At 73.1% G+C, this 55,647-nt stretch carries 56 protein-coding genes and 1 pseudogene (2 of these 57 running past the window's edge); 30 read left to right on the forward strand and 27 right to left on the reverse strand.

Annotation, left to right across the window (positions count from 1 at the left end; translation table 11 throughout):
• The 4 genes from AB0I89_RS01840 to AB0I89_RS01855 form a co-directional block, all read left to right on the forward strand.
• Positions 1–808 carry the 3' portion of a glutamate mutase L gene (locus AB0I89_RS01840; RefSeq protein WP_357118538.1) on the forward strand. Its footprint begins 524 nt before the window's first position, so the window shows 808 of its 1,332 coding nt (coding positions 525–1,332); the start codon falls outside the window, past its left edge; the stop codon is at positions 806–808.
• A gap of 558 nt (positions 809–1,366) precedes the next feature.
• Positions 1,367–2,986: an apolipoprotein N-acyltransferase gene (gene lnt / locus AB0I89_RS01845; RefSeq protein WP_357118542.1), complete on the forward strand. Its 1,620-nt coding sequence runs from the start codon at positions 1,367–1,369 to the stop codon at positions 2,984–2,986.
• A gap of 34 nt (positions 2,987–3,020) precedes the next feature.
• The gene (locus tag AB0I89_RS01850; protein WP_357118545.1) at positions 3,021–3,830 is read left to right on the forward strand and encodes a polyprenol monophosphomannose synthase; all 810 of its coding nucleotides are present in this window, start codon (positions 3,021–3,023) and stop codon (positions 3,828–3,830) included.
• A 62-nt stretch (positions 3,831–3,892) separates the two neighbouring features.
• A complete protein-coding gene (locus AB0I89_RS01855; RefSeq protein WP_357118548.1) occupies positions 3,893–4,417 on the forward strand; it encodes an FxsA family protein in 525 nt (174 codons plus the stop codon).
• 65 nt (positions 4,418–4,482) lie between these two features.
• Here the strand turns inward: AB0I89_RS01855 and AB0I89_RS01860 are convergent, their stop codons facing one another.
• The 3 genes from AB0I89_RS01860 to AB0I89_RS01870 all read right to left on the reverse strand — a co-directional run bounded on the left by AB0I89_RS01860 (position 4,483) and on the right by AB0I89_RS01870 (position 7,615).
• Entirely contained in the window at positions 4,483–4,824 is a 342-nt protein-coding gene (locus AB0I89_RS01860; RefSeq protein ID WP_046564157.1) for an RNA polymerase-binding protein RbpA, read from the reverse strand.
• Positions 4,825–5,042: 218 nt separating this feature from the next.
• A complete protein-coding gene (locus AB0I89_RS01865; RefSeq protein ID WP_357119432.1) occupies positions 5,043–6,230 on the reverse strand; it encodes a hypothetical protein in 1,188 nt (395 codons plus the stop codon).
• A 32-nt stretch (positions 6,231–6,262) separates the two neighbouring features.
• Positions 6,263–7,615, reverse strand: a complete 1,353-nt coding sequence (locus tag AB0I89_RS01870; protein ID WP_357118552.1) for an MFS transporter — start codon at positions 7,613–7,615, stop codon at positions 6,263–6,265.
• A 57-nt stretch (positions 7,616–7,672) separates the two neighbouring features.
• On the opposite strand from AB0I89_RS01870, the gene AB0I89_RS01875 reads away from it, so the two are divergent.
• The 3 genes from AB0I89_RS01875 to AB0I89_RS01885 are packed head-to-tail and all read left to right on the forward strand — an operon-like array spanning position 7,673 to position 10,492.
• The gene (locus tag AB0I89_RS01875; RefSeq protein WP_357118555.1) at positions 7,673–8,317 is read left to right on the forward strand and encodes a TetR/AcrR family transcriptional regulator; all 645 of its coding nucleotides are present in this window, start codon (positions 7,673–7,675) and stop codon (positions 8,315–8,317) included.
• Positions 8,318–8,375: 58 nt separating this feature from the next.
• The gene (locus AB0I89_RS01880; protein ID WP_357118558.1) at positions 8,376–9,677 is read left to right on the forward strand and encodes an NAD(P)-binding domain-containing protein; all 1,302 of its coding nucleotides are present in this window, start codon (positions 8,376–8,378) and stop codon (positions 9,675–9,677) included.
• Entirely contained in the window at positions 9,674–10,492 is an 819-nt protein-coding gene (locus AB0I89_RS01885) for an SDR family NAD(P)-dependent oxidoreductase (RefSeq protein ID WP_357118561.1), read from the forward strand. Before AB0I89_RS01880 ends, AB0I89_RS01885 begins: the two co-directional genes overlap by 4 nt.
• Before the next feature lie 8 nt (positions 10,493–10,500).
• Here AB0I89_RS01885 and AB0I89_RS01890 read toward each other — a convergent pair whose 3' ends face one another.
• The gene (locus AB0I89_RS01890) at positions 10,501–11,151 is read right to left on the reverse strand and encodes a LysE family translocator (protein ID WP_357119435.1); all 651 of its coding nucleotides are present in this window, start codon (positions 11,149–11,151) and stop codon (positions 10,501–10,503) included.
• 186 nt (positions 11,152–11,337) lie between these two features.
• Here AB0I89_RS01890 and AB0I89_RS01895 point away from each other — a divergent pair, with 186 nt between their 5' ends.
• Entirely contained in the window at positions 11,338–11,823 is a 486-nt protein-coding gene (locus AB0I89_RS01895) for a DUF1992 domain-containing protein (protein ID WP_357118564.1), read from the forward strand.
• 113 nt (positions 11,824–11,936) lie between these two features.
• On the forward strand, positions 11,937–13,307 hold the full coding sequence (locus AB0I89_RS01900) for an MFS transporter (RefSeq protein ID WP_357118568.1): 1,371 nt from the start codon (positions 11,937–11,939) through the stop codon (positions 13,305–13,307).
• 125 nt (positions 13,308–13,432) lie between these two features.
• On the opposite strand, the gene AB0I89_RS01905 is transcribed toward AB0I89_RS01900, so the two are convergent.
• Entirely contained in the window at positions 13,433–14,302 is an 870-nt protein-coding gene (locus tag AB0I89_RS01905; protein WP_357118571.1) for a maleylpyruvate isomerase N-terminal domain-containing protein, read from the reverse strand.
• A gap of 159 nt (positions 14,303–14,461) precedes the next feature.
• On the opposite strand from AB0I89_RS01905, the gene AB0I89_RS01910 reads away from it, so the two are divergent.
• A complete protein-coding gene (locus AB0I89_RS01910; protein ID WP_357118574.1) occupies positions 14,462–15,049 on the forward strand; it encodes a helix-turn-helix domain-containing protein in 588 nt (195 codons plus the stop codon).
• 11 nt (positions 15,050–15,060) lie between these two features.
• Here AB0I89_RS01910 and AB0I89_RS01915 read toward each other — a convergent pair whose 3' ends face one another.
• Complete coding sequence (locus AB0I89_RS01915) at positions 15,061–15,540, reverse strand: hypothetical protein (RefSeq protein WP_357118577.1); 480 nt, start codon at positions 15,538–15,540, stop codon at positions 15,061–15,063.
• 465 nt (positions 15,541–16,005) lie between these two features.
• On the opposite strand from AB0I89_RS01915, the gene AB0I89_RS01920 reads away from it, so the two are divergent.
• From AB0I89_RS01920 to AB0I89_RS01945, 6 genes are all read left to right on the forward strand, one after another.
• Positions 16,006–17,424 (forward strand): FAD-dependent monooxygenase, encoded by a 1,419-nt coding sequence (locus tag AB0I89_RS01920; protein WP_357119438.1) that lies wholly within the window; start codon positions 16,006–16,008, stop codon positions 17,422–17,424.
• A 66-nt stretch (positions 17,425–17,490) separates the two neighbouring features.
• Entirely contained in the window at positions 17,491–17,829 is a 339-nt protein-coding gene (locus AB0I89_RS01925; protein ID WP_357118580.1) for a metalloregulator ArsR/SmtB family transcription factor, read from the forward strand.
• A gap of 5 nt (positions 17,830–17,834) precedes the next feature.
• Positions 17,835–18,275 (forward strand): SRPBCC domain-containing protein, encoded by a 441-nt coding sequence (locus AB0I89_RS01930; RefSeq protein ID WP_357118584.1) that lies wholly within the window; start codon positions 17,835–17,837, stop codon positions 18,273–18,275.
• Positions 18,272–18,868, forward strand: coding sequence for a maleylpyruvate isomerase family mycothiol-dependent enzyme (locus AB0I89_RS01935; protein WP_357118587.1), 597 nt, complete (start codon positions 18,272–18,274; stop codon positions 18,866–18,868). The genes AB0I89_RS01930 and AB0I89_RS01935 overlap by 4 nt, the downstream gene beginning before the upstream one ends.
• Positions 18,869–19,073: 205 nt before the next feature.
• On the forward strand, positions 19,074–19,511 hold the full coding sequence (locus AB0I89_RS01940; RefSeq protein WP_357118590.1) for a hypothetical protein: 438 nt from the start codon (positions 19,074–19,076) through the stop codon (positions 19,509–19,511).
• A gap of 19 nt (positions 19,512–19,530) precedes the next feature.
• Positions 19,531–22,719: a tetratricopeptide repeat protein gene (locus AB0I89_RS01945; RefSeq protein ID WP_357118593.1), complete on the forward strand. Its 3,189-nt coding sequence runs from the start codon at positions 19,531–19,533 to the stop codon at positions 22,717–22,719.
• Between the two features lie 47 nt (positions 22,720–22,766).
• Here AB0I89_RS01945 and AB0I89_RS01950 read toward each other — a convergent pair whose 3' ends face one another.
• From AB0I89_RS01950 to AB0I89_RS01960, 3 genes are all read right to left on the reverse strand, one after another.
• On the reverse strand, positions 22,767–23,426 hold the full coding sequence (locus AB0I89_RS01950; protein WP_357118596.1) for a dihydrofolate reductase family protein: 660 nt from the start codon (positions 23,424–23,426) through the stop codon (positions 22,767–22,769).
• A gap of 57 nt (positions 23,427–23,483) precedes the next feature.
• Positions 23,484–24,197 carry an AraC family transcriptional regulator gene (locus AB0I89_RS01955; RefSeq protein ID WP_357118598.1) on the reverse strand — a complete coding sequence of 238 codons (714 nt, stop codon included), beginning with the start codon at positions 24,195–24,197 and terminating at the stop codon, positions 23,484–23,486.
• Positions 24,198–24,289: 92 nt separating this feature from the next.
• Positions 24,290–24,562, reverse strand: coding sequence for an NAD(P)H-binding protein (locus tag AB0I89_RS01960; RefSeq protein WP_357119441.1), 273 nt, complete (start codon positions 24,560–24,562; stop codon positions 24,290–24,292).
• On the opposite strand from AB0I89_RS01960, the gene AB0I89_RS01965 reads away from it, so the two are divergent.
• Entirely contained in the window at positions 24,521–24,736 is a 216-nt protein-coding gene (locus AB0I89_RS01965) for a helix-turn-helix domain-containing protein (protein WP_357118600.1), read from the forward strand. The genes AB0I89_RS01960 and AB0I89_RS01965 overlap by 42 nt on opposite strands.
• A gap of 392 nt (positions 24,737–25,128) precedes the next feature.
• Here the strand turns inward: AB0I89_RS01965 and AB0I89_RS01970 are convergent, their stop codons facing one another.
• From AB0I89_RS01970 to AB0I89_RS02005, 8 genes are all read right to left on the reverse strand, one after another.
• Positions 25,129–25,665 (reverse strand): DUF4396 domain-containing protein, encoded by a 537-nt coding sequence (locus AB0I89_RS01970; RefSeq protein WP_357118603.1) that lies wholly within the window; start codon positions 25,663–25,665, stop codon positions 25,129–25,131.
• A 226-nt stretch (positions 25,666–25,891) separates the two neighbouring features.
• Entirely contained in the window at positions 25,892–26,587 is a 696-nt protein-coding gene (locus AB0I89_RS01975) for a hypothetical protein (RefSeq protein ID WP_357118606.1), read from the reverse strand.
• A complete protein-coding gene (locus AB0I89_RS01980; RefSeq protein WP_357118609.1) occupies positions 26,584–27,078 on the reverse strand; it encodes a SigE family RNA polymerase sigma factor in 495 nt (164 codons plus the stop codon). The genes AB0I89_RS01975 and AB0I89_RS01980 overlap by 4 nt, the downstream gene beginning before the upstream one ends.
• A gap of 140 nt (positions 27,079–27,218) precedes the next feature.
• Positions 27,219–27,899 carry a hypothetical protein gene (locus AB0I89_RS01985; protein ID WP_357118612.1) on the reverse strand — a complete coding sequence of 227 codons (681 nt, stop codon included), beginning with the start codon at positions 27,897–27,899 and terminating at the stop codon, positions 27,219–27,221.
• A gap of 114 nt (positions 27,900–28,013) precedes the next feature.
• Entirely contained in the window at positions 28,014–30,782 is a 2,769-nt protein-coding gene (locus AB0I89_RS01990; protein ID WP_357118615.1) for a BTAD domain-containing putative transcriptional regulator, read from the reverse strand.
• Between the two features lie 318 nt (positions 30,783–31,100).
• On the reverse strand, positions 31,101–31,562 hold the full coding sequence (locus tag AB0I89_RS01995; RefSeq protein WP_357118618.1) for an HNH endonuclease: 462 nt from the start codon (positions 31,560–31,562) through the stop codon (positions 31,101–31,103).
• Between the two features lie 9 nt (positions 31,563–31,571).
• Positions 31,572–32,147 (reverse strand): nucleotidyltransferase family protein, encoded by a 576-nt coding sequence (locus AB0I89_RS02000; RefSeq protein ID WP_357118621.1) that lies wholly within the window; start codon positions 32,145–32,147, stop codon positions 31,572–31,574.
• Positions 32,148–32,208: 61 nt separating this feature from the next.
• Positions 32,209–32,943: an NAD(P)H-binding protein gene (locus tag AB0I89_RS02005; protein ID WP_357118624.1), complete on the reverse strand. Its 735-nt coding sequence runs from the start codon at positions 32,941–32,943 to the stop codon at positions 32,209–32,211.
• A gap of 129 nt (positions 32,944–33,072) precedes the next feature.
• On the opposite strand from AB0I89_RS02005, the gene AB0I89_RS02010 reads away from it, so the two are divergent.
• Complete coding sequence (locus AB0I89_RS02010; protein WP_357118627.1) at positions 33,073–33,558, forward strand: Rrf2 family transcriptional regulator; 486 nt, start codon at positions 33,073–33,075, stop codon at positions 33,556–33,558.
• 23 nt (positions 33,559–33,581) lie between these two features.
• Here AB0I89_RS02010 and AB0I89_RS02015 read toward each other — a convergent pair whose 3' ends face one another.
• Positions 33,582–35,129 carry a glycosyltransferase family 39 protein gene (locus tag AB0I89_RS02015; RefSeq protein WP_357118630.1) on the reverse strand — a complete coding sequence of 516 codons (1,548 nt, stop codon included), beginning with the start codon at positions 35,127–35,129 and terminating at the stop codon, positions 33,582–33,584.
• A gap of 172 nt (positions 35,130–35,301) precedes the next feature.
• Between AB0I89_RS02015 and AB0I89_RS02020 the strand changes: the two genes are divergently transcribed.
• The 5 genes from AB0I89_RS02020 (at position 35,302) to AB0I89_RS02040 (ending at position 38,690) form a co-directional block, all read left to right on the forward strand.
• Positions 35,302–35,808: a DinB family protein gene (locus AB0I89_RS02020; RefSeq protein WP_357118633.1), complete on the forward strand. Its 507-nt coding sequence runs from the start codon at positions 35,302–35,304 to the stop codon at positions 35,806–35,808.
• Positions 35,809–35,832: 24 nt separating this feature from the next.
• On the forward strand, positions 35,833–36,468 hold the full coding sequence (locus AB0I89_RS02025) for a GNAT family N-acetyltransferase (protein WP_357118636.1): 636 nt from the start codon (positions 35,833–35,835) through the stop codon (positions 36,466–36,468).
• Between the two features lie 660 nt (positions 36,469–37,128).
• Positions 37,129–37,671 (forward strand): DUF2087 domain-containing protein, encoded by a 543-nt coding sequence (locus tag AB0I89_RS02030; protein ID WP_357118639.1) that lies wholly within the window; start codon positions 37,129–37,131, stop codon positions 37,669–37,671.
• A gap of 10 nt (positions 37,672–37,681) precedes the next feature.
• Positions 37,682–38,197: a GNAT family N-acetyltransferase gene (locus AB0I89_RS02035; protein WP_357118642.1), complete on the forward strand. Its 516-nt coding sequence runs from the start codon at positions 37,682–37,684 to the stop codon at positions 38,195–38,197.
• Positions 38,198–38,264: 67 nt separating this feature from the next.
• Entirely contained in the window at positions 38,265–38,690 is a 426-nt protein-coding gene (locus AB0I89_RS02040; protein WP_357118645.1) for an Hsp20/alpha crystallin family protein, read from the forward strand.
• Here the strand turns inward: AB0I89_RS02040 and AB0I89_RS02045 are convergent.
• On the reverse strand, positions 38,680–39,780 hold the full coding sequence (locus tag AB0I89_RS02045) for a YafY family protein (RefSeq protein ID WP_357118648.1): 1,101 nt from the start codon (positions 39,778–39,780) through the stop codon (positions 38,680–38,682). The two genes, AB0I89_RS02040 and AB0I89_RS02045, sit on opposite strands and share 11 nt — an antisense overlap.
• Positions 39,781–39,876: 96 nt before the next feature.
• Here AB0I89_RS02045 and AB0I89_RS02050 point away from each other — a divergent pair, with 96 nt between their 5' ends.
• Together AB0I89_RS02050 and AB0I89_RS02055 are read left to right on the forward strand one after the other, a co-directional pair.
• Positions 39,877–40,875 carry a tyrosine-type recombinase/integrase gene (locus tag AB0I89_RS02050; protein WP_357118651.1) on the forward strand — a complete coding sequence of 333 codons (999 nt, stop codon included), beginning with the start codon at positions 39,877–39,879 and terminating at the stop codon, positions 40,873–40,875.
• Between the two features lie 29 nt (positions 40,876–40,904).
• Positions 40,905–41,750 (forward strand): LLM class flavin-dependent oxidoreductase, encoded by an 846-nt coding sequence (locus AB0I89_RS02055; protein ID WP_357118654.1) that lies wholly within the window; start codon positions 40,905–40,907, stop codon positions 41,748–41,750.
• 126 nt (positions 41,751–41,876) lie between these two features.
• Here AB0I89_RS02055 and AB0I89_RS02060 read toward each other — a convergent pair whose 3' ends face one another.
• Both AB0I89_RS02060 and AB0I89_RS02065 read right to left on the reverse strand, forming a co-directional pair.
• Positions 41,877–42,245: a VOC family protein gene (locus AB0I89_RS02060; RefSeq protein WP_357118657.1), complete on the reverse strand. Its 369-nt coding sequence runs from the start codon at positions 42,243–42,245 to the stop codon at positions 41,877–41,879.
• Positions 42,246–42,339: 94 nt separating this feature from the next.
• A complete protein-coding gene (locus tag AB0I89_RS02065) occupies positions 42,340–44,043 on the reverse strand; it encodes an acyl-CoA dehydrogenase family protein (RefSeq protein ID WP_357118660.1) in 1,704 nt (567 codons plus the stop codon).
• A gap of 173 nt (positions 44,044–44,216) precedes the next feature.
• Here AB0I89_RS02065 and AB0I89_RS02070 point away from each other — a divergent pair, with 173 nt between their 5' ends.
• Genes AB0I89_RS02070 through AB0I89_RS02080 form a run of 3 tightly spaced genes read left to right on the forward strand, consistent with a single transcriptional unit; the run spans position 44,217 to position 47,000 of the window.
• Positions 44,217–44,627 carry a hypothetical protein gene (locus tag AB0I89_RS02070; RefSeq protein WP_357119443.1) on the forward strand — a complete coding sequence of 137 codons (411 nt, stop codon included), beginning with the start codon at positions 44,217–44,219 and terminating at the stop codon, positions 44,625–44,627.
• The gene (locus AB0I89_RS02075; protein WP_357118663.1) at positions 44,614–45,807 is read left to right on the forward strand and encodes a low temperature requirement protein A; all 1,194 of its coding nucleotides are present in this window, start codon (positions 44,614–44,616) and stop codon (positions 45,805–45,807) included. Before AB0I89_RS02070 ends, AB0I89_RS02075 begins: the two co-directional genes overlap by 14 nt.
• The gene (locus AB0I89_RS02080) at positions 45,804–47,000 is read left to right on the forward strand and encodes a low temperature requirement protein A (RefSeq protein WP_357118666.1); all 1,197 of its coding nucleotides are present in this window, start codon (positions 45,804–45,806) and stop codon (positions 46,998–47,000) included. Before AB0I89_RS02075 ends, AB0I89_RS02080 begins: the two co-directional genes overlap by 4 nt.
• On the opposite strand, the pseudogene AB0I89_RS02085 reads toward AB0I89_RS02080, so the two are convergent.
• Positions 46,967–47,089 (reverse strand): annotated as a pseudogene (locus tag AB0I89_RS02085) (thymidine kinase); the annotation flags it as partial. The gene AB0I89_RS02080 and the pseudogene AB0I89_RS02085 overlap by 34 nt on opposite strands.
• 247 nt (positions 47,090–47,336) lie before the next feature.
• Between AB0I89_RS02085 and AB0I89_RS02090 the strand changes: the two are divergent.
• Positions 47,337–50,441 (forward strand): BTAD domain-containing putative transcriptional regulator, encoded by a 3,105-nt coding sequence (locus AB0I89_RS02090; RefSeq protein WP_357118669.1) that lies wholly within the window; start codon positions 47,337–47,339, stop codon positions 50,439–50,441.
• On the opposite strand, the gene AB0I89_RS02095 is transcribed toward AB0I89_RS02090, so the two are convergent.
• Positions 50,429–50,965, reverse strand: a complete 537-nt coding sequence (locus tag AB0I89_RS02095; protein ID WP_357118672.1) for a hypothetical protein — start codon at positions 50,963–50,965, stop codon at positions 50,429–50,431. The two genes, AB0I89_RS02090 and AB0I89_RS02095, sit on opposite strands and share 13 nt — an antisense overlap.
• A 198-nt stretch (positions 50,966–51,163) precedes the next feature.
• Between AB0I89_RS02095 and AB0I89_RS02100 the strand changes: the two genes are divergently transcribed.
• A complete protein-coding gene (locus AB0I89_RS02100) occupies positions 51,164–52,012 on the forward strand; it encodes a hypothetical protein (RefSeq protein ID WP_357118675.1) in 849 nt (282 codons plus the stop codon).
• Positions 52,013–52,064: 52 nt separating this feature from the next.
• On the opposite strand, the gene AB0I89_RS02105 is transcribed toward AB0I89_RS02100, so the two are convergent.
• From AB0I89_RS02105 to AB0I89_RS02120, 4 genes are all read right to left on the reverse strand, one after another.
• Positions 52,065–52,673 carry a thymidine kinase gene (locus AB0I89_RS02105; protein WP_357119446.1) on the reverse strand — a complete coding sequence of 203 codons (609 nt, stop codon included), beginning with the start codon at positions 52,671–52,673 and terminating at the stop codon, positions 52,065–52,067.
• Positions 52,674–52,837: 164 nt separating this feature from the next.
• Positions 52,838–54,229 (reverse strand): MFS transporter, encoded by a 1,392-nt coding sequence (locus AB0I89_RS02110; RefSeq protein ID WP_357118678.1) that lies wholly within the window; start codon positions 54,227–54,229, stop codon positions 52,838–52,840.
• Between the two features lie 21 nt (positions 54,230–54,250).
• On the reverse strand, positions 54,251–55,018 hold the full coding sequence (locus AB0I89_RS02115) for a glycerophosphodiester phosphodiesterase (protein WP_357118681.1): 768 nt from the start codon (positions 55,016–55,018) through the stop codon (positions 54,251–54,253).
• A 110-nt stretch (positions 55,019–55,128) separates the two neighbouring features.
• Positions 55,129–55,647, reverse strand: the 3' portion of a protein-coding gene (locus tag AB0I89_RS02120; RefSeq protein WP_357118684.1) for a hypothetical protein. It continues 39 nt past the right edge of the window; the window shows 519 of its 558 coding nt (coding positions 40–558); its start codon lies off the right edge, out of view — the gene reads right to left on this strand; the stop codon is at positions 55,129–55,131.

Below are 55,647 nucleotides of genomic sequence, written 5' to 3' on the forward strand. Positions count from 1 at the left end.
GGTGAGCGGCGCGGACAACGTGCTGCCGCGCATCGGGGTCCTCACGCCGGCGTCGGCGCGGGCCGCGATCCGGGCGGTGTTCCTGCGGCACGTCATCGGTGGTAAACGACTGTCCCGGGGTACCCGTTTCGCGCGGCTGGTGCGGGCGGCCACGCCGGACGCGGTTCTGACCGGGGTGGAGGTGCTGGCCGACACCATCGGCGGCGACCTGGCCGTCGTCGACGTGGGTGGGGCCACCACCGACGTGTACTCGGTGCTCACCCCCGACGAGCGGGCCAGCGGGCCGGGCCGGGAGGTCGCCGGCAGCCTGTGGCGTGCCCGCACCGTCGAGGGCGATCTCGGCATGCGGTGGAGCGCGCCGGGCGTGGTGCGCGCCGCCGTCGAGGAGCGGCTGCTCACCGACGCCGGCGACCTCACTGCCGCCGCCGACCGGCGGGCGGCCGACCCGGCGTTCCTGGCCGCCGACGATGCCGAGCGGGCGGTGGACGCGCGGATCGCCACCCTGGCGGCGACGGTGGCGCTGCGCCGGCACGCCCGTGGTGTCGCCACCGGCGAGCGGGCCGGGCGGGATCTGCGGGACGTGCGGCTGCTGGTGGGCTCCGGTGGGGTGCTGCGGCACGCGCCGGCCGACGCGTCGGGGCGGGTGCTGGCGGCGGTCCTGGCCGACCACGTGGGCGGGTGGGCGGTGCCGCGCGCCGCCCGCGCCGTGGTGGACGTGGACTACGTGCTGGCCGCCGGTGGGCTGCTCGCCGAGGAGCACCGGACGGCGGCGCAGGCGCTGTTGCGCCACCATCTGTGCCCGCAGTGAGACACACCGATCCGACACGCCGTGGCGCAACACACGACAGGCCGGGGTGGGTTGACAGGAGGCGGGGTGTAGCACGTACCGTCTTTGAGTCCTACCACGGGAAGCGGCTGTTGTTCGCTTCGTCCCTTCGTCCGCTGGCCGAGCGACATGTTTGAGCGTCATCGTCGCGGCGGCCAGGTCCAGCGGGCGGGGGTCGGCGGGGCGGCGCGAACCGGCCGCGATTACCGGTGTACGGGCAGGGTGAGGTGCACGGCCAGTAGACAACGGCCCGGCGGGGGCAGCCAGTCAACCGCCTGGTCGGTCCGAAGGTCGGCGTGCCCCATTCTCGCCCCACCGGCCGGGAAGGGCCTGGGAGCATCGGGGCGCGGCGCAAGCCGCGCCCCGATTTCATGTGCGCGCGACGTCGCCCCCAACCTCCGCGCCGATCTTGCGGTTTCTGTTGTTGAAACGGGCAGGAATGCCCCGTTCGTCGGGACAGAAAGTGCAAGATCGCGGAGCAGGGGTCAGGCGCGGATGGCGGCCGGGTAGCCTTCGGCGGGTGATCGAGGTGAAGCTGCGGTGACGACGCTGGACCGGGACGAGAGTCACGTCCCCACGGCGACCAGGGCGCCGGTCGCCGCGGGTCGGCCGCTGCCGCTGCGCGTGGCCGCGCCGATGGCCGTGGTCGCCGGATTGGCCCTGCTGCTGGCGTTCCCGCCGTACGGGGTGTGGCCGCTCGCGCCCGTCGGGGTGGCCCTGCTGGCCGCCGCCGCCCACCGGCGGCGGTTGCGCGCCGGCGCCGGCCTGGGTTTCCTCACCGGGGTGGCGCTGTTCGCGCCGATGCTGGCCTGGACGAACCTGCACACCGGCTACCTGCCGTGGGTGCTGCTGTCCCTGCTGCAGGCCGGCTACCTGGCGCTGCTCGGCGCCGCCACCGCCTGGGTGTCCCCCCTGGCCGACCGGGGCCCCTGGCAGTGGCCGGCGCTGACCGGGCTGCTGTGGGTGGGGCAGGAGGCGGTGCGCGACCGTACCCCGTTCGGCGGTTTCCCGTGGGGTCGCCTCGCGTTCAGCCAGGACGACTCTCCGCTGCTGCGCCTGGCCGCCCTCGGCGGCGCGCCACTGGTCACCTTCGCCGTGGCCCTCGCCGGTGGCCTGCTCGCCGCCGCCGTCTGGCGGGGCTGGGCGGCCCGCCGCGACGCCCGGCCCGAGTGGTGGCTGGCGGCGGTCGTACCCGCCGCCGTCGCCGTGGCGGTGGGCGCGGTGAGCCTGCTGGTGCCCGTCGCCGCCGAGGGCGGCGGCAAGACCGTGACCGTCGCCATCGTGCAGGGCAACGTGCCGCGCCTCGGGCTGGACTTCAACGCCCAGCGGCAGGCCGTGCTCAACAACCACGTCGACGCCACCATCGAGCTGGCCGCCCGGGTCGTCGCCGGCACCGCGCAACGGCCCGACCTGGTGGTGTGGCCGGAGAACTCCAGCGACATCGACCCGCTGCGCAACCCCACCGCGGGGGCCCGCATCGCCCAGGCCGCCGACGCGATCCGCGCGCCCATCCTGGTCGGCGCGGTGCTGCTCGGGCCCGGCGCCGGGCAGGTCCGCAACGCGGGCATCCTGTGGCGGCCCGGCACCGGGGCCGACATGGCGCAGCTCTACACCAAACGGCATCCGGTGCCGTTCGCCGAGTACGTGCCGTTGCGGAACATCGCGCGCATGGTCAGCGACAAGGTCGACCTGATCCGCACCGACTTCGTGCCCGGCAGCACCCCGGGCGTGGTACGCGCCGGCCCGGCGACGCTCGGCGACGTGATCTGCTTCGAGGTCGCCTACGACGAGGTGGTCCGCGACACGGTCACCGGCGGTGCGCAACTGCTGGTGGTGCAGACCAACAACGCCACCTTCAACGAGGCGGAGGCCCGCCAACAGCTGGCCATGGTGCGGCTGCGGGCCGTCGAGCACGGCCGCCCGGCGCTGATGGCCTCCACGGTCGGCGTGTCCGGGTTCGTCGCCCCCGACGGGCGGGTAAGCGATGCCACCGGGTTCAACACCCGGGAGGTCGTGGTGCGGCAGCTACGGCTCGACAGCGGGCTCACCCTCGCCACCCGCCTCGGCTGGTGGCCGGAGCTGGCCCTGGCCGCTCTGGCGGTGGCCGCCCTGGTCGGCGCGGGTGCGCTGCGGCGCCGCCAGCGGATCGTGCCCGGATAGCAGCAGCCGGTACGCCGGCGGGAGCGGAGGAACCGTGGTCCAGGCGACCGATACGATCCGGCGTCCCGACGAGGTGCCCGGCGTGGGTCGGGTCCTGGTGGTGATCCCCACCTACAACGAGGCCGACAACGTGGCGGCGATCGTGGGGCGGGTCCGCCGGGCCGCCCCCACGGTGAGCATCCTCATCGCCGACGACAACAGCCCCGACGGCACCGGCGCGATCGCCGACGCCCTCGCCGACGGCGACCCGCACGTGCAGGTGTTGCACCGCAGGGGCAAGGAGGGGCTCGGCGCCGCGTACCTGGCCGGGTTCGGGTGGGCGCGCGAGCGCGGCTACCACGCGGTGGTGGAGATGGACGCCGACGGCTCCCACGCCCCGGAGGACCTGCCGGCGCTGCTGGAGGCCGCCCGCGACGCCGATGTGGTGATCGGGTCGCGGTGGACCAGCGGGGCGCGGGTGGTGAACTGGCCGCTGCGGCGGCTGCTGCTGTCGCGCGGCGGCAACCTGTACGCGCGTCTCGCGCTGGGCATGCCCGTCTCGGACGCCACCGGCGGCTACCGGGTGTACCGGACCAGCGCCCTGGACGCCATCGACCTGGCGTCGGTGACCTCGCAGGGGTACTCGTTCCAGGTGGAGCTGTCGCGGCTGGCGCACCGGGCGGGGGTGCGGATCGTGGAGGTGCCGATCACGTTCGCCGAGCGGGAACGCGGGGACAGCAAGATGAGTCCGCGCATCGTCGCCGAGGCGTTGTGGCGGATCACCGCGTGGGGTGTGCAGGACCGGCGGCAGGCCGTACGCCGCAGCCTGAACGGCACCCCCACCGGTCAGGTGCGGTGGCCGTGAGCGCGGCCGTGTCATGCTGGATGCGCGGTTCGTGTCGGGCCGCGGGATGGCGATGAGGTGAGATGCGCCGAGGACTGAGGTTCGTGCCGCTGGCCCTGCTGCTGACGGTGGTGCTGGAGCTGGCGGTGTTCGTCGTCGTGGGCAGGGCGGTGGGGTTCGGCGCGGCGGTGCTGCTGGTGTTCGCCGCGTCCCTGCTGGGGCTGGTGCTGCTGCGCCGCGAGGGAATGCGCGCCTGGCGGGGGTTCCGCACCGCCGCGCAGGCCGGGCAGCCGCCGGGACGGCAGGTGACCGACGGGCTCGTCGGGTTGGCCGGCGCGCTGCTGCTGGCGATACCCGGGCTGGTCAGCGGCCTGGTCGGGTTGTCGCTGATGGTGCCGCCGGTGCGCCGGTTGGCCCGCGTCGGGGTGCAACGCGCCGCCGAACGGCGGGTGTCGTCGATGGTCGCCGGTGACCTGTTCGGGCCGCGTACGGTCCGGGTGCGTCAGGGCGCGCCACAGCCGCCGCCACGTCCGCAGCCGGAGCAGCCGGTGGTCGTCGACGGTGGCCGCGCCATCGAGGGCGAGATCGTCGAGCCGGGCCGCAACTGAATCCACCCACTCACACGACGGCGCCCCCGGGGTTTCCCGGGGGCGCCGTGTCGTGCGGGTGCGGCTCAGGCGCGGCCGCGGCGGGTACGAACCTCCTGGAGCCGCTCGGCGAGGATGTCCTCAAGCTCGGCGATCGAACGCCGCTCCAGCAGCATGTCCCAGTGGGTACGCGGCGGCTTGGCCTTCTTCTGCTCCGGCTCGCTGCCGTCGACGAGTCGGGCGACGCTGCCGTCGAACTTGCACTCCCAGGTCGTCGGGACCTCGGCGTCGACGGCGAACGGCACCTCGAACTGGTGGCCCTTGGCGCAGAGGTACTCGCGGGTCTGACGCGGCGCGAGCTCCGTGTTGCGGTCGGATTCGTAGCTGACCGCGCCCAACCGGCTTCCGCGCAGCATACGCTCGCCCATGATCGACTTCCCCTCGTTCGTGGTGCTGGTCTTCTGGGTGTAACGGCGCGTTCCCGTCGCACCATTCCCGCCCGAGGGCGTGAGGCGTCCACGGGCGGGCCGGAACCAAGGGTAGCCGGCCACGACCGGGACGCCACGGCGGTGGCGTGTCGTGACTGCCACCGGGGATGTTAAGGCGTGCGAGGACTGTGCCACACGCCCTAACCGCCCGAACGCGGTCAAGGTTGCGGCGACGTCGCACCCGGGTCGGAAGCACCCGCCCCGCCGGGTGCGGCCGCGCCGAGGCGGGCCAGCGCCAGCGCCAGGTCGCTGACCTGGTCACCGAGCTGCGCCACCCGCCGCTGGGCCACGTCCCGGTCGGCCTCGGCGGCCTCGAGCCGTACCGTCAGGGCCGTGAGCCGACCCTCGGCGGTGGCCGCGGCCTGCCGGGCGGCGGTCAGCTCGGCGGTGAGCGTGTCGCGCTGCTCGGTCGCGGCGGTCAGCTCCGCGCGGAGCCGGGCGGCCAGCTCGGCGGCGTCCTGCCGGGCGCCGTCGGCCTCGGCGGCGACGGCCTGGGCGCGGTCCCGGGCCCGTTCGGCCTGTTCGCGGGCCCGGGCGGCGTCCGCGGCCGCGGCGCGGGTCCGTGCGGCGTCGGCGCGGGCCTGGTCGATCTGACGGCGTACGTCCTGCGCCTCGGCCTGCCACCGCGCGGCCCGCTCGCCCGCGTCGGCGGCGTCCCGGGTGGCCCGTTCGGCGTCGGCGCGCGCCGCGTCCCGCTCGACGGTCAGGTCGGCCGCGCGCTGCCGTTCGGTGTCGCGCTCGCCCCGCAGGTCACGGACCTCGGCGCGGGCCTGGTCGCGGTCGCGTTCGGCCTGCGCGCGCAGCGCCTCGGCGGCGCTGACGTCGTGGCGGGCCTGGTCCCGGGCGGCCTCGGCCTGTTGGGCGCGCTCGTCGGCCGCGGCGGCGCGGTGCGCGGCGACCTCGGCACGTCGGGTGGCGTCGTCGGCCTCGGCGCGGGCCGTGCGGGCCTGCTCGCGGGCGCGCGCCGCGTCGGCCGACGCGGTCTCGGCGTCGTCGCGGGCCTCGTCGCGTTCGGTCTGCGCGGCCACGATCTCGGTGGCTGCCTCCGCGCGGGCCTGCGCGAGCTGCCGCTGCACACCCACCGGGGACAGCTCGGCGTGCAGCGCCTCGGTCAACGTCTCGACGATCTGGTCGAGGCGGTCCACCGCCTCCCAGGTGCGGGCCACCTGCCCGGGCAGGCCGGGGGCGTTGCGGTGGCGCATCCGACTGTTGCGCGAGGCGCGTTGGCAGGCGCCGTCGTTGTCACGGCAGTAGCGGAACGGCCGGCCAGCGCCGACACGCTGCGCCACCGGCGCTCCACAGTGGGCGCACGGGCGGGTTTCGGTGGGGGTGAGCGGGGCGTCCATCAAGGGCGAAGTCTAGGCCGCGTGTCGGCTGCTCAGGTCGCCGCCCGGGCCGTCGCGTCCAGGGTGTAGCGGCGCTGCAGCAGCAGCGCGGCGAGCATCGCCGCCGCCGGCAGCAGCCCGAAGCCGTAGCGGACCGCCGCGAGCGCCGCGTCCGGCTGCGCCGGTGACTCACCGGCGGTCGACGCCACGAAGCCGCCCGCCGCCAGGCAGAGGGCGTACGCGTAGGGGCCCAGGGCCGCGCCGGTGGCCTCGGTGGCCGTCCACACCCCGGTGTAGGTGCCCGCTCCGGTGGTGGCGCCGGCGGCGTGGATCACGTCGGGCAGCATCGAGAAGGGCAGCAGTTGCATGCCGGCGAACGCCACCCCGAGCACCGCCACCGCGCCGACGAGCACCGGTAGGCCGGCCGGTCTGCCCACCGCCAGCACCAGCGACCCGGCCGCGAACGCGCCCTGCGCGCCGAGCAGCGCCCGCTGCTTGCCGATCCGGCGGGCCAGCACCAGCCAGGCGGGGGTGACCAGCAGCGCCGGAGCGACGAACGCGGCCACCAGCACCGTGGTCAGCGCGGGGGCACGCAACTCGTACTCCGCGTAGTAGGGCACCCCGGCCAGGACCAGGTGGGTGCTGGTGGACATGGCCAGGTAGGCGGCGACCAGCGGACGGAACTGCTCATCGCGCAGGGCGGTGCGCAGCGCCCGCCACCCGCCGTGCCTCGGTGCCGTGCCGCCCGACGCGACGCCGCGCAGCCGGGCGATGCCGGCCACGCCCACCAGCATGGCCACCAGCATCCCGACGGCGAGGACCACGCCCATCCGCTGGTAACCGCCCCGGGTAGCGGCGTCGCCGCCGGTCAGCAGCGGGGCCAGCAGGCCGGAGGCGAGGATGCCGAGGGTCAGCACGACCATCCGGAACGCCATCAGCCGGGTGCGTTCGTCGTAGCCGATGCGCAGGTCGGCGGGGGTGGCCAGGTAGGGGACCTGGTAGGCGGCGAAGAGCAGGTTGCCGGCGACGAAGGCCACCGCCACCCAGCCGGCGGCCGGCGCGCCGGTCAGGCCGCCGGGCACCGCGAACAGCGCGGCGAACGCGACCGGCAGGGCGCAGCCGAGCAGCAGCAGCCGTCGCCGGTCACCCCGGCGGCCCAGTTCGACGTCGGCGCGGTGCCCGACCCACGGGTGCAGCAGCACGTCGGCGATCTTCGGCAGCAGCAGCGCCAGACCGGCCAGCCACGGCCCGACGGCCAGCACGTCGGTGAGGAAGTAGAGCAGCAGCAGGCCGGGAACGGTCACCCAGACACCCATGCCGAGGGAGCCGGCGGCGAACCCGGCGAGGGGGCCGCGGGGCAGCGTCGCGTCGGTGGCGGCCGCGGGCCGCCGGTCGAGCCCGGTCATCGCCGCATCCTCTCCGCAATCCAACAGTTGCTGGATTCTAGGGGCACAATGGCGGCCATGACCACGCCCCGACGCCGTCCGGGTCGACCTCGGCGCGACCAGACCCGACCCACCCGCGAGGTGGTGCTCACCGCCGCGACCGCGCTGTTCGCCGAGCGTGGCTTCGACGCCGTCGGGCTGCGGGAGGTCGCGGCCGCCGCCGGGGTCGACGTCGCCACGGTCGCCCACCACACGGGTACGAAGGCAGCGCTCTACGAGGCGTGTTTCGCGCGGGTGTTCGACGTGGAGCGGCAGGTCCTCACCGCCGCCGCCGAGCGGGCCCGCACGGCCCTCGACGCGGGCCCGGACGCGGCGCGGCGGGCGTTGCACGACCTGGTCGACGTGTTCGTGGACTTCCTGCAGGACCACCCGGAGACCACCGCTCTGTGGCTGCGACGCTGGTTGGAGCCGCAGCGGCACGCCGAGCTGGACCAGCGCTACGCCGAACCGCTCTACCGGCTGGTGGCGGAGCTGCTGACCGCCGCCGCGGCGGCCGGCGCGCTGGCCGAGCCGACCCCGCACATCACCGTACGCAGCCTGGTCTGGGCCACGCACGGACACGTCGTGGCGTTGGCCTCGGGCGTGCCGGCGGCCCGGGAACGCCGCGAGTTCCGGGCGTTCGTGCACCGCTTCCTCACGGCGTTGTACGGACCGACGGGTTGACGGGCCGCCGCCGCCCGACGATTATCCATCGGACGTTGGATAATGCGGGGGAGCGGCGATGCGGGCAGAACCCAGGGTTGCGGTGATCGGCGCCGGCGCGGCCGGACTCGCCACCGTCAAGGCGCTGCGCGACGCCGCCGTCACCGTGGTCTGCTTCGAGGCCACCGACCAGGTCGGCGGCCTCTGGGTGTACGGGGCGCCCGACTCACCCGCGTACCGCACGCTGCACCTGAACACCAGCCGTGGCCGTACCGAGTTCGCCGACCACCCGATGCCCGCCGACTGGCCCGACTACCCGGACCACACGCGGGTCGCCGGCTACCTGGCCGACTACGCCGACCGGTTCGGGCTGCGCGACGCCATCCGCCTGCGGCACACCGTCGAGCGGGTCATCCGCCGACCGGACGGCAGGTGGACGGTCACGGCCAGCGGGCCGGACGGGCCGGTCGAGGTCACCGTCGAGGCCGTGGTCGTCGCCAACGGTCACAACCGGGTGCCCCGGCTGCCCGAGCCGCCGTACCCCGGCACCAGCACCGCCGAGCAGATCCACAGCCACGACTACCGCGGCCCCGAGCAGTTGGCCGGCCGGCGCGTCCTGGTCGTCGGCGGCGGCAACTCGGCGATGGACATCGCGGTGGACGCCTCGTACGCCGCCGAGCGGACGCTGTTGTCGCTGCGCCGGGGCGTCTGGGTGGTGCCCAAGCACCTGCTGGGTCGCCCCTCGGACACCCTCAACGGCGCGCTGGCCCGCCGGCTCCCGTGGCGGCTGCGCCAGCGCATCAGCCAGACCATGCTCGCCGCCGCCGTCGGCAACCCCGCCCGCTACGGGCTACCCGCGCCGACGCACGGCTTCCTGCAGGACCATCCGACGCTCTCGGACGGCCTGCTGTCCCGGCTCGCCCACGGCGATGTCGAGGCCCGCCCCGGTGTGGCCGCCCTCGACGGCGACCGGGTCGAGTTCACCGACGGCCGCGCCGACCAGGTCGACCTGATCGTGTGGTGCACCGGCTACCGGGTGGAGATCGGGTTCCTGCCGGCCGAGCTGCTGGGCGGCGGGGCCGACACCCTGGCGTTGTACCGGCACGTGTTCCACCCTGCGGCCCCCGGCCTGATGTTCGTCGGGCTGATGCAGTCCACCGGATCCGCGTTCCCGCTGGTCGAGGCGCAGGCCAAGCTGGTCGCCGCGCAGCTCGCCGGCCGGTACGCCCTGCCCGACCCCGCGCGGCAGCGGGCCGCCTGCCGGGCCGAGCTGCGAGCGGCGACGGCCCGCTGGGGCCAGCGCCGCCCGGCGATGCGGGTGGACTTCGACGTGTACCTGGCCGAGTTGACCCGGGAGTTGAAGACCGGAGCACGCCGGTGACGGCGCTGACCGGCCGGCGGGTCCTCGTCACCGGCGCGAGCGGCACCTTCGGCCGGCACCTCGGCGTCGCGCTGCGCGCCGGCGGCGCCCGGGTGGTGGGGCTCGACCTGCACGCCCGCGACGACGACGACCTGCCGGTGCTCGGCTGCGACCTGACCGACCCGGTGGCCGTCCCCGCCGCCGTGCGGGAGGCCGTCACCCGGCTCGGAGGGCTCGACCTGCTGATCAACAACGCCGGGGTGGGCGGTCCCGCCCCGGCGGAGCTGGCACCGGACGAGGTGGTCCGCCAGCAGTTGGAGGTCAACCTGCTGGCCGCCTGGCGCACCACCGCCGCCGCGCTGCCGGCCCTGCTCGACACCCGCGGGCGGGTGATCTTCGTGGCCAGCCGGATGGCGGTGCTGCCGCTGCCCCTCGCCGCCGCCTACGGGGTCAGCAAACGCGCCCTCGTCGCGTACGCCGACGCGCTGCGCCACGAGGTGGGCACCCACGTCGGGGTGAGCGTCGTCTACCCCAGCATGGTCGCCTCACCGATCCACGACAGCACCGCCGAGGCCGGGCTGTCGCTGCGCGGAGTGTCCCGCCCCGAGCCCGTCGAGGGTGTCGTCGCGGCGATCCTGCGCGCCGCCACCGCCCGGCGGGCGCCCCGGGACGTGGCGACCACCCGACGCGGCCGGCTGGAGATGGCCGTCGGCCGGCACGCGCCCGCGCTGGCCGACCGGCTGGTCCGCCGTACCCTCGTGGCCCGGCTCGCCGCCGGTGACCTGGACGCCGCGCCGCTGGCCGCCGGGATGGTCCGCCGCCACCGTGGGCGGTGAGGACCGGATCAGGGTACGGCGACAGCCGCCCGGGAACGGTCGGCGGCGATACGGACGGCCAACGCGGCAAGGGCCGTACCGGTCACCCACCGCTGGACGCGCAACCATATCGACCGGCGGGCGAAGAACCCGGCCAGCGTCCCGGCGCTGAGCACGATCATCGCGTTGACGCTCAGCGCGACGGCGATCTGGGTCAGGCCGAGCAGCAGGCTCTGCGCCGCCACCTGTCCCCGCGCCGGCTCGACGAACTGCGGTAGCAGCGACACGTACAGGATGGCGATCTTCGGGTTGAGCAGGTTGGTGACCAGGCCCATGGTGAACAGCCGCCGGGGCCGGTCCGGTGGCAGCGGCGCGGGCGTGAACGGTGACCCACCACCCGGGCGCACCGTGCGCCAGGCCAGCCACAGCAGGTAGCCGGCGCCGGCCAGTTTCACCACCGTGTACAGCGCCGGGACCAGGACGAACACGGCGGCCAGGCCGGCGACCGCCGTGGCCAGGTAGACGCCGAAACCGGCGGCCACCCCGAGCAGCGAGATCAGGCCGGCCCGGCGGCCCTGCGCCACCGACCGGGAGACCAGGTAGACCATGTTCGGGCCGGGCGTGAGCACCAGACCCAACGCCACCAGCGCGATACCCAGCAGCGCACCCGCATCGACCATGACGTCGCCCCCGTTCACCGGCCCCCGACCGACGGTAGGCCGGACGGCGACCGGTGACCCAGAGCCACCTGCGAGGCGGTGGCCTGCCGCACGGGAATGGTCACCGGCCCGACGGCGCTGACCTGTTGCGGCGTGTGTCGCCGGTCGGAGGCGGCGCGTTACGGTGGCCGAAGGAGGTGCCGCAGGGTGACCGAAGCGTGGGACGCGGCCGTGGAGGCGCAGATCCGGGGCGCCGCGCAACGCGGCGAGTTCGACAACCTGCCCGGGATGGGCAAGCCGATCCCCGGGCGCGGGATGCCGTACGACGAGTCGTGGTGGATCAAGAGTTTCCTGGAGCGCGAGAAGCTGCCCAGCGACCTGTTGCTGCCCACCCCGCTGCAACTGCGTCGACGTGTCGAGCAGGTCCCCGACGAGGTCCGCGACCTGCCCACCGAACAGGCCGTGCGGGCCTTCGTGGGGCAGCTCAACGCGCAGATCGTGGCCTGGTTGCGCAACCCCGACGGGCCCCGGGTCGCGGTCCGGCCGGTGAACGCCGACGAGGTGGTCGCCCGCTGGCGTGCCGAACGTGCCCATCGGCACGTGACCGCCGCCGCCACCGAGCCGGCCCCCGTCGCCGCCCCGGCCCGCCGATCCCGCCGCGCTTGGTGGCTGCCCTGGCGTCGCCGGGCCTGACGCCCCGAACAGTCTCGAACAGTCCCGAACACCCGCTTTGGCCCTCGATCCCCGCGCCGCCGCTACGGTCGGCACCGGGCGACCTGACGGCAGGCACGGGGAACGGGGGCGACGTGGGTGAGCGCGCCGCGACGTACGCCGAGGTGTTCGCGGTACGCGAGTACCGCCACCTCTTCGGCGCGTACCTGCTGTCCCTGGCGGGCGACCAGCTCACGGCCGTCACCGTGGCGTACCTCGTCTACCACGGGACCGGATCGGCGGCGCTTGCCGCCGCCGCGTACGCCAGCTCCTATCTGGCCTGGCTCGTCGGCGGACCGCTGCTGTCCGGCCTGGCCGACCGGTATCCCCGCCGCCGTGTCCTGATCGTGTGCGACCTTGCCCGCGCGGCCCTCGTGCCGGTGGCGGCGCTGCCGGCCGTCCCCGCGCCGGCCCTGGTGGCGATGCTCTTCGCGGTCAACCTGATGCGGCCGCCGTTCGTGGCCGCGCGCGCGGCGTTGCTGCCCGACGTGCTCGACGGCGACCGGTACGCGGTGGCCAACGGCGTGGACAACATCTGCGCCCAGGTCGTGCAGGTGCTCGGATTCGCCGTCGGCGGGAGCCTGGTGGCGCTGCTGTCGTTGCGCGGCGCGCTGCTGGTCGACGCCGGAACGTTCCTCGTCTCGGCCCTGCTGATCGCGCGCGGCGTCCGGGCACGTCCGGCGCCCCCGGCGCTGTCGGGTCGGGTCCGCGCCGGCCGCGCGGACGGCCTGCGGGTGCTCGCCGCCGACCCCCGGCTGCGCGCCTACCTGCTCGTCCTCTGGACGGCCAGCGCCTGCACCTACGCCGCCGAAGGGCTGATGGCGCCGCTGGCGCGGCAGTACGACGGCGACGCCGCCACGGTGGGTGTGTTGCTGGCCGCCGCGCCGACGGGCATGGCGCTCGGCGGGGTCGCGCTCACCCGGTTCTGCCCACCGGCGACCCGACCCCGGCTCATCCTGCCCCTGGCCGCGCTGTCCACCGGCGTGCTGACGGCGGCATGGCTCGTTCCGCCGCTGTGGGTGCTGCTCCTGCTGCTGGCGCTGGCCGGGGCCGCGAGCGCCTTCGCCGTCCCGCTGAACGCGCTGTTCGGCCGGGCGGTGCCGGCGGAGTACCGGGGACGCGCGTTCGGGGTCGCCGTCACCGGCCTCAGTGGCCTGCAGGGGACGGCGATGGTGCTCGCGGGTCTGGCCGCCGACCGGTGGCCGGCCACCACGGTCGTCGGGTTCAGCGGACTGTCGGGCGTGCTGGCGGTCCTCGCCCTCGGTCCGCTGTGGAGACGTGCCGCCCGTTTCGCGCCGTTTGAGGGCGGGTCGTACAAACCCGAACGGTCCCGAACGCCGAAAGCCCTACCGCCGAGGTGGGCGGCGGTCGACGCTGAGGTCGTCGGGTGGGCACGGGGCCGCCCCGAAGGGGGGAAGGAGAAGCGCATGCGTGGCGTTCGCGAGCGTGGCATCAGCTGGACCTGAGGAACTACCTGGAACGGCGTCGGCATCCCCGCGGGTGCCGACGGCGTTCAGCAGAGCAGGCGCGGGTGCCGCGCGGGTCGTTGGTCCCTCGACCTGCGCGGCACCCGCCCGACCGGCTGACGGGGTCACTCCACCGCGGCCCGCCACACCCAGGAGGTACGCCGTGCCCGACCCGGCAATTCACCACGGCCGGTCATCCACAGCAGCACGTCGGGCGCGTCGCCGGGCGGGGCGTCCGGGAAGAGCCGCCGCAGCACCAGCGCGCTCAGGCCGTGCGGCGGCTGCCACGGCACGCCGAGGCCGAGGGCGATGTCGTGGGTGTGCAGCACCGTCTCGGCCACCCCCATCGCGGCGAACCCGGCCGGGTCGCAGGGCCCCCAGTGCCAGGCCCGCTCGGTCGGTTCGGCGGCCTCGACGGCGACCGCGAGCAGCCGGGCACAGGCCCGTACCACGTCGAGCACCCGGGCCGGGCTCGCCGTGGGGGAGACCCGCAGGTCGTACGGCAGGTAGCTGTCCTGCGCCAGGCCGGTGACCTGGCCGGCGTACGCGAGCAGGTCGTGCGCGACGTGCGCGGCGGTCGTCCAGCAGCTCCAGGTCAACGTGCCGGCCGGCACCGACCAGTCGCGGTCGAGGTGCGGGCGCAGCACCCGGGTCATCTCGTCGGCCGCCGCCCGTACGTCGGCGCCGGTCATCACGGACGTCCGTAGGTCGATGCGTGCAAGAATCCATCCTCGTGCTCGGGGGGAGGCGGACACCATGTTGCCCAACCTGGTGGTGGACACGACGGTACTGCCGTCGGCGGACCGGTTCGAGTTCTGGTACGCCCTGATCGCCCAGGAGACGGGGCCCGTGCACATCACCAGCGCGCGGCTGGACGACTTCGTCGCGTACGCCCAGGCCATCGACCTCGGCCGGATCCGGTTGGCCTCGCTGCGGTACCCGTCGCTGCTCGCCACCCGGCCCGGCGGGCTGGTCCGTCGAGCCCAGGCGGACATCTACCAGCTCACGCTGCCACTGACGGGTCGTAGCACGCTGGTCCAGATCGCACCGAGACCGCGCTCGTCGCCGCCAGCCACTTCACCCTGCTGGACACGGCCCGTCCGCACATCGCCCGGCACCGGGCGGACAAGCCCGGTCTCGCCACGACGATCACCGTGCAGATCCCCTACGCGGCGCTGCCGTTGCCGCCGGATCGCGTGCGTCGCCTCCTGGCCACGCCGATGTCGTCGGGTTCCGGCGTCGCCGGGCTCCTGGCCCACCACCTGCGCAGCATCGCGGCGCACCCGGAGCAGTACGAGCCGAACCAGGCCGAGATGCTGGGCGGCATGGCGTTGGACCTGCTCGCCGCCACGCTCGCCCAGCGCCTCGACATCGAGGGTGTTCTGTCGCCGGAGACACGGCACGCCGCGTTACGCGCCCGCGTCGTCGCCTTCATCGACCGCCACCTCGACAGCGCCGAACTCAACCCTCGTAGCGTCGCCGCCGCCCACCACATCTCCCTGCGCTCCCTGCACCGCCTGTTCGACGGTGAGGCGACGACACCTGCCGAGCTGATCCGGGCCAAGCGTCTGGAGCGGTGCCGGCGGGACCTGGGTAACCCCCTGCACGCGCGGCAGCCGGTGCACCTCATCGCCGCCCGTTGGGGTTTCCCGGACAAGGCCCACTTCAGCCGCCTCTTTCGCGCCCGCTACGGACGTTCACCGCAGGCGTACCGGGCGGCCCACACGGCAGCGGACCGCTGAGCCGGCAGCCGTTAGGGCCGTCGGTGGTCGGTCGGGTCGTCCGCGTCGAAGTCGCGTACGGCGGTGCGGATCATCTCGCCGTACGGGTCGTCCGGTAGCTGGTCCAGGTGTTCCCGGGCCCGGGCGAGGTGTTCCCGGGCCTGGCCGGCGTTGCCCAGTCGCCGGTGGCAGTCGGCGAGGTTGAGGTACAGCGACGGCAGGAACGCCCGGACCTCGAGCGAGGGCAGGTGCCGCCGGACGCGTTCGTCGGTCAGCTCGGACACCGCCGTCAGGGCGCGTTCGTCCCAGCTCAGCTCCGCGTCGAGGGTGTCCTGAAGGTCGGCGAGATGGTGGGCCACGGTGCAGCGGTGCAGCGCGTCGGCGGTCGGGCCGAGTTCGTCCCACAGCGCGGTGAGCAGTTCGCGGGCCTCGGCGGTGTCGCCGGTCTGGCCGAGCCGCACCGCCTCGATGACGCGGGTCATGGTCGGGTCGAGGGTCATCTGGTCGTTCATGTGGCCGATGGTCAGGCCTCAAGGAGGTCGAGGGTCAAACGGCGAGCGCGCTGGCTATCGTCCGAAATTTCAATGATCGGTATTAATCTTGCACCTGTAAGTCGAATTTCGTAGGCTGCCCGGGTGATCGAGCAACCCCTCGTCGAGGCGACGTTCGGCTCGATCGCGATGTACGTGGCGACGCGCCGGATGACCCGGGCGATGCTGCGGTGAGCGACACAAAAGAGCTGGACGCGATACCGCGCGGCCGGTAGCTTGCAGTCGACCGCGACACCGTCCGAGGAGGTGAGACCCATGACCGCTGGTTCGATGTGGGTGCTCCCCTCGCCGTCACGGTTGGGCGACTGACGTAGCTGTCGCCGGGAGCGCCTTTCACCAAGGCACTCTCGAAAGGCCGCTCCTGTGTCCTCCGTTCACCGTGATCCTGCTTCCTCGCCGAGCCCCGACGCGGATCGTCCGCCGCACCTGTTCGACGTGATCATCGTCGGCTGCGGGCCGACCGGCGCCATGCTTGCCGCCGAACTACGCCTGCACGACGTGCGGGTCCTCGTGCTGGAGAAGGAGATCCAACCTCCGTCGGCCGTTCGCATCGTCGGTCTGCACATCCGCAGCCTCGAGGTGCTGGCGATGCGCGGACTCCTGGACCGCATGCTCGCGCACGGACGGCGACGTCCGGCCGGTGCCTACTTCGCCGCCATCGACAAACCCGCGCCCACCGGGCTGGACTCCCCGTACGCCTACCTGCTGGGCATCCCACAGCCGGTCATCGAACGTCTGCTCGCGGAACACGCGACCGGACTGGGCGCGCAGGTCCGGCGCGGGCGGGCGGTCACCGGTCTCGCGCAGGACGACGAGGGGGTGACCGTCGAGCTGTCCGACGGGGAGCGGTTGCGCAGCCGCTACGTCGTCGGCTGTGACGGCGGGCGCAGCACGGTGCGCAAGCTCCTCGGCGTCGGCTTCCCCGGCGAGCCCACGCGGACCGAGACGCTGATGGGCGAGATGGAAGCGGGTGTCCCGCCGGAGGAGATCGCCGCCACCGTCGCCGCGATCGGCGGAGCCCGGCACCGATTCTGGGTCCGACCCGCGGGTGTCGGGGCCTACAGCGTGGTCGTCCCGGCGGCCGGAGTCAGCGATCGCGCTCAGCCGCCCACCATCGAGGATTTCGCTCAACAACTGCGGGCCGTCGCCGGAACCGACTTCGGCGTGCACTCGCCGCGCTGGATGTCCCGCTTCGGCGACGCCACCCGGCTTGCCGAGCGGTACCGGGTCGGTCGGGTCCTGCTGGCCGGCGACGCCGCCCACATTCATCCGCCCATCGGCGGTCAGGGCCTCAACCTGGGCGTGCAGGACGCGGTCAACCTCGGCTGGAAACTGGCCGCGCAGGTTCAGGGCTGGGCCCCGGACACCCTGTTGGACACCTACCAGGCCGAACGTCGTCCGGTCGCCGCCGACGTGCTGGACAACACCCGCGCCCAGACGCAACTGCTGTCCGACGAACCGGGCGCGCGGGCCGTACGCCGTCTGCTCAGTGAGCTGATGGACTTCGACGAGGTCAACCGCCATCTGCTGGAGAAGATCACCGGAACCGGCCTCCGCTACGACCTGGGCGAGGGCCCGGACCTGCTCGGTCGCCGGCTGCCCGACGTCGACGTGCGACAGGGCAACCTCTACGGGCTGCTGCATCGCGGCCGTGGCCTGCTGGTGGACCGCACCGAGCGACTGACCGTCGGTGGCTGGAAGGACCGGGTCGATCATCTCGCGGACGCCGGGGCGGCGGTGGACGTCCCGTGCCTCCTGCTGCGTCCCGACGGCTATGTCGCCTGGATCGGCGACGAGCAGCGGAACCTCGACGACCATCTCGCCCGGTGGTTCGGCATGCCGTGAGTACGAGCGACGCTCAGGCCCTTACTCAAGTTGACGCTTTATAAATCTTCTGCTTAAATAAGGGCCATGAGCGTGACCCTCGACGACCAGCAGCTTGATGCGCTGTTCACCGCACTGAGCGATCGGACCAGGCGCGACATCGTGGCTCGGCTGACCACGGGCCAGGCGACGGTCAAGGAGCTGGCCGAGCCGTACGCCATGAGCATGCAGGCCGTGTCGCAGCACATCCGGGTGCTCGAGCGGGCCGGCCTGATCAGTCAGGGGCGGCACCGGCAGAGCCGGCCGTGTCGCCTCGAACCCGCGGCGCTGGACGCCGCGCTGTCCTGGATCGAGCAGAGCCGCCAGGCCTGGGCGGATCGCCTGGACCGCCTGGAGACACACCTCGCCCACCTGCAGGAAGGCTGAAATCCGTGGGTGACGACGAACTCGTCTACCGGCGGGTCTTCCGCGCGCCGCGCGAACTTGTGTGGCGGTGCCTCACCGAGCCCGACGAACTCGCGCAGTTCTGGGGACCGCGCGGCATGGTGACACCGGTCGAGGGCATCGTCGTCGACCTCCGGCCCGGGGGTCGGTTCGAGACCCTGATGATCGGAGACCAGGGCAGCTACCGGATGGTCGCCACGTTCACCGAGATCGTTGTGCCTGAGCTGCTCGCCTGGGTCGAGCCGGCGACCCGGATGCACACGACCAGCACGTTTCACGATCTCGGCGACGGCGGAACCGCGGTCGTCATCCACCAGCGGCACGTGCCCGAGGCGATGCGTACGCCCGATGCTCGCGCTGGTTTCGCCACCTCGCTCGACAAGCTCGCGGAGCGCCTCGCCCACCTCACCCGGAAGGATCAACCATGACTGACCCGCAGCCGTGGGTCGCATCGACCTACCGAGGGCTCGCCGACCTTCTCGCCACCTCGGCCATCGACATCTGGGATGCGCCCTCGTTGTGCGAGAAGTGGCTGGTGCGGCACGTCGTCGCGCACGTCACGATGCCGGTGCGGCTGACCCCCGCACAGTTCGCGGCCGAAATGGCCGCAGCCCGCGGTGACTTCACGGTGCTCTCCGACACCGTGGCCACGCGCGACGCCGAGCTGCCCCGCACCGACCTTCTCGATCAGCTCCGATCGCCGAGCCTGCACGCCTGGCAGCCGCCGGGCGGTGGCGCCGCCGGCGCGCTGAGTCACGCCGTCATCCACTCCCTGGACGTGACGCTCGCCCTCGGCCGGCCCGATGTCGCACCGGCGGACGCGGTCGGCACCGTCCTGGGCAATCTAGGTGACGCCAACGGCGCCATCTTCGGAATCGACCTGGCCGGTGTCCGACTCGAGGCGACCGACACGGACCGGCGCTGGGGGAGCGGTGAGGTCGTCCGTGGTGACAGCGGTTCTCTGGTGGCGCTGCTGAGCGGTCGAACGCTGCCCGACGGCCGGAGCCTGCCCCGCGGCTGACGCCGCGATATCGAACCATGACCGACCGCGAAGTTGTGTGTCGTGTCCGGGTAATTACGCAGGTGGCGACGGCGCTCCATGATGGTGCCAGGATGTCGATCTGGACGTTCGGTGCGTCGATCGGCTTCGGTTCTCGGGTTCGAGACGGTGACGCCAACTCGGTCGCCACCGAACGCGAGTGCGCCTACCACCGGCGAGGAGAGACGTGACCCCGGACATTCAGGCGGTGCTGGCCATCGGCGCCACGACACTGGTGACCGCCGCCGCTACGGACGTGTGGAACGGGTTGGCTCGCCCGGGGTTCATCCGGCTGTTCGGACGCGGTCGCGCCGACCAGGAGGCGAAGGCCGCGCGTCGGCTCGATGCGCTGGCGGCCACCGTGGAGCAGGCACCGGCGGACAAGCAGGTCGAGGTCCGGGCCCAGCAGCAGCCGCAATGGCTGACCCGGTTGCAGGATCTCGCCGAAGACGACCCGGCCGTCATCGATGACCTGCGGGCCCTTGTCACCGAGGTCACCGCCCGGCTACCCGCCGAGCAGAAGGTGCAGATCCAGAACATCGTGGCCCGGGACCACGGCGTCGCGTTCGGCGTCCAGAACGGCAACATCATCTACCACGAGGCGTCACCGTCGACGGAAGCGTGAGCGGGAGTCGATGGATCGCATGGCCACGGCAGAGGAACCACACCCCTCCTTCCAGCAGGTCACGTCGGTCGCTGGGTTCGCCTACGGCGTGATCAACGCCGACATCCACGTCTTCGCCAACGGCGAACCGCTCTACCTGCTGGCCAACTGGCAACCCGAACCGGACGCCGACGTGGACTGGCTGCGGCAGATGCCCAGCCGCATGCTCAACGCCCGACGCGCCGTGGTGCCGTTCACCGGCCGCGATCAGGAACTCGCCGACCTGCGGCAGTGGCGCGACAGCGGACCGCCGCGGCTGAGCGTGCGCTGGCTGCACGGGCCCGGCGGGCAGGGCAAGACCCGTCTCGCCGCCCAACTCGCGGCCGAGTCGCTCAGCGCCGGCTGGAAAGTGGTTGCCGCGTTCCACGGTCCCGACGCCGACCGGCCCGAGCCCGGCAGCCACGACCTCGCCCTGACCGGGACCGCCGGGCTTCTTCTCGTGGTTGACTACGCCGACCGGTGGCTGTTGAGCAACCTCACCTGGCTACTCAAGAACACCCTGCTTCACCAGGTCGGCGTCCCCACCCGAATTCTCATGATCGGCCGCAGCCTGGACACGTGGCCGGCGATCAGCGCCATCCTCGACAACTATCGGGGCCACACGAGCGCCCAGCGGCTCCCCGACCTGCCCACCGATCACGCCCGGCCCACCATGTTCACCGCGGCCCGCGACCGGTTCGCCGCCATTTACCGGCATCCCCGCCCTTCCACGATCCTGCCCTCGGTCCCGCTCGACAGTCCCGAGTTCGGGCTCACCCTCGCCGTACACATGGCCGCCCTGGTCGCCGTCGACGCCGCTGTCAGCGGCGAGCGGCCTCCCGAAGGCATGGACGCCCTGACCCGGTACCTGCTCAATCGGGAACAACTGCACTGGCGACGGCTCTACCACGACGGCCTCACGGGAACCGGGAGCGGCTATCGGACCCCCGGCGACGTGATGAACCACGCCGTTTTCACCGCTGCCCTCACCGGCGCGCTCGACCGCACCGCCGGCGCCGAGCTTCTCGAACAGCTCGGTGTCGGGCCAGATGTCGAACAGATCCTCCGCGACCACACGGTCTGCTATCCACCTGCCGAACCCAACCAGCCAACCGTCCTGGAACCCCTCTATCCGGACCGGCTCACCGAGGACTTCCTCGCACTCACCCTGCCGGGACACCACACCGACTACCCCGCGCAGGACTGGGCACCCCGCACCGCAACCGCTCTCCTGACCGCCCGCTCCCAGGACGACTCGACAAGCTCGGTGCTCTCCCGATCGATCATGTTCCTCGCCGCGGCCGCTGACCGCTGGCCCCACGTGGGCAGCACTCTCCTCTACCCGCTATTGCGCACACATCCCGATCTCGCGATCAGAGCGGGCGGCACCGCGTTGACCGCTCTCGCCACCAGCCGATCCGTGAGCATCGAGGTGCTGGAGAGCATCGAACCTCTGCTACCGATCGAGAGGCACATAAACTATGACATCGCCGCGGCCGCCGTGACGAGCGTGCTGACCGCACACCGCCTCGCCCACACCACTGATCCCGCCGAACAAGCTGTTCTGCAGTCCAAACAGGTCTTCCGCCTTGCCCGTGTCGGCCGCCAGGAGGAGGCTCTGGCCGTGGCCGAGGAGGCCGTGGCCACCTGGCGGCGGTTGGCCGCGGCAGACCCGGACGCCCACCAAGAAAACCTCGCCACCTCGTTGAGCGACCTCGGCCTTCGTCTGTCCGAGCTGGGTCGCGGCGAGCAGGCCGTGGCTCCGGTCCAGGAGGCTGTCGCCGTCTTCCGTCGGCTGGCCGCGGCAGACCCGGGCGACTACCTACCCTTTCTTGCCACGTCGCTGAACACTGTCGCTGCGGTTCTAGCCCGGCTGGGCCGCCTGGCGGAGGCTCTGGCCGTGGCCGAGGAGGCCGTGGCCACCTGGCGGCGGCTGGCCGAGGCGAACCCGGACGCCTACCTATCCGACCTCGCCAACTCGTTGAACAACCTCGGCGCCTGCCTGTCCGAGCTGGGTCGCTCCGGGCAGGCCCTGGCCCCAGCCAAGGAAGCCGTGGCCATCCTGGGGCGGCTGGCCGAGAAGAAACGCGGCTTCTACGTGTCCGACTTCGCCCTGTCGTTGAACAACCTCGGCAACTGCCTGTCCGCGCTGGGCCGCCGTGAGCAGGCGCTGGCCGCGACTCAGTCGGCCGCCGGCACCTACCGGGTACTGGCCGAGGCGAATCCGGACTCCTACCTACCCGACCTCGCCCTGTCGCTGAACAACCTCGGCCTCCGCCTGTCCGCGCTGGGTCGCCCTGAGCAGGCCCTGGCCCCGGCCGAGGAAGCCGTGGCCATCCGGCGGCGGCTGGCCGAGACGAACCCGAACGTCCACCTTCCCCACCTCGCCGACTCGTTGAACAACCTCGGCGCCTACCTGTTCGAGCTGGGCCGCCCTGAGCAGGCCCTGGCCCCGACCGAGGAAGCCGTGGCCATCGGACGGCGGTTGGCTGAGACGAACCCGGACGTCCACCTTCCCGACCTCGCCGACTCGTTGACCAACCTCGGGGCCCACCTGTCCGCGCTGGGCCGCCCTGAGCAGGCCCTGGCCCCGACCGAGGAAGCCGTGGCCATCGGACGGCGGCTGGCCGAGACGAATCCGGACGCCTACCGACCCCACCTCGCGGCGTCGTTGACCAACCTCGGCACCTGTCTGTCCGCGCTGGGCCGCCCTGAGCAGGCGTTGGCTGCTGCTGAGGCCGCCGCCGTCATTCACCGGCGGCTGGCCGAGGTAAATCCGGACGTCTACCTAGCCGACCTCGCCACCTCGTTGACCAGCGTCGGCAGCATCCTGTTCGCGCTGGGCCGCCGCGAACGGGCCATCGCCCCGGCCGAGGAAATCGTGGCCGTCCGGCGGCAACTGGCCGAGACGAACCGGGACACCCACCTACCCGACCTCGCCATGTCGTTGTGGACATACGCCACGGTGTGCGCAGACGCGAAGCAGAACCTGCCCGAAGCCTTGAAGGCGATCACCGAGGCGACTCAGCTCTACGGATCGTTGGCCAAACGTATGCCGCAGAAGTTCGCAGGCCAAGCACTCTCCGCGTACCGGACTCTGGCCGATGTGCTGGAAGGAGTCGGCCGCAGGGACGAAGCGAACGGTCTTCGGCAGCAGCTCGACAGGATTACGATCAGAACCAAGGATTGAGCCTTCAGGGATGGCCACGGTCCCACCACCTGCGCCACTCGTCGGTGTCAGCCGAGCACCGGCACCGAGCGCCCCTCGTCCACCGTGTAGGCGCCCGTCGAGAGGACGCCGAGGGTCGCCGGCGTCAGGGTCAACGAGACGACGCCGCCGGGCAACACGCGGACGCTGTCCTGCGGGGCCGCGAACGTCGCGGGCGTCGACCCGTCCGGAAAGAGGCGCTTGCCGCTGCCGACGACGACCGGGTACTGCAGCAGTCGGTAGAGGTCGACGAGTCCGGCCTCGTGCAGCGTCTGCACGAGCCGCCAACTGCCGTGCACCTGGAGTTCCCCGCCCGGCCGGTCCTTGAGCCGGCGGACCTCGTCGAGGATGTCGGTGCGCAACACCGTCGTCGGGCTCCAGTCGGCCTCCTCGTCGGTCAGGGTCTCGCTGACGACGTACTTGGGCAGGGTGTTGAGCTTGGCGGCGATCAGGTCGTCGGGTGCGGTGACCTTCGGCCAGTAGCCGCCGAGCAGGCCGTAGCTCGTGCGGCCGAAGAGGAAGGCGTCGGCCGTACGGAACCAGCCCTCGACGACCTCGTTGGTGTGCGCGGACATGTGCGGGACGAGCCAGCCGCCCCGGTCGAAGCTGTCCGAGCGGTCCTCGTCCGGGGCGCCCGGTCCCTGCATGACGCCGTCGAGGCTCACGAAGACGTTGACGCTGAGCAGCACGGTTATCCTCCGTCGGGTGGGTCGGGCCGCCGCCCTCCGGCGGCCGGCCGACGGAGGTTAGCTGCCGGGTCGCGGATCGGTCTTGTACAGGAACGACATCGTCGGGTCGTCACCGGCGCCCAGCCCTCGCGCGGTGTGTCCGACGTAGCGCCGCAGCGCGTGTGCCAGGTGAGCCTGGTCGAAGTAGCCCAGCACCGAGACGACCGCGCGCCAGTCGAGGCCGTCGCGCAGCATGGTGGCCGCGGCGTTCGCGCGGTCGATCTGCGTCACGGCGGTCGGCGACAGTCCGGTGACGGCACGGTGTTGCCGCTGGTGGGTGCGCGTGGACCCGTGACGGTCGGCCTCGGTTCCCGTCAGGCGTGAGGGAACCAGCAGCCCCGAGTCGCGCAGCCGTCGGACGAACTGCTCGACGTTCTCGTACGTCGGCGTCTCCCAGTCCTCGCCGCCGATGACCACCCGGCCCGAGCGTGTCACCGGGAAGGACACGTGGCTGTCGACGATCGACGTCGCGGGGTGCGGCCGGAAGACAGCGCCGAGCGTCAACCGGATCCCGAGGAACTCGGCGTCCGGCGGGACCGGTGCCGTGGTCGCCTTGGTCTCGGGCCCGCGTAGCGAGACCAGGAGCCGCCCGGCCGAACGCGTGACGATCAGGTGGCAGCACGTACGCGCCACGGACGTCATCGTCTCCTCGGCGTCGCTGGTGGTGCGCCACACGCGGTCGACGATGTCCGCGTCCGCGTCGGTCGGACGATGCTCGAACCGCAACGCCATGACGCCTCCGAGCTGTCCCAATACCGGCTCCTGAGCCTAGGGCGTGTGCTGGCGGATGTGCGATCAGGGATCGAGAGGTTGGTCGGGAGGGGTCAGCCGGGGGTGCTCCAGACCAGGGGCGCTTTGCGGGTCCACGCGTCGTCCTCGATCGTCTGGACGAGGAACCGGGCGAGGTCGGCGCGGTTGATCCGTGCGCCGGGCTTTTCGGTGCCGGCCTCGGACGCCCGCACGGTGCCACCGGTGGGCTTGTCGGTCAGGGTCACGGCGCGGACCAGGGTCCATTCGATGCCGGACGAGGCACGGATGACCTGGTCGACGCCGGTGTGGTCCTCGAAGCCTGCCTTGATGTTCGACAGCTCGGGCAGGACGGCCTGATCATCCGCACCGCCTACGCCGAGGTCCCTCCGCGCGTCGAGTACACCCTCGCCCCGCTGGGTCGCGGCCTACACGAGATCGTCACCTCGCTGATCGGCTGGGCCGCCGACCACCACGACGAGATCCGTGCGAATCGCGAGCGCGCCGCAACGACCGGATCCTGACCGCTCCACAAGCAGTCGTGCGCCACAGTGGCAGCATCTGACCGCGCCGACACGCCCGCAAACCGTTCGCAACCCTCCGGGGGACCGGGTCGCACCAATTAACGAATTACCGGTAACAACAATCTGTTAATTCATGCCCACAAACGGTACATAACGCGCGCGCACCATAATGACAGTTAAGATGCGTAAGCACTTACGCTGTTGTTTCGGCGGTCCGTCGCCGCCCCGGGCCGCCCGCAGCTTCCAGGCCACAGGCGCGCGCGGCACGGCCGGTGACGGGTGTGATGGGCCGATCCCGAGCCGGGCTTGTCGAGGTGGTCGTAGACCGGGGAGGTGTAGACAGCAACCGCGGCCGCACCCGAGCTGGGGTGCGGCCGCGCGGGTCGGTCGTGTCAGTGCGCGTGATGGTACTGGTGCACTACGGCGTGGCCCTTGCCCCGCGAGATCATCCACCGGTTCACCGGGATGGTCAGCACAAACGCCACGACCAGCGAACCCACGAGGGACGCCCAGAACAACACGCTGGTCAGCCCGGCGTCCATCGCCGCGGGCACCGCGACGATGAACGCGTTGTCCAGCAGTTCCATGATGGCGATCGACACGGTGTCGGCGGCCAGGGCGACCGTCAGCGCCGCGCGGAACCCGACGCCGGCGCGCAGCACACCGCGCATCGTGAGCCCGTACCCGAACACGAACGCCAGGACGATCGACAGCACGACCGTGGCGGCATTGTGCAACCCGAACGCGGTACCGATCACCATGCCCAGCACCTCGCCAATCGCGCAGCCTGTCAAGCAGTGCAGTGTCGCCTGCGCGGCGACCGCCCAACCCGCCGCCGCTGCGGGGCGCCCGTCGTTCTCGTGTGCCGCAACCAGCGTTGGCGTGCCCTCGTGGTGGTGATGTTCGTGTGTCATGTTCGCCTCCTTCAACCCCGCTGAATATACCCCTAGGGGGTATATGTGGCCAGGGGTGTCCAGGCGCAGCGGGCGGTAGCCGTCATCGCCCAGCTGGGCGAGTTCGCCGTCGATGCCGACCGAGTAGGTGCGTAGAAGTGCACGTTCTCGTGGTGCCGGGGCGCAGCGCCCCCTCGCCGGCGTTGGCAGCCCCGGCCGCAATGCCACCTCATACGGACGGACCGTCCTGATAGGCGGCCGTTCATCTCGTCGCGGTGGCCCACTCGGCCGCCAGCGAAGGGCTGTAGTACCGGGTGAAGCCACAGCCCCACGCGATCGGGTCGGCGAGCGGCGCGCCGCCCCAGCGGGGCATGCCGGACACGAGCAACCGGGTGCCGACCTGATAGGCCGGGCCAGCCTCGGACGTGGCATCGCCCGTCCCGCCCGAGGCGGCGGGCGGCGACATGTCCACCACGGCGGTGCCCCCGGATCCGCCCCGGAACCAGGTGTGCACCTGGAACGTCACCGATCGCAGGTCCAGCGGAGGATGCGCGCCGCGTTCGGTTCGGGCCGGTCCGATGCCGGTCACGGTGCCGTCGAAGGCGAAGGCCTGCTCGGCGAGGGTCTTTGGTGCGTACGCCTTGACGCACTGCGCCGCGCCGAAGGCGAGCGGGTCGCCGGGCTTGACCCCGGCCGGCAGGTCGGCCGCGGGCGTCGGAGTGACCGGTGCGGACGATGACGTGACCGGCGGCTGTGCCTGCGGCGTCGCGGTCGGCCGGTGGACGCCGTACGCAGCCGCCGCGATGATCACCGTGGTCGTGGCCGCCGCCAGCATCAGGGTCCGGCGTCGGCGGTGGACCCTGCGCACCGCCCCGGCGACCACGGCCAGTTCGTCGGGGGCGTCGGGGGCGTCGGCGGCGAACAGCTCGCGCAACTCGCGCTCGGTCGACTGGCTCATCGGGTCTCCCTCTGTGCGTCGATGGCCGCGGGTCCGCGCAGGCTCGCCAGGGCACGTGAGGCGGTGGCCCGCACGGAGCTCTCGCTGACCCCCATGGCCGCGGCGACCGCCGCGTCGTCCAGGTCGGCGTAGTAGCGCAGGACGAGCACTGTGCGGGCGCGCGGGGCGAGCCTGCTCAACAGCACCCGCATCTGGTCCCGGGCGGCGACCGCGTCGGCCGGGTCGGCCACCGTGGCGCCGGTCTCCTGGCGCAGGTCGGTGGGCCGCTCCGTCGTCCAGCGCCGGCGACGCCAACTCAGATGCGCGTTCACCAGCATGCGGCGTACGTAGGCCTCGGGGTCTGTCGCCGCGCGCACCCGCTTCCAGTGCCGGTACACGTCGGCCAGCACGGTCTGCGCCAGATCCTCAGCCACCTGCCGATCGCCGCTCAGGACGAACGCCAGGCGCACCAGCGACCGGCCATACCCCGCCACGAATTCCTCGAACGACACGCCCGCTCCCGTCAGTGCTCTCCACTAGGAAGACGCACCGGCCGCCGCCCGGCGCTGCACGGCTACCCTCTCCGAGCGCTGGTCGGCGTTCGACACCGGCCCCGGACCCGCAGGGCCCGGAGCCGATGTCGTTGCCCGGTCTACCTCGCGGCCGGTGAGGCGTACCCGACGATGGACGAGGCCCAGTTGCTGTACTGCGGGTGGGTCACGCCGTCGGACTGGTTGCCGCCGACCACGTAGTGGTTGCCGTCCGTGCTGGTGTCGTAGTACGACGTGACGATGGCGACGTGGTCGTAGCTGCCGTTGCCGTCCCAGTCGTAGACCGCCGCGTCACCCTTGCGCGGGACGTAGCCGCTGCCGCGCCCGTGCCAGGTGCCGTTGTTGATGCCGTACGTCCGGAAGCTGCCCGCCGCCGCGGTGAGCCCGGTGTACTTCGCGCCGCCCCAGTAGAAGGCGAACTTCGCGAAGTCCGCGCACCATTGCCGCTTGCGCCACGCCACCGGCCCCCAGGCCTTGGTGCCGTCGCGGTACATGTAGCCGTTGGTGGTCTTGCCGCACTTGCCGTAGGTGGAGGCGGTGCCGTCATTGCGGTCGTTGGCCGGGTCGGCCCAGAAGCCGGTGTAGAAGTTGCAGTCTTCGGTCGAGGTCTCGGACAGCCGTGCCTGGACGTCGGCGTTGGTGGACGTGTACTGCTCCCACGCGATGTTGCCGACGTCGATGCCGAGCTGGGTGTCGCCCGCGGCGTACGCGGGGCTGGCCACGCTGAGGGTCGACGCCGCGAGGGCGACCGCCGTGACCAGCGCCATACGGATCCGTCTCATCGGTTCTCCTGCTTTCTGACTGACGAAGGTGGACGTCAGAAAGCGTCGGCGTGCCGGCTTGGGCGGCCCTTGAGGGAGTCTTGACTCTCCTCTTCGACGAGGTGGTGGAGGCGGTCAGCCGTCGAGGTCGCGTAACGCCTGGGCCACCGTCTCGGCATTCGGATGGTCGAGTTCGCGAAGGATCGTGGCCGCCTGCCGCAGGAAATCGCGCGCCTGCTCCGCCTCGCCGGCGGCGGAGTGGCTCTGCCCCAGATGCGTCAGGATCTCCGCCTCGTTGTACCGGTCCCGGAAGTTGCGGACCAGCTTGAGGGCCCGCTGGTAGCAGGTGTTGGCCTCGGCGTGCCGGCCCAGGTGGTGGTACGCGTAGCCGAGGCTGTCCCAGGCGCCCGCCTCGGCGTGCTGGTCGCCGATCTCCTGGTTGAGCTCGACCGCCCGCTCGCAGTACGCCACGGCCGCGCCGTGGTCGCTGAGCTGGGTGTGCAGCCAGCCGACATTGTTGACGGCCATCGCCTCCCCGGCCCGGTGCCCGGCCTGCCGGTAGAGCCCAAGGGCCAGCTCGTTGTGGCGCAGCGCGTCGGACCAGCGGTCCTGCTGGTTGAAGGCCCAGCCGAGCCCACGGTGGGTGTGCGCCTGGCTGACCGGGTCGCCCAGCTCCTCGAACAGCGCGAGTGCCCCCTGGTAGTACCGGTGGGCCTCGTCGAGTTCTCCGAGCTGGGTGTGGGCCACTCCCAGACTGCGGTGCGAGCACGCCTGCCAGTGCCGCTCACCGAGCCGGCTCGCGGCCCGCAGCGCCGCGAGCTGCGTCGCGGTCCAGTCACGCCAGTGCCCCTGCTCGTCGAGGTAGCTCTCCATCGTCCAGGCCAACTGCCAGGTGTACGCGTCGAGCCCGTCGCGCGCGGACTGCCGCAGGATGCCGAGCAGCACGGCGTGTTCGGTGTGGAACCAGGCCAGCGCCTGCGCCTGGTCGGCCACCGGATCGAGGGTGAGTTGGGGCTGGGCGGGCGGCAGCGTGATCGGCTCGCGGGCCGGGTCGAGCAGGCAGGCCGCCGCGTGGGCGGTGTGCAGGTAGTGGTCGAGCATGCGGACGAGGGCGGCCTGCCGGTGGTCCGGGGCGTCGCGCTCGACCTGCTCGGCCGCGTACAGGCGGACCAGATCGTGCAGGCGGTACCGCGTCGACGTCTGTTGGTGGACCAGGTGCGCCTCGTGCAGGTCGTGCAGCAGCGGCCGGGTCTGCCGCGGGGAGAGCCCGCTGAGGCTCGCCGCGGCCCCCAGGCCGACCTGGGGGCCGGGAGTCAGACCGAGCAGCCGGAACATCCGGGCCGCCTCCGGCTGCAGGGCGCGCGTGGAGGAGGCGAAGACCGCGCGCAGGTCGGCGCTCAGGTCGCCGGTAGTCAGGGCGTCCAGCCGCGTCGCCTCCTCGGACAGCTCCTCGACCAGCGCCCGCAGCGGGAGACCGGGGTGCATCGCCGCGCGCGCCGCGACGATGCTGAGGGCCAGTGGCAGGCCGTGGCACCGGGCCAGCAGCGCGGCGACGCTGTCGGGTTCCTCCGCGAGCAGTCGCGGCCCGAACCGGCGGGACAGCAGGTCGTGGGCCTCGTCGTCGGTGAGCACGTTCAGGGTGAAGCCCTGCGCGCCCTGCGCCACGAGGCCGCCCAGGCGGCGACGGCTGGTCACCAGGACGGTGCAGGTGGGACTGCCGGGTAGCAGGCTGGCGACCTGCTCGGTGTCGTGGGCGTTGTCCAGCACGATCAGCATCCGCCGGCCCGCGAGCAGGGTGCGGTAGAGGGCCGCCTGCGCGTCCACGCCGGTCGGGATCGCCTTGGGCGGTACGGCCAGGGCGTCGAGGAGGCCGCGCAGGGCCACCGGTGGCGGCACCGGCTCGGCGGCGGGGTCGAAGCCGCGCAGGTTGACGTACAACTGGCCGTCGGGGAAGCGGTCCAGGTGGTCGTACGCCCAGCGCAGGGCCAACCAGGTCTTGCCGACGCCGCCGGTGCCACCGATGACCGCGACGGCGACGGCGTCCGCGTCGTTGGTCTGATCCTCGACGAGGCGGGACAGTGTGGCCAGTTCGCGGACCCGGCCGGTGAACAACGGCGGTGGGGCCGGCAGTTGCCGGGGCGTCGGGTGGGTCGCGGCGGTCCCGGTCGTCGGCGCGGCGAGTGTCGGGTCGCCGTTGAGGATGCCCAGGTGCAGCGCTTGCAGATCGGGGCCGGGGTCGACGCCGGTCTCGTCGGCCAGGACACGGCGCAGCCGGTCGTAATGCTCCAGCGCCTCGGCCTGCCGACCGCAGCGGTAGAGGGCGCGCATGAGTTGCCCGGCGAGGCGCTCGTCCAGCGGATGGGCCGGCGCGTCCCGCAGGAGGTCCGGTAGCAGGGACGCGTGCAGACCCAGGCGGAGCGCGGTGTCCGTGCGGTCCCGTTCGGCGGCCAGCCTCTCCTGGGTGAGCGCCTCGCGCGTCTCGTTGAGCCACGGGGTGTCCAGCCGGGGAAAGGGCTCGCCACGCCACAGGCCGAGGGCTTCGTCGAACCGCCCCAGCGCCGCCTCGTCGTCGGGCACGGCGCGCGCCCCGGCGACCAGGTCGCGGAACCGGTGCAGATCCACCGCGGCCGGGTCCACGCTGAGCAGGTAGCCGCCCGAGCGGCGGGAGATCTCGGCACCGTCGGCCAGGCAGGACCGCAGGCGGGACAGGTAGCTGTACAGCGAATTCACGGCGCGCTGCGGACGATTATCGGCCCAGACGCGTTCGAGGAACTGGTCGACGTGCACGACGCGATTCGCCTCGATGAGCAGGATCGCCAGGACGCTGCGTTGCCGAGCGTGGCCCAGGTCGACCCATGCGCCGTCGATCTCCGCCTCGACCTCGCCGAGCAGCCTGAACTTCACCGACACCGTCCCCCGCTGTCGCCGTTCCCGGCTTGACCAGGCGATTCAAGATTCGCTCAAGATGTCTCTCCATTGTATTCGGAGACATTCTCGGATCCGGATCGCGAGGACCGCCGTCTACGGGCTGGGACGGCACGGCAGCGGGCCCCGGGACTCCTTGACGGAGTCCCGGGGCCGGCTGCGGCGGTGGTGCGCGGAGGGCGTCAGTCGCCGGCGGGAACCTCGTAGAGCCGGCTGCCGCTGACCGAGGCCCGTGTCACAGACCCAGAGGTGCTCGCCGTAGGGCGCGAATCAGCACCGCGCCGAGGGGTCGCGGCGTCAGTTCGGCAGGTACGCCGAGCGGGCCTGGCTCACCTCGGCGGCCTGGCGCTCGCGCCACCGGCGTTGGCTGTCCCGGTTGCAGGCGCGGCACGTCCGGCGGTATCGACCCGTCGACTCGTCGATCTCGCGGTCGTGCCCGTTGCGGCAGGTCGGGACCTGCGCTCGGGTGCGGCAGTTCTCGGCGCGGCTGACCTGCCGCAGGTGGGTGGGCTCGATGCAGTCCTGCGCCGGGCAGAGGTGGTCGACCTCCAGATCGGGGCGGTACCCGCCGACGAGGACGACGTACGCGGCGATGTGCGCCCAGGCGCGGCCGGCGACCTTCTGGTGAACGCCGCGCCGCGTGCCGTACCCGCTGATGATGAGGCAGCCGTCGTCCTGCCGTACCGAACGCCGCAGGAGATGGTCGCGCAGACTGGCCTCGGTGAAGTGGCGGGACAACCCCTTGACCTCGCTGAGCACGGCGTCACCCTATCGGAGGCGGGCGGCGTGCTCGGGCAGGTCGACGTCGGTGTCGTCGGCGACGTCGGCGCAGTCCACCAGTCGTACGGCTGTCGCGTGGGCTCGGAGGTAGTCGCGGGCGCCCCGGTCGCCGGTCGCCGCCTCGGCGACTCCGGGCCAGTGGTCGCGCCCGAGCAGCACCGGATGTCCGCGTCGCCCGTCGCGGTAGGTGGCCATGGCGAGGGATTCGGCGGTGGCGTCGCGGGCGACGCGGCGTACCGCCTCGGGGGTCAGGCCGGGCTGGTCGACCAGGGTGACCACGACGGCGGCGGCCGGGCTGGACGCCAGGGAGTCCAGCCCGGCCCGCAGCGACGAGCCCATGCCCGAGGCCCAGTCGTCGTTCACCACCACCTCGGGCAGTCGGGTGCGGGCGCGGATCTGGTCGGCCTGCGCGCCGAGCACCACCAGCACCGGTCGGCAGCCGGCGGCGGTGAGGAGGCCGGCGGCGTGCTCCACGAGCGGGCGGCGACGGTAGGGCAGGAGGGCCTTGGGTTGGCCGAGCCGTCGGCCGGCGCCGGCCGCCAGGAGGAGACCCGCCGTGACCATGGCCAGAGCCTAGTCCGCACGAGCGGCGGACGCCCCGCGTCCCGGGACGCCCAGCCGCAGGTCAGCGCGCCAGCCACTCCCGGTACGAGGTGGGCGCGAGAACGGCGTCCTGCTTGCCGGTGAGCACGTCGCCGGGGGCCGCCGCGAACATGCCGGCGGTGTCGTCGGTGGTGACGGTCCGCTGGTCGCCGCGCGCGGCGAGGGTGATCCGGCCCAGCTCGTCGAGCCCGAACACGTCGGGGCCGGCGACGTTGCGGATGCCCTGAAGCGGCGCGCCCACGCTCACGTCGGCGACGGCCTGGGCCACGTCGGCCGCGGCCATCGGCTGGACGGGGGTGCTGGGCAGCCGTACGCCGGTCTCGTCGGCGGTCCAGGAGATGACCGCGTCGATGAACTCGAAGAACTGGGTGGCGCGGACGATCGAGTACGGCACTCCGCTGGCCTTGAGGATGTCCTCCTGGAGCACCTTCGCGCGGTAGTAGGCCAGGTCGGGCACCTGGTCGACGCCGACGATCGACAGGACCACGGCGTGTCCGACGCCGGCCTTCTCAGCGGCGGTCAGGAGGTTGTCCATGGTGGTCTGGAAGAACGCGGGGGAGGCCTCGTCGAAGGTCGGCGAGTTGGTGAGGTTGACGACGACGTCAACGTCCTTGAGCGCCTCGGGGAGGCCCTGCCCGGTAAGGAGGTCGACTCCGGTCGACTGCGAGTGCCCGAACGCGTCGTGCCCGGCCGTGCGCAGGATCTGGACGACCTGGGAGCCGATCAGGCCCGTCCCGCCCATCACAGCGATCTTCATGTCCGTTCCACCTTCCGTGTCCCGTTCGTCCCGGCGCCCCAGCGGCGCCGGCAAACTCGGACCTCTTATGTCCGAGAACTATACTCGGATAAGAAGGATCCGAGTATCAGGGGTGGCTAGGGTGAGGCGATGAAGATGTCCGGCGGTGTCGAGTGGGCGCTGCACTGCTGTGTCGTGCTCACCACCAGCAGCCGGCCGGTCCCGGCCGCCCGGCTCGCGGAGCTGCACGACGTCTCCGGCAGCTACCTCGCCAAACAGCTCCAGTCGCTGGCCCGCGCGGGGCTCATCCACTCCGTGCAGGGCAAGTCCGGTGGCTACGCGCTGACCCGCGCGCCGGAGTCGATCAGCGTGCTGGACGTGGTCCACGCCGTCGACGGGCCCGGCCCGGCCTTCGTGTGCACCGAGATCCGCCAGCGCGGGCCGCTGGCCACCCCACCCGGCGACTGCACCGGCGCGTGCCCGATCGCCCGCGCCATGTGGACCGCCGAGACGGCGTGGCGTGACGCCCTGGCCGGCATCACGATCGCCGACCTCGCCCGCGACGTCGACGTCGACTCCGGCCCCGAGGCCCTGGCCACCGTCCGCGCCTGGCTCACGGGCGACCCCGCCGGCTGAGCGCTCGGCGGGCGTGACGTGGCTCAGCCGGCGCGGCGTACCTCGGTGTCCCAGATCTCGGCCCACGGACGTCGCAGCCCCCGGCACACGTGGATCGGGCCGCCGTTCTCGTCGTTGGCCACCTCGACCCGCTGGTCCACCCGCCCGGCCAGCACACACTGCTCGAACCAGCCGTTCAGCGCGTCGGGGCGCTCCCAGCCGACCGCGATGACCACGTCCGCGTCGGCGGGCGGGCGTCCGAAGTCCAGCATGCTGTTGTGGCCGGAGTACGCCCGGGGCAGCCCCCGTGCCGGTCCGTAGCGCGCGACCGCCCCGGCCTCGCCGTAGTTGGCGGTGAGCACGACCGCCCGCGCGCGATCGGACTCCGGCAGGCCACGGTGGACGGTGGCGAGTGAGTCGGCGAACGCCGGCCAGCCGATGGTCTCACCGGCGTCGTAGTTCACGTCGACCACGAAGGCGGGCAGCCGGTCGGCCGGCAGCACGGGCAACAGCAGCACGATGCTGGGCAGCAGGAACGGCACCGCGCCGGCCGCGAGCACCCCCCGCCGCAGCCACGACCGGCCGCGCGACGCCCAGGCGGCGGTGACCACCGCGCCCGCCGCGACGAGCGCCAACAGCAGGGGAGCGTCGTAGTAGCCCTTGCCGCCGGCCAGCAGGACCACACCGAACACGACAATCCAGGCCCAACCCACCGCCCGGTACGACCGCCACGCCGGCCGGCGCAGCAACGCGACGAGACCCGCGATCCAGATCGGTACGGCGTACGGGCTGATGATGAGGAACTGGAGGGTGAACGCGTCGAGGCGGCCGCTGTAGGAGCTGCCCCCGTCGGAGATGGACGCGGCCACGCCGAGCTGCGGGAATCCGTGCGCCGCCTGCCAGATCAGGTTCGGCGCGGCCAGCACCAGGGCGATCGCGGCGGCGGCGAGCACCCGCCGGTCGCGCAGCAGCCGACGCGGCCCCGCGATCAGCACCCCGGCGAGCAGGCCCACGGCCAGCAGCGCCGGCAACAGCTTGTTGAGCATGCCCACGCCGAGCACCAGACCGAGCGGGAGCGCCCACCGGGTGTCGCCGGTGCGCAGCAGTCGCACCGCGCACCACGCCACGCCGAGCCAGACCAGCAGGTCGACGGTCGTGGTGCTGAGCAGGTGCCCGCTGGCGAGCACGATGCCGGAGATCGCGGCGAGCACCGCCGCGAAGCTCTGCCCGCCCCGGCCGCCACCCAGCTCCCGGGCGATGGCGGCGACCAGCAGGACCGCGCCCCCGGCCAGCAGCGCCGACGGCGTCCGTAGGACCACCAGGTTGCCCGGCGCGATCTCGTCGAGCAGGCGGGCCAGCGCGGGGACCAGCGGGCCCTGGTCGACGTAACCCCAGTCGAGGTGCCGACCGCAGAGCAGGAAGTACAGCTCGTCGCGGTGATACCCGTAGCGCCCCGCGAGGAGCAGCAGCGTCACGCTGGTCGCGGCGGCCACCAGCCACGGCCCCCGCGTACGCGGACCGGGCTGCGGCAGCTCGGTCGGTGTGGACGACCGGGCCGGCGGGCGCTCGGTGTCGATGACGGGCTCGCTCACCGATCCATCATCGCCCGTGACGACGCCGGGCGGGTGCCCGTAAAGCCTCCGGGTGCACGTGCCCTGAGCAGGTGCGAAGATCAGTTTCGCAACCCGACCGAGAGGACGACATGCGATACCGCACTCTGGACGCCACCGGCACGGTGCGCGGACGCGACCTGTCGAGCGGGTCATGATTGCCTTCCCCGAGCCGACCGCACCGGCCGGCAGCCGCACCGAGGTCTTCCTGCGCTACCTGGACTACTTCCGCGAGTCGGTGGTGGCCAAGGTGTCGGCGTTGGACGAGGCGGAGCTGCGCAGCAGCCGGCTGCCGTCCGGGTGGACGCCGCTGGAGCTGCTCACGCACCTGCGCCACGTCGAGCGGCGCTGGATCGAGTGGGGTTTTCAGGGTCGGGACGTCGCCGAGCCGTGGGGAGACCGTCGGAACGACCGCTGGTACGTCGCCCCCGACGAGACCCGTGACGACCTGGTGGCGGCGCTGCGGGCGCAGGGCGCGCACACGACCGCCGTGGTGTCGGCGCACGACCTGGCCGAGATCGGGGCGCCGGGCCCACGCTGGGACGGCGCGGACCCGGCGTCGTTGGAACGGGTGCTGTTCCACCTGGTGCAGGAGTACGCCCGTCACCTGGGCCACCTCGACGTGGTCGCCGAGCTGGCGGGAGGCCCGACCGGGGAGTGAGGCCGCCCGGCCGATAATGGGCCGATGCCGCTGCTCGTCACGCCCGCCCTGCCCGCCGGGAGCCTCGCCGCCCAGGAACAACCCCACCTTGCGGTACGCCCCGGGCTGGCGCTGCGGCCGTGGCGCGACGACGACGCCCCCGCCGTACACGCGGCGTTCGGCTGCCCGGCGATCCAGCGGTGGCACGTGCTCCGACTCGACGACGACGCCGAGGCCAGGGCGTGGACGGCACAGTGGACCGGTCGGTGGCGTGCCGAGACGGCCGTGAGCTTCGCGATCGTCGACGGCGCCGACCGGCCGGTCGGCCAGACGGGACTGCGGGACGTGCTGCTGACCGAGGGGTCGGCGCAGATTTCGTACTGGCTGCTGCCCGACGCGCGCGGTCGGGGGATCGCCACCGCGGCGCTGGAGGCGCTGACCCGGTGGAGTTTCACCCAGGCCGGGTTGCACCGGTTGGAGCTGAACCACTCGACGGCCAACGCGGCGTCGTGCCGGGTCGCCACGCGGGGCGGCTTCGCCGTGGAGGGGGTGGCGCGTCAGTCGATGCGGCACGCCGACGGCTGGCACGACATGCACCAGCACGCGCGACTGCGCACCGAGGGGCCGATCGACTCAGCGGGGCTGCGCCCAGCCGACGAAACGCGGAGTCAGATCGGGTAGCACCACGTCGGGGTTGAGCGTGGCGAGGTCGACTTCGGCCTCCTTCTGGACCGCCGCCAGGTGGGTCAACAGACCCGGACGGTCGGGGCGGGCGCAGCCCTGCGGTAAATCCGTTGCCCACCAGGCACGGGTTGACCATGCTGACGCGCATGGATCAGTGACCAGTGGCGCACGTGCGCGATGAGGACGGCTTCGAGTGACCTCCCCGCCTCCGTCCGCCGTGCCACTCGAAGCCCACACCGCAGGACCGGTACGGGCTCCTTCAGCGACGTGATCTGCGACGTCGCGCCAGCCGGAGACACCGGCTACCCGCCACTGGATCCAGGAGGCCCCTCGGCGCCTCCTGCCGAAACCCTGGAATCGCCGAAACCATGAGTAGTTCCCGCCAGGTCCGGATGCCCGCCTTCGTCCGCGCGGACACGCCTGCCTTCGACGCGTCAGGCGTCTTCGCGACCCCACCGCAGCCGCGCCCCCAGCGCGGCGTCTCCCGGTGTGACCTCGCCGCGGCAGCCTTCTCACCACGATCACGCCCACCGCTGACCGCTGACCCGATCCTTTTCAACCTCGAGATGAGGACCGGCAGGCCAGAGATGGTGGACCCGGGCGCGTACCCCGGAAATTGCCTGGCGGCGCGCATACCGCGATGGGAGGGTGACCGGCATGACTGCGCACGCTCTGGCCGGGGCCCTGGCCGACGACGGACGGCGACGGATCTTCGCGGCGGTCGCGTTGGGGTCGACAAGCGTGCCCGAGGTCGTGCAGCGCTCCGGCTTGGCCACACGGGCCGTGCGCACCGGGCTCGGTCGGCTCGCCGCCGCGGGCCTCATCACCGGCGGTGACGGCGCGCTCGCGGTCGACGAGGCGTCGCTGCGGGCCGCGGCGCGCGAGCGCCGCCCGGCCGACGACGCCGCGCCGGCCGACGACCCCGTGCTGCGTACGTTCCTGCGCGGGGACGTCCTGGTCGGCATGCCGGCGCAGCGCGGACGGCGGCGAACGCTGCTGGCACACATCGCGCAACGCTCGTTCGAGCCGGGTACGCGCTATCCGGAGCGTGCCGTCGACGACGCGCTCAAGCCGTGGTGCGCCGGCGGCGCGTCGGACCACGCCACCCTGCGCCGCTACCTCGTGGACGAGCGGTTGCTCACCCGTGAGCAGGGCATCTACCAGCGGACCGACACCGAAAACCCGTTGACCGGCCACTGATGATCGACGGGTGACCACGACCGTTCGACCCGACTGGGTGACCGCCGCTGTCCGTCCCGACCATCCGGACGCGACACTCCTGTTGCGCGAGTACATGACGGAGATGGTGGTGCGCTACCACCGCCGCCCCGACCGACCCGGCGAGGTCGACGCCGCGCTGGCCGAGATGCCCAGCGACGACCTGGCGTACCCCACTGGTGTGCTCCTGCTCGCCCACCGCGGCGCGGATCTGGCCGGCTGCGCCGGGTTGCGCTGGCACCGGGACTGGGCCGAGCTGACCCGGGTCTTCGTCCGCCCCGCGCACCGGGGGGCCGGTGGGGGCGCGGCGCTGCTGGCCGCCGTCGAGCGTCGGGCGCGGGCGGCCGGGGTGGACCGCATCCGCCTGGACACCCGCGCCGACCTGGTCGAGGCCCGCGCCCTGTACGCCCGGCACGGCTATGTCGAGATCCCCGCCTACTCGCAGGGCCCGTACGCCGACCACTGGTTCGCGAAGGAGTTGACGGCCGGCTTGGAAGGCGCTAAATAAGAAGAGGAAGTTGAGTCACCTCGACTCAACCATCACCTTCGGCCAGGAGAACCGAGGAGGCATGACCATGTTGATGCGTACCGACCCGTTCCGCGAGGTGGACCGGCTCGCCGAGCAGTTCTTCGGTACGGCAGCCCGGCCGGCGACCATGCAACTCGACGCCTACCGCGACGGAGACTTCTTCTACGCCGCGTTCGACCTGCCCGGCGTCGACCCCGACACCATCGACTGCACCGTCGAGCGCAACGTTCTGACCGTCCGTGCCGAGCGCCGCCGACCCGCCGGCGACGGTATCGAGCTGGTCGCCGCCGAACGTCCGATGGGCACCTTCACCCGACGACTGTTCCTCGGTGACACCCTCGACACCGACAAGCTGGAGGCGGGCTACGAGCACGGGGTGCTGACGCTGCGCATCCCCGTCGCCGAGCGGGCCAAGCCCCGCCGGGTCACCATCACCGCCAACGGCAACGGCCGACGGCAGATCAACGCCTGAACACCGCCTCGACGGCCGGCGCCCGCCCCGGGGTGCCGGCCATCGGCGCGTCGCCGGCCTTCGACTCCCGGGCCGACGCGTCGCCGGCCCTCGGCCCTCGGGGGAGCGCGTCGCCGGACGATGGGTAGAGGGCGGCGAGGGCGTGGGCGGTGCTGGCGACCAGCTCGCGTAACTCGGTCGGGGTCAGCACCTCCACCTGCGCGCCGAGCTTGAGCATCTCTACACAGCCGTGGCGGACCGACTCGATCGGCACTGTCGTCGTGACCCAGCCGGCCGCGTCCGGCGCACCGGCATTCTCCTGCGCCGCGCGGCTCATCGCCGGCGGAAACAGGTACGTCGTCTGCGCCAGCGCCGCCACCGTCATCCGTACCCGCGCCTCGGCGCGGTAGACGCTCCGCTCGTAGCGTGCGGCCAGCTCCTGCCAGCTCTCGGCGAGGTCGAACCCGGTCGGCCGTTCGGCGGGCTCGTCCAGCACGGCCAGGTCGAGGATCGCCGCCACCCGATAGGTCCGCACCTGCCCCGACGCCGCGGCGACCAGGTACCAGCGGCCGGCCTTGAGCACCACGCCGAACGGATCGAGGGTGCGCGTCACCTCCCGAGGCGCCTTCCACCGCCGGTAGCGCACCTGCACCCGGCGGTCCTCCCAGACGGCTGCGGCAAGTGCGGCCAGGTGTGGTGTGGGCTCGGGTTCGCGGAACCAACTCGGCGCGTCGAGGTGGAACCGCTGCCGGAGCCGGGCGCCCCGGTCGGCGAGGTCCGCCGGCAGCGCGGCGCGCAACTTCAGCTCCGCCGTGGCCAGCACCGAACCCAGGCCCAGCTCAGCCGCCGGGCCGGGCATCCCCGCCAGGAACAGCGCCTCGGCCTCACCGGCGGTCAGGCCGGTGAGGCGGGTGCGGTAGCCGTCGAGCAGGCGGTAACCACCGGCCGGGCCCCGCTCGGCGTACACCGGCACGCCGGCGGCCCCCAGCGACTCCACGTCGCGGTACACCGTACGAACCGACACCTCCAGGGCATCGGCCAGCTCGCCAGCGGTCATCCGCCCCCGGGCCTGCAGGAGCAGTAGCAGGGAGACCAGCCGGCTGGCACGCACGATGCGACCGTAGCCGACCCCGACGTCGCCGCTGCGAGGGCCGGCCGTCGGCGCGCCTGCGTGGCAATCCCATCCGCTGCTGAGAACCTTTTTCACATGGTGTCCACCGACGCGCCCATGCTCGCCCGCCCCACCGCCCGACCGGCCCTGCCGAGCGCGCCGCTGGACGTCACCGAGGCCTGGCTGCGCAACCGTCGCCTCTCCGAGCACACCCGCGACGCGTACCGGCGCGACGTCGCCGCCTTCCTCGGCTGGTGCGCGGGACACGACCTGGACCCGCTGCGGGCCACGTTCCTGCACGTCAACGAGTACGCCCGCACGCTGGAGTCCACCCTCGTGGCCCGCAGCGGCCGACCGTTGACCCCGGCGACCGTGGCACGCCGACTCTCCGCCCTGTCGAGCTGGTACGACTTCCTCGTCAAGCTCGGTGGCGTACCCGCCAACCCGGTCTCCGGCGCGGACCGCCCCCGCGTCGACCGGGACCACTCCGCCACCATCGGACTCACCCCCGAGGAGGTGGACGCCCTGCTCACCGCCGCCGACGCCGAGACCGGCCCGACGGCGGCCCGCAGCCGGGCGGCCATCGCGCTCCTGGCCGACCTGGGCCTGCGGGTCGGGGAACTGGTCTCGCTGGACCTGACCGACCTCGGTACCGAACGCGGGCACCGCAGCGTGCGGTTCGTCGGCAAGGGCGGCAAGCAGCGCCGCCGCGCCCTCACGCCGGGCACCGCGTACGCCCTCGACGCGTACCTGGCCCAGCGGGCCGCCGCCGCCGGCGTGCCGGTGACCCACCTGACCGGGCCGCTGCTGGTCACCGCCAGCGGCGCACGACTCGACCGGCACTCCGTGTTCCGGATGGTCCGCCGCCTCGCCCGGGCCGCCGGCATCCCGGCGTGGGCGCGACTGTCCCCGCACTCGCTGCGACACGCGTTCGCCACCACCGCCCGCTCCGAGGGCGTCCCCCTGGAAGACGTGCAGGACGCCATGGGGCACGCCGACCCGCGCACCACCCGCCGCTACGACCGGGACCGGCACAACCTCGACCGCGACCCGGCGTACGCGGTGTGGGCCGCCCGGTCGCGTCGGCGCGGCTGACCGTCGTACCCCCGCCCTACGGTCGGGGGATGAGACACGGCCTGGAGATCCCCTGCGGCGGCGACGACCTCGACGTCGCCACCCTCGTCGAGCTGGGTGAGCTGGCCGAGCGCGCCGGCTGGGACGGGGTGTTCCTGGAGGACTACGTCATCCACCACTGCGGCGACGACCCGTCCACGTACGACCCGTGGCTGATGCTCACGGCGATCGCCGGGCGTACCGAGCGGGTGCGCCTCGGCACCGCGGTCACGGCGCTGCCCCGTCGGCGTCCGGCGAAGCTGGCCCGCGAGGTGTTGACCCTCGACCACCTGAGCGCCGGCCGGGCCACGGTTGCCGTCGGTGTCGGTGACCCCGCTGACCGGGGCCTGGCCGCGTTCGGCGAGCCGACGGAGGTAGCCGTGCGCGCCGCGATGCTCGACGAGGGTCTGGACCTGCTGACCGGCCTGCTCAGCGGTGAGCGGATCGAGCACCACGGCACCCACTACCGCGCCGAGCAGGTGGCGCTGCGGCCACCGCCCGTGCAGTCGCCCCGGGTGCCGGTCTGGGTCGGCGGCAGCACCCAGGCCGGGGCGGTGCGGCGTCGCGCGGCACGCGCCGACGGCATCGTGCCCTACAAGCTGACCGACACCGACGGCTGGGCCGACTTCACCCCCGACGAGGTTCACGAGCTGGCAGCGGCCATGCCGCCGACCCGGGCCGACGGCCAGCCGTTCGACGTGGCGATCGGCGGGCGACGCCGCCGCCCGGACGAGCGCGCCGAACGGGCCTACCTCGGGGAGTTGGCCGCCGCCGGGGCGACCTGGTGGCTGGAGTACGTGCCGGTCGGCGACCCGGCGGCGATGCGCGACGCGGTGGCCCGCGGCCCGCTGCTCTGAGCACCGCAGGCCAGCCCAGCGCCGACGCGCGGGTCCGGCCGGGTGTCACCCCGGCCGGCGGCCGCGCGTCGGCTCCGGCGGCGGCTGCGCGTGAGCCCGCGCGGCCGACGCCGGAGCGGTGTCGCCTCAGCCCTGCGGTCGGCGGCAGAGGCAGAACGGCTGCCCGATCGGGTCGAGCAGCACCACCCACGTCTCGCCGGGCTGGAACTCCGGCTTCGACGCGCCCGCGGCCACGAACTCCTTCTCGGCCACGGCCAGATCGTCGACGTAGAGGTCGAGGTGGTACCGCTTCTGCCCGGCCGAATCCGGCCAGGCCGGCGGTTGGTAGCCCTCGACGAGGCCGAACCCGATGGACACGCCGCCGTTGCGGATCATGGCGTACTCGGCTTGGCTGTGGGTGATCTCCCAGCCCAACGCCCGGTGGTAGAAGGCGGCGTGCGCGGCAGGGTCGGAGCTGTCCAGGTTGACCATCGCGAGGTCGGCGGTTGTCGTCATGCGTGCAGTCTGCGCCGGTGTACCTGCCAACTCCTGTCAGGTACGTCGACTTTTCTCGACGCCGGCGACCGTCACCCCCGCTCCCGTCGACCGGTCAGCAGAGCAGGTCCAGGTGATGGTGGGCGTCCTCGGCGATGTCCTCGTGCCGCAGCCACCGCCGCGCCCACAGCCGGGCCGCCAGCTCCGCCTGCTCGTCACCCCAGGCGGCGTGCTCCACGAGCAGCGCGGCGGTCAGCGCGTACGCCAGACGCAGCGCCAGCGCACGGGCACCGGCGATGACCGTCGCCGCGCCCGGGTCGGCCGTCACCGCGACGATGGTGTCGCGGAGCTGCCCGGCGACCGTGGCCAGGGTGTCGGCCAGCGCGGGCGACAGCGGCCGGGCCAGGTCGACGGCGGCCGACAGCCGTCGCAGCAGCGGCGACCCGGCGTCCTCCCGGGTCAACGCGCGCAGCACGTCCAGGGACAGGACGTTTGTGGTGCCCTCCCAGATCGGCAGCACCTGCGCGTCGCGCAGCAGCCGGGGCACCCCGGTGTCCTCCACATACCCGGCGCCGCCGAAGCTCTCCACGTACTCGCTGGCGGAGCTGACGGCGAGCCGGCCGGTGGCGAGCTTGGCCAGCGGCGCGACGATGCGCAGCTCCGCGACCGCCTCCGGGTCGGCGCCGACCTCCACCCGCCCGAGCAGCGCGAACGCGTGCCCGGCCAGGGCGAACGCGCCCGCCGCGTCGACCGCAAGGGTGCCGAGCGTGGCGCGGTGCAGGGGCGAGGACGACAGCGGGCCCCCCGCGACGTGCCGCGCGTCGGCGAACGCGCGGGCGTAGGCGAGCCCCCGTCGCATCCCGCCGGCAGCGGCGGCGGCGTTGTGCACCCGGGTCACCACGACCAGCGTCATGGCCCGGACCAGGCCGGGCACCGCCGGGTCGCCCAACGGCACCGCGTACGCGTCGCGCAGGCCGATCTCGGCGGTCGGCAGCGCCCGGGTGCCGAGCTTGTCCTTGAGCCGGTGCACGACGACACCGGGAGCGGGCGCGTCCGGTGCCGCGCCGGTGGCCAGCGGCGAGTCGACCGCGTAGCGGGGTACAAGGAACGGAGCGAGCACCCGGCTGCCCCGCCCGGCGCCCTCGGGACGGGCCAGCGCCACCGCCATCGCCGCGTCGGCCGCGGAGCAGAACCACTTCTCCCCGGTCAGCCGCCACGAACCGTCCGCCGCCGGCCGGCCGATCGTGCTGGAGCGGCCCAGGTCCGAGCCGCCCTGCGACTCGGTCATCCACTGCCCGCTGGTGATCGCGGTGTCCGGATCGGTGGAGGTCAACCGGGGCAGCCACGCGTCGCGGACACCCGCGTCGACGTCGGGCAGGCTGAGCAGCGCCGCCGCGCCGTCGGCCATCGCCACCGGGCAGGAGAACGTCGCCGACTCCGGCCCGTACAGGTGCAGCAGCGCATGCTGCACCACCCGCGCGGCAGCGCCCCAGGTGCCCCGCGCGTCGGGCAGGTAGGGCAGCGCCACCACCGCGTGCCGGGCGGCGGCGGCCCGCTGCGCCTGCCAACCGGCGGACACCTCGATGCGGTCGACGCGGGCGCCCCACGGGTCGTACCGGACCAGCGTCGGCGGGTGCGCCTCGGCATCGGCGTGCGCCGCGCGCAGCGGCCCGCTCACATCGGCGGCCAGGTCGGCCAGGCGGCCCTTCGCGGCGGCGTGACCGGCCGCCCCGAGGTGACGCTCCAGCCAGGACCGCAGCAGGGCATCACCGGCGTACGGGTCGGCAGGGGGTGGTACCGGCTGCACGAAGCGGCTCATCGATCGGCTCCCTGACGCTACGGGGGTGTGCGCCGACGGTAGACGATGCGTCGCCGCACCGAAAGAAGGCCCAGTTTCCGGCTTGCCATGCCTCACCGCGACGGCTTTCTCTACGGTCGGTAGTCGTGGGTGCCGGCCAGTCGTGGAGCCGACCGGCCCGGCGGCGCCGCCCGATGCGTGCCGGGCTGGTCTTCGCCGGGTTCGGCATGGCGCTGTGCTGCGTCGGAGTCGCCGGACTGGGAGCGTGGAACCTGCAGACCGTGCGGCAGGCCGCCGGCCCGATCCGGGAGACCGCCGACGGGTTCCTCAGCGAGGTGTCCCTGGGTGACAGCGATCGTGCGTACGAGCGGCTGTGCGCCGACGCCCGGACCCGGTGGAGCGCGATCGGGTTCACCAGTTGGGTGCGGACCCCGCCCATGGTGACCGACTACGAGATCACCGACGTGTCGGTGTCCACCAAGGGTGGGCGTCCGCGCGGCACGGTGACCGTGAAGGTGACCCGCGCCGGCGGCATCAGCGAGGAACGCCGCCTGCCGGTGGTCCGCGAGGGCGGCGACTGGCGGGTGTGCGGTGACCCCTTCTGAGCCGCCGGCCCCGGAGCTGGCGCACCCCCGGCTCTTGCGCCGGCGGCAGGGCGTCGAGCCGACCACCTCGACCGAGTTGTTCTTCGACCTGGTCTTCATCTTCACGATCACCCAGGTGTCGCACTACCTGATCGCGCACCCGGACTGGCGTGGCGCAGCCCGCACCGCGCTGCTGTTGGCGCTGGTCTGGTTCGTCTGGGTCTACACCACCTGGGTGACCAACTGGCTGCAACCGGACCAGGGCCCGGTACGGGCGATGCTGATCGGGGTGACGCTGGGCAGCCTGCTGTTGTCGGCGACGATCCCACAGGCGTTCGCCGGGATGGGTCTGCTCTTCGCGGTGGTCTACGTCAGCGTGCAGGTGGGCCGGACCGCGTTCGCGTTGTGGGCGGCGCAGGGCAATCCGTGGCTGGTCGACGGGTTCCAGAAGTCGTTGCCCTGGATCGCCGCCACGTCGGTGCTCGTGGTGGTCGGCGGCCTGCTCGACACCCCGGCCCGGGAGGTGGTGTGGACGGCCGTGATCGTGCTCGAGGTGGTGGGCCTGTCGACCGGCTACCCCCTGCCGGGGCGTGCACGCAGCCGCCCGGAGCGGTGGATGGTGGAGGGTGGGCACCTGGCGGAGCGCTGCGCGGCGTTCGTGCTCATCGCGCTCGGCGAGTCGATCCTGGTCACCGGCAACACCCTGACGTCACACGTGGACGTGGTGCGCCTCGGCGCGTTCGGTGTGGCGTTCGCCGGCTCGGTGGCGCTGTGGTGGGTGTACTTCGCGCGGTCCGCCCCGGCCGCCGCGGAGGTCGTCGCCCGCGCGGGCACGCGTACCGGGGCGCTGGGCCGGCTCGCGTTCAACTACCTGCACCCGGTGATGGTCGCCGGCATCGTCGTCACCTCGGCCGGCGACGAACGGCTGCTGCACGCTCCGGGCGCGACGGCCACCACGGTCACCGCCCTGTTCACCCTGGCCGGCCCGGCGCTGTTCCTCGCCGGGCACGCCGCCTACGAGGCGGTGCTGTGGCGGGCGCTGCCCACCAGCCGGATCGCCGCTGTGGTGGTGCTGCTGGCCCTGATACCGGCCTGCGTGGGTCTGGGCGCCACGGTGGTGACCTGCGCGGCGCTGGCAACGGCGGTGACCGTCGCGGTGATCATGGCGGATCGCCTGCGGGCCCGGCGGGGCACGTCGTGAGCCGGCCGGCGCACCCGCAGTTGCTGCGTCCCCGCCGCGGGGTGGAGCGGACCACGTCCACCGAATTGTTCTTCGACCTGGTCTACGTCTTCACGATCACCCAGTTGTCCCAGTACCTCAGCGCGCACCTCGACTGGCCGGGTGTGGGGCGTACCGCGGTGCTGCTGGGCATGGTCTGGCTGGTCTGGATCTACACCGTGTGGATGGGCAACTGGCTACGCCCGGACCGCGCGCCGGTGCGCGCCACGCTGCTGGTGGTGACGCTGGGCAGTCTGCTGCTCGCGGCGGCGTTGCCCACCGCGTTCGGCGGCGACGGTCTGCTCTTCGCCGGAGCGCACGCGGTGGTGCAGATCGGTCGGACGGTCTTCGCCATGTGGGCGATCCGCGGCCAGCCGTACGTCAGTGACAGTTTCCGCCAGTGCGTCGTCTGGATCACCGCCACCGGGTTGTTGGCTCTCGTCGGCGGCCTGGTGGACCCCCCAGCCCGCGAGGTGATCTGGATCGGTGTGATCGCCGTCGACGCGCTCGGGTTGGCCACCGGATTCCCGGTGCCCGGCATGGGCCGCAGCACCCCGGAACGTTGGGAGGTCGAGGGTGGGCACCTGGCCGAACGCTGCCAGGCGTTCGTCCTCATCGCGCTGGGGGAGTCGATCCTCATCACCGGCGGCACGTTGACGCAACGCCTGGACCGGGTGGGCATCTTCGCATTCCTGCTCGCCTTCGCGGGATCGGTGGCCCTGTGGTGGGTGTACTTCGACCGGGCGGACACCGTCATGCGAGCCCTGGCCCAGGCCGGTGAACGGGCCGGACGGCTGTCGCGGCTGGTGTTCAACTACCTGCACCCGGTGATGGTGGGCGGCATCGTGATCACCGCGGTCGGCGACGAGCAGTTGCTGCACGCTCCCGGCCACGCGGTCGGCTGGGCGGACGCGCTTGTCGTACTCGGCGGCCCGGCGCTGTTCCTGGCCGGGCACGCCGCCTACCAGCTGGTTCTGGGCTTCGTCGGGGTGGCGGGCCGCGTCACGGCGACGCTGCTGCTGCTCGCGCTGATCCCCGGGACGGTCGCGCTGGCCACGCCGACAGCGGTCACCGCCGGGGCGGCGCTGCTGGTGACGGCCACGGTGATTGTCGCCGACCGGATGTCGGAACGACGGGCGTCTCAGTCGCGGGGGCCCAGGTCGCCGCTGCGGTAGTTCCGCCGCCAGAGCACCTGGTAGCGCACGTCGGCGGTCTCCACGGTGTCGCCGATGACGACCTGTTCACCCTCGCGGACCCGGAGGTGTTGCTGCGGCAGCCCGGCGAGCCCGTCGCGGTGTGCGCCGCGCTGGCGTTGGCGGTGACCGTCGCCGTCATCGTGGCCGACCGGTCGCGGGCCCGGTCCGCCGCCCGAGAGCCGTCTTGACCCCGGCCGGCGGCACTGCGTCGGTTCTCGGACAACGCCACCGTGGGCGGGCCGCACGATGGTTAGCGTGGGGTCACCGGCCCTCCGGGTGGCCTTCCTCGGTGCTCGGCCGAGTGGAGGCGACGTGATGGCAACCGACCGGCGGACCCGACCACAGCGCTGGCTGCTGCTGGTGGCCGCCGCCGGTTACGGCAAGAGCACCGCCCTGGAGGTCATCGGCGGGGACGGTCCGACGGCCTGTCACCGGGCGGCGGATCTGATCGACGCGCTGTCGCACCCGACCAGCCCGTCGGACGCGCACCCGCCCGCCCGGGTCGCCGTGGACGAGGTGTCCGCGCTCACCGGAGACGAGCAACTGGCCCTGGTGCGGCTGTTGGGGGCGCTGCCGGGTCAGCCCGCGGTGACGCTGGCCGCTCGACACCCCCTCGCCGACGCGGCCCGCTGCGCCTGTGCCGGACCCGTGGTGCACCGGGGACCGGAAACCCTCGCCCTCGGTCGGGACCAGGTCGCCCGGATCCTGCGCGACGAACACGCGGTCCCCGACAGTGACCTGGCCTACCTGGTCTACGAGCTGACCGCCGGCTGGCCGGCGTGGGTGCACCTCGCCGGTGACGCGCTCGGCCGCCAGGGCGTCGGCCGGCGGGAGCTGCTCGCGGCCCTGACCGAACCCGGCACCGCCGGCGGGCAGTTCGCCCGCGACGAGATCCTTACCGACCTGCCCGCGCAGGTGGCGCGTCTGCTCGGCGACATCCACCACCTCGACCCGATCAGCGCGCCGCTGTGCGTGGTCATCGACGCCGACGCGCCAGCCGACGCCACCGCGCAGGCGCTGCGGTGGGCGACCCGCACCGGGTTGCTGGTGGCTCACCCCCGCCGGCGGTCCGACCTCACCGCCTCGACGGTGCGGCTGGTACCGGTGCTCGCGGCGGTGCTGGCCCAACAGGAAGGCCGCCCGGACGCCTCGGGCCGCCGCCGGTTGTCCGCCGCCGCCGACTGGTACCTCGCCCACGCGTACCCCCTCGCCGCCGCCCGAGCCCTGCGCGACGCGAACGACACCGCCCGGTGCGCGGCGCTGATCGTCAGCCACGGCGTGGAGATGCTCGCCGGCGGTGGGGCGTCCGACGTCACCGACCTGATCAGCGCGCTGCCGCCGGCCGAGCAGCACCCCGACCTGCAACTGATCCTCGGCGACGCGCTGCGGATGTCCGGCTCGGTGACCTGGGCGTCGCGCGTCTTCGCCCCGCTGCTGGCCCAGGCGGACCACGACCGCCGGTGGCCGGCGCGGCTGCTCTGGCGGGCCGCGATGGTGCCGTACCTGCGGACCGACTACGCCGGCGCGCTCGCGGTGCTCGACCGGGCGGACGCCGCGCCGACGCCCGCCCCACCGGGCCCCGACGACGTCCTGCTGCTGGCCTGCCGCGCCAGCACCCTCGCCCAACTCGGCCGGGTCGACGACGCGGTCACCACCGGGGCCCGCGCGCTCGTCGCCGCCCAGCGAGTGAACGAGGACGCCCCGTTGGCGGCGGCGCACATCGCGGCCGCGCTCACCTCGTCCGGCACCCGCCGCGACGGGCACCTCGCCGACGCCCTCGCCGCGGCCGAACGCGCGGGTGACCTGGTTCAGCAGGCGCGGGTCCTGGTCAACCAGGCGCACTGCCTGCTGCGGGAGGCCCGGTACCCGTCGGCGCTGGCCACCGCGGTACGGGCGGTCCGCGCGGCGGAGCTCGCCGGCCCGCCCGGAGTGCTGGTGACCGCCCTGCACAACGCGGGTGAGGCGCTGGTCCGGCTGGGCCGCTACGACGAGGCGACCCTGCACTTCACCCGGTCCAAACTGGTCTCGCAACGGTTGGGGCTCAACCGGGCGGCCGCCGGGGTCTACGGGTTGGCCGAGGTCAGTCGCCGTCTCGGCCGGCGCGAGGAGGCGCTGGCCGCCTTCGCCGAGGCCGCCGAACTGTCCCGTGACGTGGGGGACCTGCAGGTACGCATCCCGGCGCTGGCCGGCCTGGCCCGGCTGCGCTGCGAGAGCAACGCCGCCGACCTCGACGCCGCCCGTGCCGCCGCCGACGAGGCACACCGGCTGGCGCCGGCGTTCCTGCTCTCCTGCGCGCTGGCCGCGACGGGCTGGGTGGCGTACGCCGAAGGTGACCTGGAGGTGGCCCGGCGGCGGGCGGCCGAAGCGGTACGGGCGGCCCGGACCGGACGGCAGGCCGACGCGTTGGCCGAGGCGTTGGAACTCACCGCCGCGGTCGCCGCCGACCCGGCCGCGAGTCGCGACGCCCTGGTGGAGGCCGGCGCGATCTGGCAGGCGGCGGGCGCAGGTCCGGCCGCCGAACGGACAGTCGTCCTGCTGGGCCGGGTGCCGGGCGCGGACGCCGCGCAGCGCTCGGCGGCGCGGGCCGCGGCCAACCGGTTGCTGGCGCTCGGAATCGAGACGGTCGACGGCCGGCAGTTGTCCGAGCTGTCCGTCGACGGTGGAACCGTCGAGGTGCGGGTGCTCGGCCGGTTCGAAGTCATCGTCGGTGGACGGGAGGTCCCGCTGCCGGCGTGGCGGTCGCGGCAGGCCCGCACGCTGCTGAAGATCCTCGTCACCCGGCGTGGCCGCGCCGTGGGACGGGCCGAGCTGTGCGAACTGCTGTGGCCCGACGACGAGCCGCGGCGCACCGCGCACCGCCTGTCGGTGTTGCTGTCCGCCGTGCGTGCCGTGCTCGACCCGCCCCGGCGGTGGCCCGTCGACCGGTACGTGCGCGCCGACCTGACCGGCGTACGCGTCGACCTGACCCGGGTGGTCGTCGACGCGGAGACCCTGCTGGCCGACGTGCCCCGGGCGGAGCGGCTCGCCCGCGAGGGTGACCCGGCGCAGGCCCGCGCGGTGCTCGCCGACGTGGACGCCGCCTACCGGGGGGACGCCTTCACCGACGAGCCCTACGAGGACTGGGCCGACGGGCTGCGGGAACAGGCCCGCTCGATGTGGTTGCGGGCGCTGCGGGAACTGGCCCGGCAGTACCGGCGCGACGGCGACTCCGACCGGGCCGCGACCACCCTGGTCCGGCTGCTCGACGCCGACTGCTACGACGAGTGGGCGCACCGGGCGCTGGTCGCGACGCTTGTCGGGGCCGGCCGGCACGGGGAGGCCCGGCGGGCGTTCGACAGGTGGGGCGGGGCGATGCGCGCGATCGACGCACCGCCCCCGCACCCGGATGTGCTGCGCGCCAGGGCCGGTCAGCAGGGGTAGAGGTTCTCGTTGCCCGCGTTGGTGTCCACGTACGCGTAGAAGATCACGCTGGCGTCGGGGTTGTCGTCCTGGGCGCAGGTGTCCGCCCCGCCCCCGCCGTCGAAGATGTCGCCGTTGGTGGCAACGCCCCAGACGATGACGCCGGCCTTGCCGATCAGCAGGTCCGCGCCGTGCGACCCGTTGAGATGGTCGTAGCCGTCGAGACCGGCCAGCACGTCGTCGTTCGGACCGCCGACGAGGGTGTCACCGCAGCCCTCACCGAACAGGATGTCGTTGCCGGCGCCGCCGTAGATCGTGTCGACGCCACCGCCGCCGTAGATGGTGTCGTTGCCGCCGAGCCCGTGGATCTCGTCGGGACCGGGACCGCCGTAGATGACGTCGTCGCCCTCGGTGCCCATGATCGGGTCGCCGGCGGTGGTGGCGCACGGGTTCGCGTCCGGGTCGGCGTACGCCGTGCCACCGCCGACGCCGATCAGAGCGCCGCTGACCAGGAGGGCGGCCAGCGCCGCCGCTCGGATACGCATGATGGGACCTCCCGTTCGTGGACCCCGTCCGGAGTCCGGTGACGCCACGGTGACGTCGCCGGCAGGGTCGCAGCCGCCCGTCATCGTGGCGTCAGTACGCCGTCCGCGTCCGCGCCGATGACCGGCCCCTGACGAGGGTGCGGAGTCTGGTCGCAACGCCGTCGTCGATCGTCGACGAGGCAGGGCGGAGGGAATCCAATGAACCGGAAACTGGCTGGTCTGGCAGTGCTGACCAGCGTGGCGGCGGCCACGACGCTGCTCGCGCCGAGCACAGCGGCGCAGGCGTCGGTCGGCCTGTACCGGGTCGCCGCGACGAGCGTCCTGGACGCGACGAACGCCAAGACGATGACCATCTCGTGCAACGGCGTCGACCAGGTGGTCGGCGCGGGTGGACGGATCAACGACGGTCAGGGTGACGTCCTGATGACCCGGGTCTACGCCGACGCGACCCTGCGTACGGTGACGGTGTTCGGGGTGGAGGCCAACGCCACGAACGTGCCCTGGTCGGTGGACGCGTTCGCGGTCTGCGCCCCGGCCGGGGCGGTGTCCGGCCTGCAACTGGTCACCACCACGTCGGCGAGCAACGCGCTGGACAAGGTGGGGATCACCGCCGTGTGCCCGCCGGGCAAGAAGACCTTCGGCGGTGGGTACCGGATCGACAACGCCAACGCAGCGGTGGCGATCGACGAGCTGGCGTTCACCGCGGCGCTCGGTTCGGTGTCGAGCACCGCGTACGTGTTCGGCGCTCCGGGCAACTTCACGTTGCAGACCCAGGCGTTCTGCGCCACCGCGCTGCCGGCGATGGCGTTGACGGAGGCGACGAGCGCGTTCAACGCGAACTCGCCGAAGTCCGTGACGACGCCGGCCTGCCCGGCGGGATCGCAGACCGCCGGGGTCGGCGCGGTGTTGACCGGGCTCTCCGGGGCCGGCTCGGTGGCGACGTTGGTGCCCCGGCCGGCACTGGACACCGCCGAGGCGACCGGACGGGAGATCGTCGCGTTCGCCACGCCGTGGAACATCAGGGCGCAGCAGGTCTGCGTGGGCTGACCCACCCGTACCACGGCCGGCCGTCCCCAGCACGGGGCGGCCGGCCACCGCGTCAGTCGCGGGGGCCGAGGTCGCCGCTGCGGTAGTGCCGCCGGCAGAGCACCTGGTAGCGCACGTCGGCGGTCTCCACGGTGTCGCCGATGACGACCTGTTCGCCCTCGCGGACCACCCGATCGTCGACGACCCGAGCGTTGAGCAGCCCCTCCCGGCCGCACCAGCACAGCACCTCGACCTGGATGCGGGCCACCTCGTCGGCCAACTCGAACAGGCGCTGCGCGGCGGGGAACAGGCAGGACCGGAAGTCGGTGGCGAGGCCGAACGCGAACACGTCCACGTCGTAGCTGTCCACCAACTCGGCCATCTGCTCGACGTGCTCGACGGTGTAGAAGCAGGCCTCGTCGCAGATCAGGTAGTCGACGCGTACCCCGTCGGCCCAGCGGCCGCGCACCAGCGCCCGCAGGTCCAGGTCGTCGGTGACCTCGATGGCCTCGTGGGCCAGGCCGATGCGGGTGGTGACCTGTGGACCCAGCGACCGGTCGATGCGGGTGGTGACCAGGCCTCGGCGGCCCTGCCGGGCGTGGTTGTAGTTCATCTGCAACGCCATCGTGGACTTACCGCAGTCCATCGGCCCCCAGAAGAACTTCAACGCCGCGGCGTGCACCGGCCGCCCGTCGAGCCCGCGCGCGGCCGCGCAGGCGGCGGGAGCGTGCGGCTGGCCGGGGAACGGGTGGGCCAGGCAGGTCGGGGTGGCAGCGGCGTCGTCGGTCACGGTCGGGCAGCCTAGCCGATCGACCGGCCCGGATCTGTCAGGTGCGTCGCACGTGCTCAGAGCACCCGTGGTGGGGTGTTGCCGGCCGCGATGATGGCCCGGCGCATCGGCACCGCCAACAGCAGCAGGAACCCGACCACGAAGAAGCCCACCAGTGAGACCAGGCCCACGCGGTAGGAGGCGGTGAGTTGGAACACGATGCCGAACGCGAGCGGGCCCAGCCAGCTCGTACCCCTGTCGCTGATCTCGTAGAAGCCGTAGTATTCGCCCTCCTTGCCGGCGGGGATGAGCTGGCTGAACAGGGACCGGCTCAGCGCCTGACTGCCCCCCAGGACCAGACCGATGCAGGCGCCGAGCGCCATGAACGGCAGCGGCGCCTCGGCGGGCAGCCAGAACACGCCGAGGATCACACCGGTCCAGAGCACCAGGCTGATCAGCACCGTCTTGCGCGCGCCGATGCGCCGGGCCAGCGCGCCGAGGAGCAACGCGCCGCCGAAGGCGAGGAACTGCACCAGCAGGATCGTGACGATCAGGGTGCTCTGCTCCAGCCGCAGCTCCTCGGTGCCGTACTGGCTGGCCATCGTGATGACGGTCTGGATGCCGTCGTTGAAGACGAGGAACGCGAGCAGGAAGAACAACGTCAGCGGGTACGCCCGGATCTCGCGCAGGGTGTGCCCGAGCTGCCGGAACCCGTCGGTGAGCACGTTGCCCCGCGCGGCCACGGCCGCTGTCACGGGACGGTCGCGCAGCCAGCGCAGCGGCACCAGGGTGAACGCCGCCCACCACACGCCGGCGGACACGATCGACCAGCGGGCCAGGTCCAGGGTGCGCTGCGGGTTGTCGTCCTCGCTGAGCAGGGAGACGGTGGCCAGGTTCACCGCCAGCAGCAGGCCACCGCCGAGGTAGCCGAGCGCCCAGCCACGACTGGAGATGCCGTCCCGTTCGTCCGGGCCGCCGAGCTGCGGCAGGAACGAGTTGTAGACCACGATCGCGGCGCCGAAGGAGATGTTGGCGACCAGGAACAACGCGCCGCCGAGCAGGTACCGGTCGCCGGTGACGAAGGCCATCGCGATGGTCGCCCCGGCGCCGGTGAACGCGGCCCCGCCGAGTAGGCGTTTCTTGTGCGCCGACCGGTCGGCGATCGCCCCGATGACCGGCAGCGCGAACACGGTCAGGAACACCGACAGCGAGATCAGGTACGGGTAGTACGACCCGGCCGCGACCCGGATGCCCAGCGGGTGCACGTACCCGTCGCAGGTGTCCGCGCCCAGCTCGCAGCCGGCGGCCGTCTCGGCGACGGTGGTCAGGAACGGGCCGAGGAACACGGTGATCACCGTGGACTGGAACGCGGAGTTCGCCCAGTCGTAGATGTACCAGCCTCGGCGCTCGCGGGGGGTGCTCGCCGGAGGCGGGGTGTCGGTCACCGTGGGGGTCACGGTCTCGGCCATCGGGGGTTCCTTCGGTGCTGGTCAGGCGGTCCAGTGGCCGCGGCTGCGGTAGACGTCGCGCAGCACGCCGACGTGATCGGTCATGATGCCATCCACGCCACGATCCAGTAAGTCGTGCATCTGGTCCGCATCGTCGATCGTCCAGACGTGCACCTGAAGGCCGAGCCGGTGGCAGTAGTCGACGAATCGGCGGTCCACCACCGGCACCCGCCCGTAGCGGGGCGGCACCTGCGCGGCCACCACCGACGGGGGCAGCCGCAGCGGCCGGCCGTGCAGGGAGGCCAGCCGCAGCCGGGCGACTCCCCGCATGCCGAGGCTGGTGGCGACGCGCCCCTGGGTGAGCGCCCGCAGCCGGGTCAGTCGGGCGTCGCTGAACGAGGCGAGCAGCACCCGGTCGGCCGCGCCGACCCGGGTCAGGGTGGCGACCGTCGGCGCGACGCCGCCGTCGGCCTTCACGTCGATGTTGAAGCGGACCTGCGGCCAGGCGTCCAGCACCTCGTCGAGCCGGGGTACGACGGCGGCGCCGCCGACGCGTACCGAGGCGAGGTCGGCCCAGCTCAGGTCGGCGATGCGCCCCGCCTCACCGGTGACCCGCGCGAGCGTCGGGTCGTGGAAGATCACCGGGACGCCGTCGGCGGTGGCGTGCACGTCGGTCTCCACGTACCGGTAACCGAGCCCGACGGCACGGGCGAACGCCACGGTGGTGTTCTCGTCGCCCTCGGCGGCCCCGCCGCGGTGGGCGAACGCCAGCGGCGCGGGCGCGTCGAGGTAGGCGGATCGGTTGAGCACGCGACGCAGTATGCACGCGGCCGGTGGAGCGCAGGTGGCCTGTCGGCGACATTCGTCCGCGCGGGCCCTGGCGCCCCCGTCACCCCCGTGGGGCGGGAGCGCCAGGGGGCTCACGGGCGCACCACGTACCCGCCGGTGAGGATCGGGTACCGGGGGCGTGGGGGCGCTTCCGGTGGCAGTTCCGTCTCGGGGTCGAGGCAGCCGGTGGGTGGCGGCTGGGTCCCGTTCTGCGTCTGGGCGTCGACGATCACGTCGGGCTGCCGACCACCGTCGATGATCTTGACGTAGTAGCCGTGGTTGCGGACCGGGTCGACGCCGTCGGGCACGATCGCCGTGAACACCGCGACGTTCCCGACCACCCGCAGGCAGGTCACGTCGGCCCGTCCCCGGGCAACCTCGGTGCCGTCCGGCAGCGCATGCCGGTAATGGAACTCGCCACGCGTCGACCCGTCGACGGTCGTGACCGCCGCGACGCCGAACCAGATCCGGTGCCCCACCATGTTGGGCTCGTCGTACACGAAATGCCCCGAGCCGGCGACCAGCGCCACGGGCCTCGGAGGCGACGTCCCGTTCGGCGCGGTGGGCTGCGCCCACACCGTCGTCGACCCGGCGGCGACCAGCGCGACTGT

The sequence above is a fragment of the Micromonospora sp. NPDC049801 genome, from assembly GCF_040656575.1.
Lineage (GTDB): Bacteria > Actinomycetota > Actinomycetes > Mycobacteriales > Micromonosporaceae > Micromonospora.

Bases quoted from the DNA above. Each gene is read 5' to 3' on its own strand.
- AB0I89_RS02055 (WP_357118654.1), top strand. From the start codon at position 40,905: ATGAGACACGGCCTGGAGATCCCCTGCGGCGGCGACGACCTCGACGTC.
- AB0I89_RS01955 (WP_357118598.1), bottom strand. From the start codon at position 24,197: ATGGCGTTGCGGTTCGAGCATCGTCCGACCGACGCGGACGCGGACATC.
- AB0I89_RS01915 (WP_357118577.1), bottom strand. From the start codon at position 15,540: ATGAACGACCAGATGACCCTCGACCCGACCATGACCCGCGTCATCGAG.
- AB0I89_RS02095 (WP_357118672.1), bottom strand. From the start codon at position 50,965: ATGCGTATCCGAGCGGCGGCGCTGGCCGCCCTCCTGGTCAGCGGCGCT.
- AB0I89_RS01855 (WP_357118548.1), top strand. From the start codon at position 3,893: ATGCGCCGAGGACTGAGGTTCGTGCCGCTGGCCCTGCTGCTGACGGTG.
- AB0I89_RS01865 (WP_357119432.1), bottom strand. From the start codon at position 6,230: ATGGACGCCCCGCTCACCCCCACCGAAACCCGCCCGTGCGCCCACTGT.
- AB0I89_RS01925 (WP_357118580.1), top strand. From the start codon at position 17,491: ATGAGCGTGACCCTCGACGACCAGCAGCTTGATGCGCTGTTCACCGCA.
- AB0I89_RS01880 (WP_357118558.1), top strand. From the start codon at position 8,376: ATGCGGGCAGAACCCAGGGTTGCGGTGATCGGCGCCGGCGCGGCCGGA.
- AB0I89_RS01905 (WP_357118571.1), bottom strand. From the start codon at position 14,302: ATGTCCGCCTGGGCTCGACGGACCAGCCCGCCGGGCCGGGTGGCGAGC.
- AB0I89_RS02110 (WP_357118678.1), bottom strand. From the start codon at position 54,229: ATGGCCGAGACCGTGACCCCCACGGTGACCGACACCCCGCCTCCGGCG.
- AB0I89_RS02040 (WP_357118645.1), top strand. From the start codon at position 38,265: ATGTTGATGCGTACCGACCCGTTCCGCGAGGTGGACCGGCTCGCCGAG.
- AB0I89_RS02030 (WP_357118639.1), top strand. From the start codon at position 37,129: ATGACTGCGCACGCTCTGGCCGGGGCCCTGGCCGACGACGGACGGCGA.
- AB0I89_RS01860 (WP_046564157.1), bottom strand. From the start codon at position 4,824: ATGGGCGAGCGTATGCTGCGCGGAAGCCGGTTGGGCGCGGTCAGCTAC.
- AB0I89_RS02020 (WP_357118633.1), top strand. From the start codon at position 35,302: ATGATTGCCTTCCCCGAGCCGACCGCACCGGCCGGCAGCCGCACCGAG.
- AB0I89_RS01985 (WP_357118612.1), bottom strand. From the start codon at position 27,899: ATGAGACGGATCCGTATGGCGCTGGTCACGGCGGTCGCCCTCGCGGCG.
- AB0I89_RS01975 (WP_357118606.1), bottom strand. From the start codon at position 26,587: ATGAGCCAGTCGACCGAGCGCGAGTTGCGCGAGCTGTTCGCCGCCGAC.
- AB0I89_RS02010 (WP_357118627.1), top strand. From the start codon at position 33,073: ATGAAGATGTCCGGCGGTGTCGAGTGGGCGCTGCACTGCTGTGTCGTG.
- AB0I89_RS02100 (WP_357118675.1), top strand. From the start codon at position 51,164: ATGAACCGGAAACTGGCTGGTCTGGCAGTGCTGACCAGCGTGGCGGCG.
- AB0I89_RS02050 (WP_357118651.1), top strand. From the start codon at position 39,877: ATGGTGTCCACCGACGCGCCCATGCTCGCCCGCCCCACCGCCCGACCG.
- AB0I89_RS02025 (WP_357118636.1), top strand. From the start codon at position 35,833: ATGCCGCTGCTCGTCACGCCCGCCCTGCCCGCCGGGAGCCTCGCCGCC.
- AB0I89_RS02060 (WP_357118657.1), bottom strand. From the start codon at position 42,245: ATGACGACAACCGCCGACCTCGCGATGGTCAACCTGGACAGCTCCGAC.
- AB0I89_RS02005 (WP_357118624.1), bottom strand. From the start codon at position 32,943: ATGAAGATCGCTGTGATGGGCGGGACGGGCCTGATCGGCTCCCAGGTC.
- AB0I89_RS02090 (WP_357118669.1), top strand. From the start codon at position 47,337: ATGGCAACCGACCGGCGGACCCGACCACAGCGCTGGCTGCTGCTGGTG.
- AB0I89_RS02070 (WP_357119443.1), top strand. From the start codon at position 44,217: ATGCGTGCCGGGCTGGTCTTCGCCGGGTTCGGCATGGCGCTGTGCTGC.
- AB0I89_RS02065 (WP_357118660.1), bottom strand. From the start codon at position 44,043: ATGAGCCGCTTCGTGCAGCCGGTACCACCCCCTGCCGACCCGTACGCC.
- AB0I89_RS01890 (WP_357119435.1), bottom strand. From the start codon at position 11,151: ATGGTCGATGCGGGTGCGCTGCTGGGTATCGCGCTGGTGGCGTTGGGT.
- AB0I89_RS01875 (WP_357118555.1), top strand. From the start codon at position 7,673: ATGACCACGCCCCGACGCCGTCCGGGTCGACCTCGGCGCGACCAGACC.
- AB0I89_RS01935 (WP_357118587.1), top strand. From the start codon at position 18,272: ATGACTGACCCGCAGCCGTGGGTCGCATCGACCTACCGAGGGCTCGCC.
- AB0I89_RS01870 (WP_357118552.1), bottom strand. From the start codon at position 7,615: ATGACCGGGCTCGACCGGCGGCCCGCGGCCGCCACCGACGCGACGCTG.
- AB0I89_RS02000 (WP_357118621.1), bottom strand. From the start codon at position 32,147: ATGGTCACGGCGGGTCTCCTCCTGGCGGCCGGCGCCGGCCGACGGCTC.
- AB0I89_RS01945 (WP_357118593.1), top strand. From the start codon at position 19,531: ATGGCCACGGCAGAGGAACCACACCCCTCCTTCCAGCAGGTCACGTCG.